This is a genomic window from Pantoea sp. X-Soil-OKNW-713, from assembly GCF_059730685.1.
The window spans coordinates 1,035,645-1,093,315 of the sequence record NZ_AP035995.1 but is presented as its reverse complement, the minus strand read 5'-3'; the positions used below and the strand labels follow the sequence as shown (position 1 = coordinate 1,093,315).

Here is a 57,671-nt window from a genome sequence, read left to right as displayed (position 1 = left end):
ACGGTACGCTGATTGGTAGCCTCTCTGGCGCAATGCCGCCAGTGATTGGATACTGCGCGGTGACTAACGAGTTTGATGCTGGCGCGCTGATTTTGCTGGCGATCTTTAGCCTGTGGCAGATGCCGCACTCCTATGCGATTGCCATCTTCCGCTTTAAAGATTACCAGGCAGCGAACATCCCGGTTCTGCCGGTGGTAAAAGGCATCTCCGTGGCGAAAAACCATATTACGCTGTATATCCTGGCGTTTATGATTGCCACGCTGATGCTGTCGCTGGGCGGCTACGCTGGCTACAAATATCTGGTCGTTGCTGCGGCAGTGAGTGTCTGGTGGCTCGGGATGGCGCTTTCAGGTTACAAAACCTCAAACGATAAAGTTTGGGCGCGTAAACTGTTTGTCTTCTCCATTGTTGCTGTCACTGCTTTGAGCGTAATGATGTCGGTGGATTTTATGACCCCAGCGTCAAAAGATCTGCTGACTTACGTCTGGTAATTTAGCTCCGCAAATCCATGAAAGGGCGCGATTTTCGCGCCCTTTCTTTTTGTTACCATCGCTTAAAAACAATTGTTTTACCCGCCCTGCCCTGCTCCCTAGAATAAGTGCAGCAAATTAACAGAGGTTGCAATGAAAGATAATAAAATGACTCCGGTAGAGCTGCGTGCTACATGGGGTTTGGGTACGGTTTTTTCCCTGCGTATGCTGGGAATGTTTATGGTGCTGCCGGTGCTCACCACCTATGGCATGGCGCTACAGGGTGCCAGTGAAACATTAATTGGCCTGGCGATAGGTATCTATGGCCTGGCGCAGGCGATCTTCCAGATTCCCTTTGGCCTACTCTCGGACCGTATCGGTCGTAAACCGCTGATTGTCGGTGGCCTGCTGCTGTTTGTTTTAGGTAGCGTAATTGCGGCTACTACCACCTCTATCTGGGGTGTCATTCTTGGTCGTGCCTTACAAGGCTCCGGCGCTATCGCCGCCGCCGTGATGGCTTTATTGTCCGATTTAACCCGTGAGCAGAACCGTACCAAAGCAATGGCTTTTATCGGCATCAGCTTCGGGGTCACTTTCGCTATTGCGATGGTTCTCGGTCCAATTGTCACCCATGCACTCGGCCTGCATGCGTTGTTCTGGATGATTGCGATTCTGGCAAGCTGTGGCATTGTGATTACGCTGCTGGTGGTGCCCAATGCCCCAAACCATGTGCTGAACCGTGAGTCCGGCATGGTGAAAGGCAGCATCCGCGCGGTACTGACCAATTCACGCCTGGTGAAACTGAATATTGGTATCCTGTGTCTGCACATCCTGCTGATGTCGAGCTTCGTGGCGCTGCCCGGCCAGTTTGAACAAGCTGGATTCCCGGCCTCCGAGCACTGGAAAGTGTATCTGGTGACCATGCTGGTTTCCTTTGTCAGCGTCATCCCGTTCATTATTTATGCCGAAGTCAAACGCCGTATGAAACGGGTGTTTGTCAGTTGTGTCGGATTGATTGTGGTGGCGGAAATCGTACTGTGGGGAGCAGGCAGCCACTTCTGGACGCTGGTGATTGGCGTGCAGCTGTTCTTCCTGGCCTTCAACCTGATGGAAGCGATTCTGCCGTCCTTAATCAGTAAAGAATCGCCGCCGGGTTATAAAGGCACGGCGATGGGCATCTACTCCACCAGCCAATTCCTCGGCGTCGCCATTGGCGGCAGCATGGGCGGTTGGGTATTTGGTCATTTTGATGCACAAACGGTGTTTCTGGTGGGTGCGGTGGTCGCGGCGATTTGGCTGTTTATCAGCATGTCGATGCAGGAACCCCCTTATGTCAGCAGCCTGCGTATTGTCCTGAGCGATGCGGTGCTGGCAGTTCCCAATCTGGAGAAACGTCTGAAAGCCCAGCCCGGTGTTGCGTCGGTGTTTATCGTGCCGGAAGAGAAAAGCGCCTACATCAAGATAGACAGTAAAGTGACGAGCCGCGTTGAACTGGAAGCGCTGCTCGCCAGCAGTTAAAACCAAGCCCGGCCATTGCGCCGGGCTTTTGTTTACAGCGACATATCAACAACAATACGGCCTTCAATTTTACCGGCATGCATGCGGGCAAAGATGTCGTTGATGTTGGTCAACGGCTCCACCGCTACATTAGCTTTCACTTTGTGACGACCAGCGAAGTCGAGCGCCTCCTGCAAATCCTTACGGGTGCCGACAATTGAACCGCGTACCGTAATACCGTCCAGCACCATGTCAAAAATCGACAGGTCAAATTTGCCCGGCGGCAGGCCATTCAGCACCATCGTACCGCCACGACGCATGGTTCCCAATGCTTGCTCAAAGGCTTTCGGTGAAACCGCTGTCACCAGCACACCGTGCGCGCCGCCGAAGCTTTCGTGGAAGAATTTCGCCGGATCGACATTTTTCGCGTTAGCCACCACGCTGGCACCCAGACGTTTAGCAAACTCCAGCTTCTCGTCATCAATATCAACAGCAGCCACGTTAAGTCCCATCGCTACCGCGTACTGAACAGCCATATGTCCCAGACCACCGATACCGGAAATCACCACCCAGTCACCCGGTTTGGTATCGGTCATCTTCAGCCCTTTGTACACCGTGACCCCGGCACACAAAATCGGCGCGATCTCATGGTACTCAATGTTATCCGGCAGGATACCGACGTAGTTAGCATCCGCCAGGCAATACTCTGCAAAGCTACCATTGACTGAATAACCGGCATTCTGCTGTGACAGACACAGCGTTTCCCAGCTATCGAGACAATATTCGCAATGACCACAGGCCGAGTAGAGCCAGGGCACACCCACGCGGTCGCCGAGTTTAAGATGTTTCACACCTTCGCCCAGCGCCACAACCTGACCAACACCTTCATGGCCGGGAATAAAGGGGGGATTAGGTTTGATCGGCCAGTCACCTTCAGCAGCGTGCAAATCGGTATGGCAAACCCCGGTGGCGGCAATTTTTACCAGAATCTGGCCCGGGCCCACCGAAGGCACCGGTACTTCTTCAATCACCAAAGGTTCACCGAACGATTTCACAACTGCCGCTTTCATCGTGGTTTTGATCTTCATGTTCATCAATTCACTCTCCAAAAGGGTCTGTTAAGGGGTTAAAAGAGCCCCAGTGGTGCGATGTCGTAGCTAACCAGCAGGTTTTTCGTTTGTTGGTAGCCGTTAAGCGCCATTTTATGCGTTTCGCGCCCTACTCCGGATTGTTTATAGCCGCCAAAAGCAGCGTGTGCCGGGTAGATGTGGTAGCAGTTGGTCCAGACGCGACCGGCTTTAATACTACGCCCCATGCGATAAGCCAGATTCGTGTTTCGTGTCCAGACACCGGCCCCAAGGCCAAATTGTGTCTGGTTGGCAATCTCCAGCGCTTCGGCCTCATCTTTAAAGGTGGTGACACCGATAACTGGCCCAAAAATCTCTTCCTGGAAACAGCGCATCTGGTTATCGCCTTTAATCAGCGTCGGCTGAATATAGAAGCCATTATCGAACGCTGGCGCAATGCTGGCGCGCTCACCGCCGGTCAGGATTTGTCCTCCCTCCTGCCGCGCAATGTCGATATAAGAGAGAATTTTATCAAACTGCTGACGCGAAGCCTGGGCACCGATCATAGTTTCGGTATCCAGCGGATCTCCACGGCGAATAGTGGCAATCTTCGCCATCACCCGCTCCATAAACGGGGCATAGATCGATTCATGGATCAGCGCGCGTGACGGGCAGGTACAGACTTCGCCCTGATTGAAGAAGCCCAACACCAGACCTTCCACCGCTTTTTCAATAAACTCCGGCTCACCGTCCATCACATCGGCAAAATAGATGTTGGGAGATTTGCCGCCCAGTTCGACGGTACAGGGAATAATATTCTCCGCCGCGCACGCCATGATATGACGTCCCACCGGGGTTGAGCCGGTAAAGGCGATTTTGGCAATACGTTTACTGGTCGCCAGCGCTTCACCCGCTTCGCGGCCAAAACCCTGTACCACGTTAAGCACTCCCGCCGGGAACAGATCGCCGATTAATTCCAGCAGCAGAGTGATACCGAGCGGCGTCTGCTCGGCGGGTTTCAGAACCACACAGTTACCCGCAGCCAGCGCCGGAGCCAGTTTCCAGGCCGCCATCAATAACGGGAAGTTCCACGGGATAATCTGCCCCACCACGCCCAACGGCTCGTGGAAGTGGTAGGCGACGGTGTTTTCATCGATCTCTGCCGTACTGCCTTCCTGCGCGCGCAGGCAGCCCGCGAAGTAACGGAAGTGGTCAACCGCCAATGGCAGATCCGCATTCAGCGTTTCACGGATCGGCTTACCGTTGTCCCAGCTCTCGGCTACGGCCAACATTTCCAGATTGGCTTCGATACGATCCGCCACCTGTAACAGCAGATTGGCACGGTGTTGCACACTGGTTTTTCCCCAGGCGTCAGCGGCCTGATGAGCTGCATCCAGTGCTAAGTCGATATCACGCGCGTCCGATCGAGGGAACTGCGCAATGTCGCTGCCATCAACTGGCGAGGTGTTAGTAAAGTACTGGCCGCTGAGCGGCTCTGTGAATTTGCCCGCAATGTAGTTGCCGTAAGTCGCTTTGAAAGAAACCAAAGCGCCGGGCGTGCCGGGATGTGCATAACGCATCGCAAACTCCTTAATGTAGGGTCAGATGTTCTGGAGCTGGCAGCGGCAACCTGAGGGTCGCCAGGTTGAACAGCCCGCTGCCAGCATGACTATTGCAGCGCGCGTGCCAGTTTTTTTCAGCTTGCGATGGATTAAAAAATAGTGATACTCAACATAGAGTTACATAAAAAATAACCGTAATAACTTAATGGAATGGTGCGGTAAAAATCACCATCTGTGTTGCATATCGCAACACCACAAAAACCAAATAGCTACAATGTCGCAACACTTTGCCAGGGCATGAGGTTAGCAATGCAGGGAAATTCATCCGCCGCGATCAACGCAACTCCGCTTCTTAGCGATTCCTGGTTTCGTAGCCAGCTATATGGACTTGATCGCACCGCTGATGACTTTCCCCGGGTACGTCAGGGTGAACTGGCGGATTTGCTCGCCAGCAACAGCGGATTGCAGCAGTTTGCCCAGCCGGTGATCAACCAGCTGGCGCAGAAGATGGCGGAGAAGCAATCGGTGGTGATCCTCTCGGATGCCAGCGGCATGGTGCTACATACCTTTGGCGATATGCAGTCGATGGAGAAAGCGCAGCGCTACGCATTGGCACCCGGCAATTTATGGAGCGAGTGTGGCCGTGGCACCAACGCCATTGGCACCGCGCTGGCAATTGACGATGGCTGTGAGATAGACGGACAGCAACATTTTCTCACGCGTAATCAGGGGTTGTACTGCGCAGCCATGCCGCTCCAGATGCCCAATGGTCAGATTGCCGGGGTGCTGGATATCTCGGGTCCGGCGCATTTCCCGCATCCACAAACCTTCAGTTGGGTGAAAGCCGCAGCCAAACAAATTGAGTATCTGTGGGTTAAGCAGAGCCTGCACCCGCAGCAGTGGCTGATGAGCCTGCATGCGCAACCACAGGGTATCGATACCAGCGACGAGTTGCTGCTGGTGTTCTCCGATAATGTGCTGATGGCAGCGAATCGCCTCGCAATGCGCGAACTGGCTCTCAGCGCGGAGCAACTCGGTTCCCTGACGTTCCAGCAACTGTTCCCCCACCAGGAGCAGGCCGCCAACACCATCCCGGTGCCGTTAAATTACTGCGCGCAAACCTTTTATTTCCGCCTGCGCGCACCCCACCGTACCCACTTCGCCACCCCCACCGCCAGCCATACGGAGCTGCCCTTCTCGTTACGACGTGATGGCGAGAAAATGGTACGTCTGCTGAACGCCGGCGTTTCATTGTGTATTCATGGTGAAACCGGCAGCGGAAAAGAGTTTGTCAGCCATGCGTTGCATCAACAAAGCCGCTGGCGGGAAGGCAAATTTGTCGCCATCAATTGCGCCGCCATCCCGGAATCACTGATTGAATCTGAGTTATTTGGCTATCAGCCTGGTGCCTTTACCGGTGCGGGTAAAAACGGCTATATCGGTAAAATCCGTGAAGCCGACGGTGGCGTGTTGTTCCTGGATGAAATTGGCGATATGCCGCTGGCGTTGCAAACCCGCCTGCTGCGCGTGTTGCAGGAAAAAGAAGTGTCACCGCTGGGTTCCAGCCGCAGTTGGCCAGTAAACTTTGCGGTAATTTGCGCCACGCATCGCGATCTGGCGCAACGCGTGGCTGAAGGCGAGTTCCGCGAGGATTTACTTTATCGCTTACAGGAATTTTCCATGACTATCCCGCCGCTGCGCGAATGGCCGGATTTAGCAGGCTTTATTCAGCGTTTGTGGCTGGAGTTGGGAGGTGGCGATCGCGATATTCAGTTGTCGCCCTCGTTGCTGACCTCGTTGGCTCAGCTCCCGTGGCCAGGCAATGTGCGTCAGTTGCGCAGCCTGTTGCGCGTATTGCTGGCGCTGGCGGATGAAGGGGAAGAAGTAAGCGAAGTGCATTTGCCCGCCGAATACCGTCGTGCCGCCGCTCCGGTGGTGGTCGAGAATTTGCAAAGTCATGATGAACGGCTGATTGCCGAAACGCTACAACGCTTTAATGGCAATATCAGTAAAACTGCGCAGGCATTGGGTATCGCGCGCAGCACGCTGTATCGCCGTGCCGCGCGCGACAAAGGCGATTAATCGCGGAAGTTTTTGAACTGGAATGGCTGACCGAGATTGCCGCCACGCACCAGCGCCATCGCGCCTTGCAAATCGTCACGCGATTTACCGGTGACGCGCAGTTCATCACCCTGAATCTGCGTCTGAACTTTCAGCTTGCTGTCTTTGATCAGCTTCACCAGTTTCTTCGCCACGTCGCTTTCGATGCCTTTTTTCAGTTTGGCTTCGACGCTCCAGCTTTTACCGCTGTGCTCGATCTCTTCCGGGACGTCAATTGCCGCCCCTTCAATTCCGCGCTTCAGCAGCTTTTCTCTTAAAATATCCACCAGCTGCTTGACCTGAAAATCAGACTCCGTGGTGATTTTGATGGTCTCATTCTTTTCGTTCAGCTCAATGCTGGCGCTGACGTTACGGAAATCAAAACGGGTAGACAGTTCACGGCTCGCATTTTCCACCGCATTACGGACTTCCTGTAGTTCGACTTCGGAAACGATATCGAAAGATGGCATCTTGTCTTCTCCTGACGCTAAAGTGACATGCATAATACGCGTCTTGTCGCGCTAATAAAACACGATACACCGAAAGCTATACTGATAGTGTGTAGTGAAAACGATAACCCGTCAGCGGGAGGCACAATGAAAATTACCGTGTTGGGTTGCGGCGCCCTGGGTCAGGTTTGGCTCGCCGCCCTCGCACGCCAGGGACATGATGTTCAGGGCTGGCTGCGCGTACCGCAGCCCTATTGTTCGGTCAATGTGATCGATCCTGAAGGCAACGTCAGCAACCACACTTTTATTGCCAACGATCCGCTGTTTCTGGCGGAGAGCCAATTGTTGTTGGTGACGCTAAAAGCCCCACAGGTTTCTCCCGCCGTGAAGAACCTGCAAAGCGTATTACCGGCACATGCGCCGATTCTGTTGTTGCACAATGGGATGGGCACCCTGGAAGAGCTGAAAGATGTCCAGCAGCCGCTGCTGCGCGGGATTACGACGCACGCGGCGATGCGTGATGGCACAGTGATCAAACATGTGGCGCAGGGCATCACCCATATTGGCCCGGCCAGTCGCGAGAGTGAAGCGATGAGTGATATCGCGGATATCCTGCATCAGGCTTTGCCCGATGTTGCCTGGCATAACAATATCGCCTCTGCCTGCTGGCGTAAGCTGGCGGTCAACTGCGTGATCAACCCGATGACCGTCGAGCATGATTGCCAGAACGGTGCGCTGCGTGCCTGGCCTGAGCAAATCGCCAAACTGTGCGAGGAGATTGCCTGGGTGATGGAGCGCGAAGGCCAACACATTGCCGTCGATAATCTGCGTGACATCATCTATGACGTCATCGACACCACGGCAGCCAACGTCTCATCGATGTTGCAGGATGTTCGGGCGCAGCGCCAGACCGAAATTGATTACATCACCGGTTACCTGCTGCGCCGCGCACGCGCGCAGGGCATTGCATTGCCGGAGAACACCCGTTTGTATGATTTGATTAAACGCAAGGAGTCCCAATATGAGCACGAACGCATCGGTTCTGGTTTGCCTGGCACATGGCAGTGAAGAGACCGAAGCGGTCACCACCATCGATTTGTTGGTGCGTGGCGGTTTGCAGGTCACTACCGCCAGTGTCGAAAGCGATGGCAGCCGGGAGATCGTCTGCTCGCGTGGCGTGCGCCTGCTGGCTGATGCGCCGCTGGTTGAGGTGGCAGATAACGATTATGCCGCCATTGTGTTGCCCGGCGGTCTGAAAGGCGCACAAACCTTCCGCGACAGTCCGTTGCTGGTGGAAACCGTGCGCCAGTTTCATCTTTCCGGTCGCATTGTCGCGGCGATTTGCGCTGCACCCGGTACGGTCCTGGTGCCACACGATCTGTTCCCGGTCGGGAACATGACCGGTTTTCCCGGCCTGAAAGAAACCATCCCGGAAGCGAAATGGATGGAACGCCGTGTCGTGTGGGATCCCCGCGTCAATCTGCTGACCAGCCAGGGGCCGGGCACTTCGATGGATTTTGCGCTGAAACTGATTGATCTGCTGGTGAACAAAGAAAAAGCACGCGAAGTGGCATCGCAACTGGTGCTGGCGGCGGGAATCTATAACTACCAGGAATTCGAAGAACGCTGAAAAACGTAGCGGCGCGATTCATCGCGCGCCCTGCCTTTTAACATGCGCGATAAATCGCGCCGCTACGCAGGTGTATCGACCGTTACGGGCGATACACCTTCACATTGGTAAAGCCCTGCTCATGCAGGTACAGCGCCTGCAAACGGCTCATCACGCCGCGGTCGCAATACAATAGCCAGGTTTTGCTCTGGTCGAGATCGCCAAATTGGGTGCTGAGTTTGTAGAACGGCAGCGATTTAACCTCAACCCCTTCCAGCGCCAGTGGCGTGTCATCCTGCTCATCAATCGAGCGAATATCCAGTACCACATCATTGGCGGTGAACGACGCAACCGTCTCAACTTCCACGACTTCTTCTTCGGTTTTCTCGGCGATTTCACGGATATCAACGTTGCTGGCTTCCTGCACCACGCGATCCAGAATAGCAAAATCGAAATTCGTCTCTTCCGCTTCGATCTTCGCCTTCACCGCTTTCACCGTCGGGCTTTTCGAGATCACGCCGCAATATTCCGGCATGGTGCGGGCAAAATCTTCCGTACCAATCTCACGCGCCAGCTTGATGATGTGCTCTTTGTCATGGGAAATCAGCGGACGCAGAATCAGCGTGTCTGAGGCGTTATCGATTAAACGCAGGTTGGTCAGCGTCTGGCTGGAAACCTGGCCCAGCGCTTCGCCGGTCACCAACGCCTGTACGCCGTAACGCTCGGCGACCATCGACGCCGCGCGCACCATCATACGCTTCAGCACCACACCCATCTGGCCGTCATCCACTTTTTCGAGGATCTCGCCCACCACCGGTTCAAAATTGATGGCGACGAAACGCACACGATGCGAACGACCAAAACGATTCCACAAATAATGCGCTACCTGGCGTACGCCGATTTCATGCGCAGCACCGCCAAGATTGAAGAAACAGTAATGCACGCGGCAGCCACGGCGCATCAACATATAACTGGAGACACCGGAGTCAAAACCGCCGGAAATCAGTGACAGCACATCTTCCTGGGTACCAATCGGGAAGCCGCCCAGTCCTTCATAACGTCCGGTGATCAGCAGCAGGCGATCGTTTTCAATCTCCAGGTTGACCGTCTCATCCGGATTATTCAGTTGCACGCGAGCGCTTTCGATATGCTGGTTCAGACCGCCGCCTACGTAGCGTTCCACGTCCTGCGAGCTGAACTCATGCTTGCCGCGACGCTTCACGCGCACGCAAAAGCTTTTACCTTCGAGACGTTCACGATACAGCGCCAGCGTCTGTTCGAAGATGTTATGCATATCGGTGTATTCATGATCTTCCACCGCCAGTACGTGATGGATACCCGGAATACGCGTCAGTTCGGCAATCACCGCTGCGCGCAACGTTTCCTTCTTCGCCCGGACCACAATGTGGTCCCAGTGACGCACAACCGCGATCTCATCATCCAGAGTGCGCAGAATGTTACGAATGTTTCCGGTCAGAATCTTGATAAAGCGCAGTCGCACCGACTGACTCTTGATGGTGATTTCGGGGAAGAGCTTGATAATAAACTTCATGGCGACACAGCTTCGTTGGGCAAATAAGTGCTAAAAGCATCGGCACTTAGCTGGTAAAATCATATAATTGCGGGCTAAGCAGGAGCGTCCGCATCCGAGGCGCGAGAGTATATCACCTTTGTCTGGTGACTTCTTCTGCAACCGCAGTCACATTCATTATTTTGCTAATTAATCCTCGTCAGATACCATGACCGACTGCAAGATGATGTCCCAACCTGTGAGTCGACACTGATTATGCCGAAAAAAGCCGAAGCGCCCGCCAGTTTTGAAAGCGCTCTACAGCAACTGGAACAGATCGTCAGCCGCCTGGAAAGTGGTGAGCTGCCGCTGGAAGAGGCGCTAAAAGAATTTGAACGCGGTGTTCAGTTGGCACGTAGCGGCCAGCAAACCCTGCAACAGGCGGAACAGCGCGTGCAGATTTTGCTGAGCGATGATAAAGACGCCGCGCTCACCCCTTTTACGCCGGAAGATAATTGATGGATTTCGCCAAACTGCTAAGCGCCTATCACGAAAGGGTAAACCTCGCGCTGACGCGCTTGTTAGATCCACTTCCTTTTCAGAGTTCTCCTCTGGTGAATGCCATGCAATATGGGGCACTATTAGGCGGTAAGCGTCTGCGCCCTTTTCTGGTTTACGCTACGGGTGAAATGTTAAAGGCCGATCCGGCCAGCCTGGATGCGCCCGCTGCGGCGGTAGAATGTATCCACGCGTACTCTTTGATTCATGACGATCTGCCTGCGATGGACGACGATGCATTGCGTCGTGGGCAGCCAACCTGCCATATCAAATATGGTGAAGACACGGCGATTCTCGCAGGCGATGCCCTGCAAACGCTGGCGTTTTCTATTTTGGCCGACCAGCCGATGCCTGGCGTAAGTGCAGAAGCCCGTATTACCATGATCTCCGAACTGGCGCAGGCCAGTGGTGTCGCAGGTATGTGCGGCGGCCAGGCACTGGACCTCGCCGCCGAGGGTAAAAGCATCGACCTGGCGCAACTGGAACAGATTCACCGTCATAAAACCGGTGCATTGATCCGCGTTGCCGTACGACTTGGTGCGTTGGCGGCGGGTGAACAAGGCCGTGCCGCCCTGCCCGTTCTGGATGTCTATGCCAATGCCATTGGTTTGGCGTTTCAGGTGCAGGATGACATCCTGGATGTGGTCGGCGACACCGCGATATTGGGCAAAACCCAGGGGGCCGATCAGGCACTGGGCAAAAGCACATATCCGGCGCTGATGGGGCTGGATAATGCCCGTCAAAAAGCCTGGGATCTCTATCAGGAGGCACTGGGCGCGTTGGATATTCTGGCCGCGCAATCCTTTAACACCACAGCATTACAAGCGTTGGCTAGCTTCATAATTGAACGCGATAAATAACTTTCATAATGAGTCTCTGATGAGTTTTGATATTGCAAAATACCCGACACTGGCGCTGGCAAGCACGGTACAGGAATTACGTTTACTGCCAAAAGAGAAGCTTCCGGCACTCTGTGACGAGCTGCGTCAGTATCTGCTGGACAGCGTCAGCCGCTCCAGTGGTCACTTCGCTTCGGGTCTGGGCGTCGTCGAGCTAACAGTGGCGCTGCATTATGTTTACAACACCCCGTTTGACCATCTGGTGTGGGACGTTGGCCATCAGGCTTACCCGCATAAAATTCTGACCGGTCGCCGCGATCGCATCGGCACCATCCGTCAGAAAAATGGTCTGCACCCCTTCCCGTGGCGTGAAGAGAGCGAATACGACGTACTGAGCGTCGGTCACTCGTCAACCTCCATCAGCGCCGCCCTCGGTATGGCCGTCGCCGCCGAGCGTGAAGGTAAAGGGCGTCGTACTGCGGCCATCATTGGTGATGGTGCCATCACGGCGGGCATGGCATTTGAAGCCATGAACCACGCGGGCGATATCAAACCGGACATGCTGGTGATCCTCAACGACAACGAGATGTCGATCTCCGAGAACGTGGGTGCGCTGAACAATCGTCTGGCGCAGATCCTCTCCGGTAAAACCTATTCACGCCTGCGCGAAGGCGGCAAACGGGTGCTGGACAACCTGCCGCCGATCAAAGAGCTGGTCAAACGCACTGAAGAACATCTGAAAGGCATGGTGGTACCGGGTACGCTGTTTGAAGAACTCGGTTTTAACTACATCGGCCCGGTGGATGGTCACGATGTCCTCGCGTTGGTCAGTACGCTGAAGAACATGCGTAGCCTGAGAGGCCCGCAGTTCCTGCATATCATGACCAAAAAAGGCAAAGGCTATGCGCCGGCGGAAGAAGATCCCATCACCTGGCATGCCGTACCGAAATTCGATCCGGCCAGCGGTTCGCTGCCGAAAAGCGCAGGTGGTCTGCCGAGCTACTCCAAAGTATTTGGTAACTGGTTGAGCGAAATCGCGGCTGATGACGCACGCCTGATGGCCATCACTCCGGCGATGCGTGAAGGATCCGGCATGGTGAGTTTTTCCCGTGACTATCCGCAGCAATATTTCGACGTGGCGATCGCTGAACAGCACGCGGTGACCTTCGCGGCAGGGATGGCGATTGGCGGCTACAAACCGATTGTGGCGATCTACTCCACCTTCCTGCAACGCGCATACGATCAGGTGATCCACGATGTGGCGATCCAGAAGCTGCCGGTGTTGTTTGCTATCGATCGTGGCGGCATTGTTGGTGCCGACGGACAAACCCATCAGGGTGCGTTCGATCTGGCTTATCTGCGCTGTATCCCTGGCATGGTGATCATGACGCCAAGCGACGAGAACGAATGCCGCCTGATGTTGTACACCGGTTACCACTATCAGGATGGCCCAAGTGCAGTGCGTTACCCGCGCGGTACCGGTACCGGGGCAGCGCTGGAACCCCTGGCGAGCCTGCCGTTGGGCAAAGGCGTGGTAAAACGTCAGGGCGAGAAGCTGGCGATTCTCAACTTCGGCACCTTGCTGCCGGAAGCCACTGCGGCCGCCGAAGCGTTGAATGCCACCCTGGTGGATATGCGTTTTGTCAAACCGCTGGATGAGGCGTTGATTACGGAACTGGCGGGCAGCCACGACGCCCTGATCACCCTGGAAGAAGGGGCTATCATGGGCGGCGCGGGTAGCGGCGTGAACGAATTTGTGATGGCAAAACGCCTGCGTATTCCGGTGCTGAACCTCGGTCTGCCTGATGAGTTCATCCCGCAGGGTACCCAGGAAGAAGTGCGCCATGACTACCAACTGGATGCCGCCGGTATTCAGCAACAAATCACCCGCTGGCTGGCCCAGTAATCCCCTGCTCGCTCGCCGCCCGGCGAGCGAGCCTGCTGCTATGCTTAAGGGATTTCCCTGATGCGAGAGCAGACGTCCCAATGAAAAAAATTCCTTTAGGTAAGACTGAATTACAGGTTTCCCGTCTCTGCCTGGGCTGTATGACCTATGGCGATCCACTGCGCGGCAATCACGCCTGGACGTTACCGGAAGAGAGCAGTCGCCCGTTAATCAAGCAAGCGCTGGAAGCAGGCATCAACTTTTTTGATACCGCCAACTCCTATTCCGACGGCAGCAGCGAAGAGATTGTCGGGCGCGCCCTGAAAGATTTTGCCCGCCGCGACGAAGTCGTGGTCGCCACCAAGGTCTATTTCCCATTAAGTAATCTGACCCAGGGGCTGTCGCGCAACAATATCCTGCAATCAATTGATGACAGCCTGACACGGCTGGGCATGGATCATGTTGACTTGCTCCAGATTCACCGCTGGGATTACGACACGCCAATTGAGGAGACGCTGGAGGCGCTGCACGACGTGGTGCAGGCCGGTAAAGCGCGTTATATCGGCGCATCCTCAATGCATGCGGCGCAATTTGAGCAGGCGCTTCAGCTCCAGACTCGTGAAGGATGGGCGCGCTTTGTCAGCATGCAGGATCAGTACAACCTGATTCAACGGGAAGAGGAGAACGCCATGCATCCGCTGTGTCTGCGCGAAGGCATCGCCGTCCTGCCCTGGAGTCCATTGGCTCGCGGTAAGCTGACGCGCCCGTGGGGTGAAACCACCGCCCGCTCCGTGTCAGATGAGGTGATGGCTAAACTTTACCGCGACACCGAAGAGAACGATGCCGCTATCGCGCAACGTATCGCCACCCTGGCAGCGGATAAAGGCGTCACGCGTGCGCAGATTGCGCTGGCCTGGTTGCTGCATAAGCCGGTGGTGACGGCACCCATTATCGGGGCATCACGCGCAGAGCAGTTTGCTGAGCTGGTCAAAGCGGTGGACGTGGAGTTGAGTACAACGGATATTGCCGAGCTGGAGACGGTGTATCAACCGCATCCGGCGGTAGGGTTCGAATAAGACGTAACGGCGCGATAAATCGCGCCGTTAAGAAATCAAAGCATCACATGCCCTAACACATACAAAATCACCGCAGAGATCACCCCGGCGATAATATCGTCGACCATAATCCCCATGCCGCCATGCACGTTCTGATCGAACCAGCGGATCGGCCAGGGTTTCCACATATCAAAAATGCGGAAAATGACAAAGCCCGCCAGGACCCATTTCCAGCTCATCAGCGGAATCGCCATCAGGGTGATCCACATACCGATAAACTCGTCCCAGACAATGCTGCCGTGATCGTGGACACCCATGTCTTTGGCCGTGCGATGGCACAGATAGACGCCGACGCTGATACCGATCAGCACCACCAGCGAATAGATCTGCAATGGCAAAAAGGTCATCAACCACCAGAACGGGATCGCCGCCAGCGATCCCGCAGTACCCGGTACGATCGGACTTAATCCACTGCCAAAGCCGGTCGCCAGCAGATGCCACGGATTGGACATACGCAGGCGGCTCTTTGCCACATCTTTATTTAACGTCAAAGTGATCAAATCCTTTGTGATTGAAGCTCAGCGGCTTGCCATTTTCCAGCAACGTGAGTCCATCGGCTTCCGGTGCTATCTGACCAATGCAGGTATAAGGCACGCCGAGATGACCGAGCGCCACGTCCAGCGCACCACGGTTCACTTCCGGCACCGTGAAGCACAGCTCGTAGTCTTCCCCTCCTGCCAGCGCCCAGCGTTGCACCTGGTCTGCGTCGAAATGGTCGCGCAGTGCTGCCGACAGCGGCAGTGCATCGACATTCAAGCGCGCGCCGACACGGCTGGCCTGCAAAATATGGCCGAGGTCGGAGAGCAATCCATCCGACACATCGATCGCTGACGTGGCCAGGCTACGCAGCGCCTGCCCCTGCAAGACACGCGGCATCGGGCGTAAATGACGTTTGATCAGCGTTTCGTGCACCGCCGGGTCCGACAGGCGGTAACGATGCTGCAACAACGCCAGACCGGCAGCACTGTCACCCAGCGTGCCGGTGACGAAAATCCAGTCACCCGGCTTCGCACCGGAGCGTTTTAGTGCACGCCCTACCGGAACTAAACCGTGGATGCCCAACGTCATGCTCAGTGGGCCGCGCGTAGTATCGCCGCCAATCAGCTGCATATCGTAGTAATCCAGCAGCTCAAACAGGCTGTCACTGAAGGCCGCCAGCCAGCTCTCGTTCACTTCCGGCAGCGTCAGCGCCAGCGTTAGCCATGCCGGATCGGCGCCCATAGCAGCCAGATCGCTCAGGTTGACGGCAACTGCTTTATAACCGAGATCGGCTGGATGGATATCACGCAGGAAATGCACGCCTTCTACCAGCGTATCGGTGCTGATAGCCAGCGTCTGTTTTTCTGGCACGTTAAGCAATGCGCAGTCGTCACCAATTCCCTTCTCGACATCGCGGCGGGAGCTGGTGACGCGGTTAAAATAACGTGCGATCAGTTCGAATTCACCACAGGGCATAGTCAGGTCTCAATGAAAAAAGGCCGGATGACCGGCCTTTTGCACTATTTTCTGTTGGGGCGAATTTGTGGAGCGGCTTTATCCAGCACGCCGTTGACAAATTTGTGGCTGTCTTCTGCACCAAATACTTTAGCCAGCTCGATACCTTCGTTGATCGCCACTTTATAGGGCACATCATCACGTTTGCTCAGCTCATACAGCGAAATACGCAGGATGGCTTTTTCTACCTGGCCCAGCTCTTCCAGCTGACGCGACAGGTAAGGTTTCATCAGACCATCCAGGTATGCGCTGTTGGTCGCCACACCGGCCAGCAGTTCGCGGAAGTAACTGATATCGACGTCTTTGACGTCTTGTTCCGCCAGAAACTGGTATTCCACATCGGCAATGTCGTTGTTGGACAACTGCCAGGAGTAAAGCGCCTGGACAGCGCACTCACGGGCGCGACGACGAGCAGCAGGTTTCACAAAATTCCCCTTACAAAAATCAGGCTTTGATGGCTTTCAATACGTTAATCATTTCGAGGGCAGTCAGGGCCGCTTCGGCACCCTTGTTACCCGCTTTCGTGCCGGCGCGTTCAATCGCCTGCTCGATGTTTTCAGTGGTCAGCACGCCGAAAGTCACCGGGATATCGCTGGTCATTGCCACGTTGGCAATACCTGAGCTGGCTTCACCGGCCACATATTCGAAGTGCGCCGTGCCGCCACGGATCACGGTACCCAGCGCCACGATGGCGTCATGTTTACCGGATTTTGCCAGCGCACGCGCCGCCAGCGGCAGTTCATAGGCACCTGGTACCCAGACGATGGTGATGTTTTCGTCTTTCACCTGACCAATACGCTTCAGCGCATCAACCGCACCGTCCAGCAGGCTGTCATTAATGAAGTTGTTAAAACGCGCAATTACGATGGCGATGTTAGCATCAGGCGTGGCAACAGGAGCTTCGATAACTTTCATACATATCCTTTGGGTGTTGTATTGTAGCCCCGCAGAAGGGGGCGGATTCTATCATACTCTTTGACGACGCGCTCAGGCTTTTCAGCGCGGGGTGAGCGTCAGACGCAAGTCTTCGCCCACCAGGCGCACGTCACTAAAATTCAGGGCTGGCGCATCGGCCAGATGTTCCAGCCCCGGTAATTCACACAAGCCACGAGCGGCATTACCCAGCAGTTTCGGTGCCATGTAGACAATCAGCTCATCCACCAGTCCCGCCTGCAACAGCGCACCGGCAAGCGATGCACCCGCTTCGACCCACACGCTGTTAATTTGCCGCTGACCGAGCAACATCATCATCGCCACCAGGTCCAGTTGGCTCTCACGCTGCGGCACCACAATCTGCGACACCGTCTCCGGCCAGGCTTGTTGATCGGCTTCACTGCGCATCAGCCAGGTTTCGCCCGCCTGGTTGACCAAACGATGCTGCGGAGTCACGCGCTGCTGGCTGTCAATCACCACCCGCACTGGCTGACGCAGTTGCTGCTCGTCCAGTTGCTGGCGAACCTCATCATTCAGTTCACTCCAGCGCACCGTCAGCGCAGGGTTATCCGCCAGCACCGTGGCACTGGTGGTAAGAATAGCCGAACTCTGGGCACGAAAACGTTGCACATCGCGCCTTGCGGCTGCCGAGGTGATCCACTGGCTTTCGCCACTCGCCATAGCGGTACGGCCATCGAGTGACGCGCCCAATTTAAGTTGGATCCACGGGAAACCGGTACGCATCCGTTTCAGGAAACTGCGATTGATCGCCTCAGCCTCATTCATCATCAAACCGTGGCTCACCGCAATACCCGCCTGTTGCAGACGATACAGGCCACGACCGGCGACCTGCGGATTGGGGTCTTGCATCGCCGCGACCACCCGGCTGACGCCAGCGGCGATCAACGCATCGCAGCAGGGTGGCGTGCGACCATGATGGCTACAGGGTTCAAGCGTGACATAGGCGGTTGCGCCCCTGGCTTTCTCTCCCGCCATGCGCAGCGCATGCACTTCCGCATGCGGTTCGCCCGCGCGATGATGCCAGCCTTCGCCGACGATTTCGCCGTCCCGCACAATCACACAGCCAACATTCGGGTTTGGCGTGGTGGTAAAACATCCGCGACGCGCCAGTTCCAGCGCGCGCGCCATATAGCGTTCGTCGATCATGGATTAATCCTGCAAGCGGGCGATCTCTTCGCCAAAATCACGAATATCTTCAAAACTGCGATAAACCGACGCGAAGCGAATGTAGGCCACTTTGTCGAGTTTCTTTAGCTCGTCCATCACCAGATTGCCAATCAGCTTGCTGGGGATTTCGCGCTCGCCGGTGGCACGAAGTTGCGTTTTGATATGGTTGACGGCGCTCTCCACCGCATCGGCACTCACCGGACGCTTCTCCAGTGCCTTCATCATGCCGCTGCTGAGTTTATCTTCGTTAAAGGGTTCACGCACATCGTTGCTTTTCACCACGCGCGGCATCACCAGTTCAGCCACTTCAAAGGTGGTAAAACGCTCATGACACACCAGACACTGGCGACGGCGACGCACCGAAGAGCCTTCACTGACCAGGCGCGAATCTATCACTTTGGTGTCCACAGCGGAGCAGAATGGGCAATGCATGACGTTTCCTGTCGCGAGAATTTGGGCCACACAGTGTAGCGCGATCTCGGTTTCAACAAAATGTGTTGAGATGAAAAGGGCGGCAATGGTTAAAACAGCGTGATAAATCACACCGCGACGATACAGTTCACGGGTTGTCGCGGCGCGATTTATCGCGCAACATTAGCCCTCCCCCACAATGGAAAGGACATTGCATGACGATCAGGATGTTATGGGCGCCAGCAGCGCTTTCTTTGCTGGTACTTAGCGGTTGCAGCTCAACACCCGGCACCAAACAGGTTACTCAGTTACATCAGGAAGTGGGGCAGCTGAATCAGCAAATGCGCCAGTTAACGAATCAGGCCGCAGCACTGGAAATTCAGGGCCAGCTAAACAGCCAATCCAATCAGGGTGCCTGGCTGTTACCTCAGTCCAATACGCCGGTGGAACTGCAAACCCAACTGGGTAAATTACGCCTGTCGCTGAGCCAGGTCGAAGGTGAAGCGACTGGCAGTCACGCCAATCTGACGATCCGCTCGACCGATGGCAAACCGGTTCCGGCGCTGAGTGCGACTGTCGTCTGGGGAGAAATGGACCCGGCCAGCGGTAAACCGTTAAATGCCGGCAGTCTCAGCCAGACCATCACTGCGCCCGGCAGTCTGACGCCACGCAGCTCCGTGGTGGTACCACTGCGCCTGAGCGGCCTTTCACCGGATCAACTTGGCTATGTTCGTGTGCATGATGTGACCGGCGCAACCACGCCGTGATGCGCAGTTTCTGTAGCGGCGCGATTTATCGCGCGGTTTACGGCAAAAAAAAGGGCTGCCATCTGGCAGCCCTTGACCTTTCTGGTCAGCAGTTACGGCATGATTGAAGGCTGATCAGCGCCCTCTTTCTCCACTTTCTGCACCAGCATATGTTCACGCTTCATGCCCAGCTTCAGCGCCAGAGCCGAAGAGACATAGATTGATGAGATGGTACCAATGGTCACACCAATCAGCATGGTCAGCGAGAAGCCTTTCAGCAGCGCACCACCAAAGATGAACAGAATCAGGATCATCGCCAGCGTTGTCAGCGAGGTGATCAGGGTACGGCTCAACGTCTGGGTCAACGACACGTTGGTGATATCGTATGAAGAACCGCGACGGATCTTGCGGAAATTCTCACGAATACGGTCGGAAACCACGATCTTATCGTTAAGCGAGTAACCAATCACCGACATCAGGGATGCCACGATGGTCAGATCGATTTCGATGTGGGTCAACGCCAGGATGCCGCAGGTGATGATCACGTCATGGGCCAGCGCCAGTACGGTACCCAGTGCCAGACGCCACTCAAAGCGGAAACCGATGTAGATCAGAATCGCGATCAACGCCGACAACAGCGCCATCGCCCCCGCCTGCGCCAGATCGCTGCCCACGCTCGGACCCACGAACTCGATACGCTTCACGGTGGCATTCTGCTGCGCGGTTTCGTTAATCACCGACACCACTTTGTTGCCCAGTTCCTGGCCTGCCGGACCTTGCACCGGAGCCATACGCACCATCACGTCACGGCTGCTGCCAAAGTTCTGTACCAACGGCTCATCAAAACCCGCTTTCACCAGCGCAACGCGCAGGGTATCCAGATCGGCCGGTTTTTCCAGGTTGATCTCAATCACCGTTCCGCCGGTGAAGTCGAGGCCCCAGTTGAAGCCACGCACACCAACGATGGCGACAGACGCCACAATCAGCAAGGCGGAGATGATAAAGGCAAGCGTGTCCCAGCGCATAAAGTCAATGACTTTACGCCCGTGGTTCAGCTGCTCAATATTGTATTCCTGTGCCACAACGCACTCCTTAGATAGACAGCTTGTTGATGCGTTTGCCGCCGTACACCAGGTTAACGATGGCACGGGTGCCGACGATAGCGGTAAACATGGAGGTCGCGATACCGATAGCGGTGGTAATCGCAAAACCTTTGATTGAACCGGTACCGACCGCATAAAGAATGATGACTTTAATCAGCGTCGTAACGTTAGCGTCGACGATACTGGAGAAGGCACCTTTGTAGCCTTCATGAATCGCCTGCTGCACGGAACGACCGTTGCGCAACTCTTCTTTAATACGTTCGTTAATCAGTACGTTCGCATCCACCGCCACCGCCAGCGTCAACACGATACCGGCAATACCCGGCATGGTGAGTGTCGCACCTGGCAGCAGTGACATGATGCCGACGATCAACACCAGGTTGCACAGCAGTGCGCTGGTCGCGATCAGACCAAATTTCTTATAGAACACCACCATAAAGATAATGGAAGCGATCAGACCCCACAGACAGGCTTCGAGACCCTGCGTGATGTTCTGCTGACCCATAGTTGGGCCGATGGTACGCTCTTCCACAATCTGAATTGGCGCAATCAACGCACCGGCACGCAGCAGCAGCGACAGCTGACGGGCTTCGTTCGGGTTGCTGATACCGGTGATACGGAAGCTGTTGCCGAGGCGCGACTGAATGTTCGCCACGTTAATCACTTCTTCCTGTTTCACCAGAATCGCACGGCCATTGGCATCTTTCTTGCCGCTGTCCTTGTACTCCACAAACAGGGTCGCCATCGGTTTACCGATATTGTCCTTGGTGAAGTTAGACATGATGTTACCGCCCGCGCCATCCAGTGAAATGTTCACCTGCGGCTGGTTGTACTCATCCATGCTGGACGTGGAATCAGTGATATGGTCACCGGTCAGAATCACGCGCTTGTACAGCACCACTGGCTGGCCTTCACGCGTCATTTTCACTTCAGAATCACCCGGCACACGACCACTGGCCGCCGCACTTGGATCAACCGTGGTGTTCACCAGACGGAATTCGAGGGTTGCCGTAGCACCCAGAATCTCTTTGGCGCGAGCAGTATCCTGAATACCTGGCAGTTCAACCACGATGCGGTCAGAACCCTGACGCTGTACCAGCGGTTCAGCGACGCCAAGCTGGTTAACACGGTTACGCAGGATATTGATGTTCTGCTGCACCGCATATTCGCGTGCTTCACTCAGGCGTGCATCGGTCATCACCGCGCGCAGGGTATCGCTGCCCTGGCTGGAGATCACCAGATCCTGATGACGTGGAGACAGATAGCTGATGGCCGCATCACGGCTGGTGCCGTCACGGAAACGGATTTCCACGCCATAGTTAGCGATTTTATTCACGTTAACGTAGGGAATGCCTTTGTCGCGCAGGTCGCTGCGCAGACCATCTGCATTCTGTTCCTGCAATTTGCTCAGCGCGGTATCCATGTCAACTTCCATCAGGAAGTGAACACCGCCACGCAGGTCAAGGCCGAGCTTCATCGGTTCTGCGGCCAGCATGCTCAACCAGCGCGGCGTAGCCGGTGCCAGGTTAAGTGCTACAACGTAGTTCTCGCCAAGGACATTCGTAATCGCTTCACGGGCGCGCAGCTGCACATCCGTGTTCGCAAAGCGCGCAAGAATCGCGCCATTTTCCAGAACGAGGGATTTGCTCTGGATATTATCTTTTTGTAAAACAGACTGGATCTGATCCAACGTTTGCTCACTGGCGGCGCCACCGCGCGCACCAGTGATTTGAACGGCCGGATCCTCACCATAAAGGTTGGGAAGCGCATAGAGCAGGCCGACGAGAATCACGACGACCAGCATGATGTACTTCCACAAAGGATAACGGTTTAACACGGCAGTTTCCTTCGGGAAGAAAAAATTACAGCGCCTTCATGGTGCCTTTCGGCAGAACGGCAGCCACGAAATCACGTTTAATCACTACTTCAGTGGTGTCGTTCAGGGCGATAGCGATGTAGCCGGTTTCAGCAACTTTAGTCACGCGACCTACCAGACCACCATTGGTCAGCACTTCATCTCCTTTGGAGATGGAATCCATCAACTTCTTGTGCTCTTTGGAACGCTTCTGCTGCGGACGCAGAATCATGAAGTAAAAGATCAGACCAAAGACCACCAGCATGATCACCAGAGAATAAGGACTTCCCTGCGACGGTGCGCCTGCTGCAGCCACAGCGTCAGAAATGAAAAAGCTCATTAAATTTCCCTCATTGATGAATTATCAGACGTTTAACGGCGGAACCGCTTTGCCCGTCCGTTGGTAGAACTCGCTAACAAAGTGCTCTAATTTACCCTCTTCGATGGCCTGGCGTAAACCCGCCATCAGACGCTGGTAATAGCGCAGATTGTGGATGGTATTGAGACGCGCGCCCAGTATTTCGTTACAGCGGTCGAGATGATGCAAGTAGGCACGGCTGTAATTGCGACAGGTGTAACAATCACACTCTGCATCCAGTGGCGAGGTGTCATCTTTATGCTTCGCATTACGGATTTTCACCACACCATCGGTGACAAACAGGTGACCGTTACGCGCGTTACGCGTCGGCATAACGCAGTCAAACATATCGATACCGCGACGAACGCCTTCCACCAGATCTTCCGGCTTGCCAACGCCCATCAAATAACGCGGTTTGTCGTGCGGAATTTGCGGACAGACGTGCTCCAGGATGCGGTGCATGTCCTCTTTCGGTTCACCCACCGCCAGGCCGCCCACAGCGTACCCATCAAAGCCAATCTCTACCAGACCTTTCACGGAGACATCACGTAAATCTTCGTAAACACTGCCCTGAATGATGCCAAACAGCGCATTTTTGTTACCGAGTGAATCAAAACGGTCACGGCTACGTTTCGCCCAGCGCAACGACATTTCCATTGAACGCTTCGCGTAGTCCCAGTCCGCCGGATAAGGCGTACATTCGTCGAAAATCATCACGATGTCGGAGCCAAGATCGAACTGAATTTCCATCGATTTTTCCGGATCGAGGAAAATCGGATCGCCATTGATCGGGTTACGGAAATGCACACCCGATTCGGTGATCTTACGGATATCACCGAGGCTAAACACCTGGAAACCTCCCGAATCGGTCAGGATTGGTCCTTTCCACTGCATGAAATCATGCAGATCGCCATGCAACTTCATGATCTCCTGGCCCGGACGCAGCCACAGATGGAAAGTGTTGCCGAGGATGATTTGTGCACCGGTATCCTGCACTTCTTCCGGCGTCATGCCTTTGACGGTGCCGTAAGTGCCCACAGGCATAAATGCGGGGGTTTCCACCACGCCGCGATCAAAAATCAGACGGCCACGGCGCGCGCGCCCGTCAGTTGTGTCTAACTCAAATTTCACATTGACCTCATCAGAGAAACAGTCTGACGTTTAAGACCCAACGCTCTCGTCAGGTGCATTCACATTACGGGTAATGAACATGGCATCCCCGTAGCTAAAGAAACGGTACTGCTCAGCCACCGCCGCCTGATAGGCCGCCATGGTGTGCTGATAACCGGCAAACGCCGACACCAGCATAATCAGGGTCGATTCCGGCAGGTGGAAATTGGTGATCAACGCATCGATCACCTGATACTGATAGCCGGGATAGATAAAAATCTGGGTATCATCGAAGAACGGTGCAATCAGCGCGTCTTTACTTGCCTGCGCGGCGCTCTCCAGCGAGCGTACCGAGGTCGTCCCTACCGCCACCACTTTATTGCCGCGTGCTTTACAGGCCAGCACCGCATCCACCACCTCTTGCGGCACTTCGGCGTACTCGGAGTGCATGGTGTGATCTTCAATACTCTCCACACGCACCGGCTGGAAGGTCCCGGCCCCTACGTGCAGCGTGACAAAGGCCATCTCGACGCCTTTCGCCTTTAACGCCTGCAACAGCGGATCGTCGAAGTGCAAACCGGCCGTCGGCGCAGCAACCGCGCCGGGGCGGGCGCTGTACACCGTCTGGTACAACTCACGGTCAGCTTCTTCATCCGGGCGGTCGATGTACGGCGGCAATGGCATATGGCCGACGCTGTTAAGAATATCCAGCACCGCACGGTCATCTTCGAACGCAATTTCAAACAACGTATCGTGACGCGCCACCATCGTCGCTTTGACACTTTCGTCATCGCCCAGCAGCAATTCTGCACCCGGCTTCGGTGCTTTTGACGCCCGAACATGCGCCAGCACACGTTTGTCGTCCAGCATGCGCTCCACCAGCATCTCGATTTTACCGCCGCTGGCTTTACGACCATAAACGCGCGCCGGGATAACGCGGGTATTATTGAATACCAGCAGGTCGCCCGGATTGAGCTTCTCCAGCACATCGGTAAACACGCCGTGACTCAGCGCACCGCTTGGGCCATCCAGCGACAACAGACGGCAACCGCTTCGCTGCGCCTGGGGGTAATGGGCGATCAAAGATTCCGGCAATTCAAAAGAAAAATCCGCTACACGCATGCTCAACTTCTTCAGGACTAAAAACAGGCGGCATAGTTTAGCGGAAAAGCGACCAATTCTGAACAACTGGCTGTGCCTCGTTGATTCTGCCTATAATGCGGCATGAACTTTCTCGCTCACCTCCATCTGGCCCAGTTGGCTGACAGCTCACTGCTTGGCAACTTAATGGCCGACTTTGTACGCGGTAATCCCCATCAGCAATGGTCAACTCCGATTGCCGACGGCATTATGCTGCATCGACGTCTCGATAGCCTGACCGATAGCCTGCCGGAAGTACGCGAAGCGCGGCAATGGTTCCGCGCCGAAACCCGCCGCGTGGCACCGATCACCCTGGATGTCATCTGGGACCATTTCCTTGCACGGCACTGGGATCAGTTCCATCCCATCCAGTCACTGGCCGCTTTTTCCGCCGCAGCAGAACGGGAAATTACGCCGCAGTTGTCAGGTACACCGGAAGGCTTTGTCGAGCTGAACGCGATAATGTGGCGCGAGCGCTGGCTGGAACATTACGCTGAACCCACCCGTCTGGCGCGCGTGCTGAATGGCATGGCGATGCGTCGTCCACGTCTCGCCGCGTTACGCGATTCGTATCAGGATTTCGTCGAAAATTATGCCGCACTGGAGCAACAATTCTTCCAGCTTTATCCGCGACTGATGGAACTGGCACGTACGCAGCAGCTGTAACATATTCTGAATCCTCTCCCCTCTTGCCAGCCGCAAACATCTGCGGCTTAATGAAGCCTTTCTTATCTTTCGTTACCTGGATCACACAGTCATTTCGCCTGTCACCCTTCCCTATCCCCTGAATGGGGCTTGAAACACGAAGGGTATAAATCATAAGAGGGAAAGATGTCATCAGCATCACTTACTGAACTTGACGCGCGTTACCACTTTGCTCGTGATGTCGCCACCGCCGCTGCCAGTCGCGCCTTCTCCTGGTATCAGCAACGTCAGCAACTGGTGGTCGAGCACAAGAAGGACCCACAGGATGTGGTCAGCGAAGCTGATCGTAATGTCGAACAACTGATTAAATACATGATCACCGAGCGTTTTCCGGATGATGCGGTGTTGGGTGAGGAGAGTGGCGGCGACACCCAGGGTGCCCGTTTTGTCTGGGTGGTTGATCCGATTGACGGCACCAGCAGCTTCATTAACGGTCTGCATAACTGGTGCGTATCGCTGGCTATCGTGTGTAAAGATGAGGCGGTAATTGGCGTGGTGTGCGATCCCAATCATCACGAGCTGTTCCACGCCTGCCGTGGCAAAGGTGCCTGGGTTAACGACAAACGGATTCAGGCCCACAGCGCTCAACAGCTTAATCAGGGCGTACTGGGCATCAGCAGTTCTAACAGCCAGCCCGCTGAACCGCTTACCAGCTTTATCTCCGCACTGCTGCACCAGGGTGGCATGTTTATACGCACCGGTTCGGGCGCATTGATGAGCGCCTGGGCTGCCGCCGGGCGTTTGATTGGCTATTACGAAGCGCATATGAATCCGTGGGATGGCCTGCCCGGCATCGTGCTGATGCGTGAAGCGGGTGGCGTCACCAATGATTATCTGCACAATGACGGGCTGAAGAACGGTAATCCGGTACTGCTCGCCAATGCGACGCTTTATCCACAATTAAAAGCGATGCTGCCTGCCTCTTTCCCCTTGTAATAAAAGGATGCGCGGATGTCCGTTCGATGCTCTCTGTCAGTACGCCTGCTGCTGGCAAGTTTTCTGTGGTTGTTGCTCGGCAATAGCCAGGCGGCGGAACACTATCAACTGGAAAAGGTGGTCGAAATCAGCCGTCACGGCGTGCGGCCACCGACCCCAGGTAACCGTAAAGAGATCGAAGCCGCCACACAACGCCCCTGGACGCAATGGACCACCCACGATGGTGAGCTGACCGGTCACGGCTACGCCGCGGTGGTTAACAAAGGTCGTTGGGAAGGTGAGCATTACCGTCAACTGGGCTTGCTCACCCGTGGATGCCCGACTGGTGCGGATATTTACGTACGCGCCAGTCCGTTGCAACGCACGCGCGCCACCGCTGAAGCGTTGGTGGATGGTGCCTTTCCTGGCTGTGGCGTGGCAATTCATCATGTGGATGGCGATATCGATCCGCTGTTCCAGAGCGAAAAGGAGCCATTTGCCCAGCTTGACCCGACCAAAGAACGCGCCGCACTGGTCGCCAAAGCCGGTGATTTAGCCGCGCTGCAACAGCAACTCCAGCCCGCCATCCAACAACTCAGGCAGGCAGTATGCGCCCCCGGTAGCGACTGCACGGCATTCACCCGTCCGTGGCAATTAAAAGAAACCAAATCAGGCCATACCTGGGTACAAGGGCTGAGCGTGCTGGCCAGCATGGTCGAAACGCTGCGCCTCGGCTGGAGCGAAAACCTGCCGTTAAACCAACTGGCCTGGGGCAATATCACCTCTTCCGCTCAGATCAGCGCCTTGTTGCCGATTCTGACCGCCAGCTATGACCTCAGCAACGATGTCCCTTACATGGCGCAACGCCGTGGCTCGATCTTGCTGGATGCGGTGATAAAAGGGCTGGAACAAGGCATCAACCGCGACGGCAATAGCTCACCGGATACCCGCTGGTTACTGCTGGTGGCGCACGATACCAATATCGCACGGGTGCGCACCCTGATGAACTTCAGTTGGCAGCTCCCGGGATACTCACGCGGCAATGTCCCGCCCGGCAGCAGCCTGGTGTTTGAACGCTGGCGCGACACACAAAGCGGGCAACGTTTCGTGCGTATCTATTTCCAGGCACAAAGCCTCGATGACCTGCGACATTTAACGCCGGTGGATGATCTTCATCCGTTACTGCGTCAGGAGTGGCATGAGAAAAACTGTAGAGTGACGGAAGTCGGCACCTTATGTCCTTATCAATCCACCCTGGACACCTTCCGCCAGGCGCTGGATAAACAGGCCATTATTCCCGTCAATTATCCGTAGCGGCGCGATTTATCGCACGGTGTTTCACGGATTGGTGGTCAGCTAACGGGCACGCGATAAAGCGCGCCGCTGTGCCTGTGGCTTATCTGAACAAAATACAACCATTAAGATTTCGTTAGCTATTTGTCAGCCTCTTCTGAGGATTTTCTATATTTCCCGTCAGGCGTTCGTATTCCCTTAACCTCGGGTTAACCTGTCAACGTCAATCATCCCTTGATTCATTATTTTTTACCCTTGTTTTTCGGCGACAAGGAGTCGCCGATTTATTTTTTTTTGCGCCATCTGCGTCAGGTAATTAAAAAATCAACGGGCGGTATTATGACCAAATCGGACAGCTTCCGTTATCGCGCGGATATTGACGGCCTGCGCGCTGTCGCCATTCTGTCAGTGGTGTTGTTCCATTCCGGTGTCAGCTTTCTGCCGGGTGGCTTTATCGGTGTTGATATTTTCTTTGTTATTTCCGGTTTTTTAATCGGTGGCATTATCAGTCGGGAAATCTCCGCTGGGCGCTTCTCCTTTTATCAATTTTATCTACGGCGTATTCGTCGTATCGCGCCTGCATTGTTTTTTATGATGGCCATATTGCTGCTGCTCGGCTATATCCTGCTGTCACCACTTGAATTCAGCCAACTGGCAAAATACAGCGTGGCGGTGTTTATCTCCGTGCCTAATATGCTGCTGATGAAAAGCGGTGACTACTTCAGCAGCGATTCTGATTTAAACCCGCTGCTGATGACCTGGTCGCTCGGTATCGAAGAACAGTTCTACGTGGTACTCCCCTTTATCCTGCTGCTGGCGGCACGTTTCAAACGCTCGATGGCTGGGGTGATTTTAGTCATCAGCATCGCTTCACTGGCCGCCTGCCTGTGGCTGACACCCACTGACAGCACCCATGCCTTCTACCTGCTCCCCACCCGCGCCTGGGAATTGGGGGCTGGCGTGCTGCTGGCGTTGTGGCAACCACAACCCATCAACGGACGCGCCGCAAACCTGTGCAATCTGCTGGGCTGGCTGTTGATCGTTGTCAGCGCCACGGTCCTGACGCGCGATGACGAATTCCCCGGCTGGCTGGCGATATTGCCGGTCGCGGCAGGCTGTCTGATGATTGGCGCGCGTGGTCGCCTGAACCAGTTGCTGCTGGAAAACCGCGTGATGCGCTTTATCGGTACCGTCTCCTACTCCTGGTACCTGTGGCACTGGCCACTGCTCAGTCTGGCGCGGATCTTTAGCGATCATCCCTTAACCGCGTGGCAGGGTCTGATGATCAGCGCCCTTGCCTTACTGATTGCCTGGCTGTCATGGCGCTTTGTCGAACAACCTTTCCGTCATCCTCAGCGTGGTACTCGCCTGGTGATCCCGGTTTACTGCGCCTCGTCGCTGGTGGCTGCCGGTGCCATGCTGGTGGTGTGGCAAACCGGTGGGATGAAATACCGTGTCAGTGAGTTAGTGGTCAACGGCGAATCCTGGAAGATTTCAGCGCAGCGCAATCCCTGCCTGCTGGATTATGGTGCCAATTTCCCGTCGTCCGATGCGCAGTGCCACCCGGTTACTGACCAACCCGGTATCGCGTTAATCGGCGACAGCCACGCTGCGGCGCTGCGCGCCACGGTGGCCGCGTATGCTCTGCGTCAGCACAAGCCCTTATTCCAGCTCACCAAAGCCTCCTGCCCGTTTCTGGTAGGCGTAACGCGTGTGGTGAGCCAGGTGCCGACACACGCACAACAATGCGTCGATTTTAATCGCGAGGTACTGAAGATGGTGCTGAGTGACAAGATTGATGAAGTGGTGATCAGCGCCTTCTGGGCATCCGGCATGAGTATCCTGCCCGGAGCAGGCTTCCGTGAACTGGCAAACCCTGAGAAGGACAATTTGGAAGCGCTGAAATTCGGCATGGATAACGTGATTGCTGCACTGCGCAAGGCGGGGAAAAAAATCACCATCATCGAAGACGCTCCATCGCTGGATATCGACCCGTTGCGTTACAGCAACAATCGCAATATCCCGATCCGCCGCGAGTTGAGTGACTGGCTGGGCCGCTGGGATACGCCGCCCTTACCCACCGCGCGCACCAAACTGTTCCAGTACCCGGAAGCCGCTGTGGATGAACTCTTGCAAAGTTATCAGGCGTCAGGGGTACGGGTGCTGTCTTTGCGTGACAAGCTTTGTAATGACCACGGTTGCATGTTCGCCAACGGTGGTCTGCCACTGTATTACGACAACAACCACCTTAGCCCTTATGGTGGCGAGATAGCGTTAGGCAAGAGCTGGTAATTATTCGCAAGTTATTGTAGCGGCGCAATTTATCGCGCAATGCCTTCAGGGGACAAAAAAACAACAGCGCGATAAATCGCGCCGCTACAAATGTTTGCGATCTTTACTTGTTACGCTTCACCAGTGGCCAGGCCAGCAGCAACAGCACAATCCACGCAAATCCGACATACAACGACACGCGCGTATCCGGGAAGTAACCGATCAACGCGATAATGAAGGCCAGGAATAGCACCCCAACCCATGCCGTGGTGCTGCCACCCGGCAGAGCAAATTGCAGCTTCCCGGCTTCCTGCTTACCAATTTTGCGGCGGAAGGCAATCTGCGACAGCAAAATCATGATCCACACCCACACGGTGGCAAAGGTGGCGAGGGAGGCAATCACCAGGAACACTTTTTCCGGCATCAGGTAGTTAAGATAAACCGCGACCAGCATCGCCACCATCATCACCAGTACCGTAACCCACGGAATACCGCGCTCAGACACCTTCATAAACATCTTCGGTGCATGTCCCTGCTGCGCCATTCCGTGCAGCATACGTCCCACACCGAACACGTCGCTGTTGATCGCCGACAAGGACGCCGTCAGCACCACAAAGTTGAGGATCGAGGCCGCTGCGGCAATACCGAGATGCTGGAAAGTCAGGACAAAGGGGCTGCCCGCTGTACCCACCTGGTTCCACGGATAGATCGACATAATCACAAACAGCGTACCGACATAGAACACCAGGATACGCCACGGCACGGAATTAATCGCACGCGGGATAGATTTGCTCGGGTCTTTGGCTTCACCGGCGGTGATGCCGATAATCTCGATGCCGCCGTAAGCAAACATCACCATCTGCAAGGAGAGCAGCATACCGACCACGCCGTGGGCAAAGAACCCGCCGTTGGTCCACAGGTTATGGATACCGGTTGGCTGACCGCCATTGCCGATGCCCCAGAAAATCATGCCGAAACCGGCAATGATCATGATGATGATGGTGGCGACTTTAAAGAAGGAGAACCAGAACTCCACCTCACCAAACACCTTCACGCTCATCAGGTTGATGGCACCAATAATCAGCACCACGCTCAGCACCCAAATCCAGTGCGGCACCTCGGGGAACCATACCCCCATGTAGATACCAAACGCGGTGACATCGGCAATGGCGACGATCAGAATTTCAAAGCAGTAAGTCCAGCCGGTGATATACCCCGCCAGTGGGCCAAGATAATCCTGCGCATAACGCGAGAAGGAGCTGGCCTGGGGGTTATTGACCGACATCTCCCCCAACGCACGCATGATGATATAGGCGACCGCCCCGCCAATGATGTACGCCAGCAGCACACTGGGACCGGCCATTTTGATGGCATCTGCCGAGCCATAAAACAACCCGGTGCCAATCGCCGAGCCCAGTGCCATAAAACGAATGTGGCGCGTGCTCAGTCCGCGTTTGAGCTTATTGGTTTCTTGCATAACTACAGTACCTTGCAAATGAAAAAACCACGGGCAGGCCCGTGGTCGAAATTAACAGCAATGTCGCTTACTGGTGAACGGCGACTTGTTCGCGTCCTTTTACGCGATCCACCACCGCGGCAATCAGCAGCATCACCAGCGACGGCGGCAACCAGGAGAGTCCCTGATCGGCCAGCGGCAGGTGCTGACTGAACAACGGCAGCGCGTCTTTAAAACTGGTGGTTTTGATGGCATCGACAATGCCGAACAACAGACTCACCAGCATCGCCGGGGCGATAATACGGCTGCTCTTGTTCCACCAGTTCAGGGTGAAGCTCAGCACCACCAGCACGATGCAGGGCGGATAAATCGCCGTCAGCACCGGAATGGAAATCTGAATCAGATGGCTCAGACCCAGGTTTGACACCACCATTGAGAACAGGCCGAGGATAAAGACCAGCGCTTTATACGACAACGGCAGGTATTGCGCAAAAAATTCTGCACAGGCGCAGGTCAGGCCGACCGCCGTCACCATACAGGCCACGAAGATCAGTGCCGCAAGGAAGAAGCTGCCCATGCCGCCGAAGGTCTGCTGCACGTAAGCGTGCAGAATCGCCGCGCCGTTGGCGTTCTGATCAACAATCGCGCCACTGTCTGAACCCAGCTTGAACAGGCACAGATACACCAGCGTCAGCCCCACACCGGCAATGATACCGGCCAGCATGGTGTAGCGGGTCAACAGGCCGGAATCTTCCACGCCGCGTGAACGCGCCGCGTTAACGATAACGATACCGAACACCAGCGCACCCAAGGTATCCATCGTCAGATAGCCGTTAACAAAGCCGCTGGAAAACGCCGCACGCTGATAATCTGCCGTCGCCGGGGAAAGCCCACCCGCAGGCCACAGCAGCGCGGCAACACCCAGCACCGTCAGGGCAACAATTTTCAGCGGTGCGAGGAAGTGACCCACGGTATCCAGCAGTTTGCCCGGATAGAGGGAGATCACGATCACCAGCGAAAAGTAAATCAGGCTGTAGATAAACAGCGGCAGCGCGCCGTCACCGGTCAGCGGGGCGATACCCACTTCAAATGACACGGTCGCGGTACGCGGTGTGGCAAACAGCGGGCCAACAGCCAGATAACAGACGGTAGCCAGCAGCAAACCGGCGGCTTTACCAATCGGCGAGCTGAGGGCATCGATACCGCCGCCAACGCGCGCCAGCGCGATAACGGTCATCACCGGCAGGCCCACGGCAGTGATCAGGAAACCAATGGCAGCAATCCAAACGTGTTCGCCAGACTGAATACCCACCATCGGTGGGAAAATGATGTTTCCTGCGCCAACAAACAGGGCAAACGTCATAAAGCCCAGCGCGAGGATATCCTTCGGGGTTAAACGATAAGTCATAAACTTCTGTACGGCCTGTAGCTGATGTTGCGGTGAAAGTTGAGTTTGTGTTGCCCCCTGACCGCGCCAAAACAACGACTTATCCATCAACGCCAGTGCGTTATGCTCGTCAGATAGTTAAAGCGCAGGTGATTTAGACTGCTTTTCTTCTGTTCACAGAGGGAAGAATCGACAACGGCGCGTAGTAAAACGTTTATAGCGGAGAAAGGCAATACGGGATCGGAAAACCAGAAGGATATAGCACTAAACAGATAAAAAGCAGTGAATCAATATAGATAAGCTCGAAATCACATCAGATGATTTGCTTAAACTTTCCACAACGCGGGAGATATCCGCGCATAACCGCGGTTTAAGATGCACAAAAGGCGCGATTTACGCGCCTGTTTGCACAAGTTTACAGCATCACCACACCTGATTTGCGATGTCGACCACCAGGCGGATTTTCTGCCACTGCTGATCTTCGCTCAGGCTATTGCCCTCTTCTGTTGAGGCGAAGCCGCACTGCGGGCTGAGGCAAATCTGATCCAGGCTGACGAATTGTGCCGCTTCCTGCAAACGTGCCTTCACCTGGGCCGGGTCTTCCAGCTCACCGGTTTTGGTGGTGATCAGGCCCAGTACCACCTGCTGATGACCCGGCTTGATAAAGCGCAGTGGCTCGAAACCACCAGAGCGCTCGTTGTCATATTCGAGGAAGAAGGCATCGATATTTACCCCGCCAAACAACACCTCAGCCACCGGCTCGTAGCCGCCTTCGGAGATCCAGGTGGAACGGAAATTACCACGACACACATGCAGGCCGACGGTCAGATCTGCCGGTTTACCTTCCAGAGCAGTATTCAGCACCTGAGCGTAGATACGCGCCAGTTCTTGCGGATCTTCGCCACGTTCGCGGATCTGCTGCTGCTGATCGGTGGAACACAGATAGGCCCAGACGGTATCGTCCAGTTGCAGATAACGGCAGCCAGCCGCGTAAAACGCCTGAATGGCATCTTTGTAAGTTTGCGCCAGATCGGCGAAGTACTCTTTCAGATCCGGGTAAACGTTGGCGTCGATCACTTTGCGACCACCACGGAAATGCAGCACGCTCGGGCTGGGAATGGTCATCTTCGGCACTGCGTCACCGGCAATGTTTTGCAGGAAGCGGAAGTGCTCCAGCATCGGGTGGTTCGGGTTAAACGCCACTTTGCCGGTCACTTTCACGCCACGCGCTTTCGTCTGCACGCCATTAAATTGAATGCCCTGCTCCGCTTCGTAACGCTCGACGCCAATCAGATCATCAAAGAAGTCGAAGTGCCACCAGGCGCGGCGAAATTCACCATCGGTAACCACTTTCAGACCGTTGGCACGCTGCTGCTCCACCACATGACGGATAGCGTCATCTTCGACCTGACGCAGCGCGGCGGCATCAATTTCACCCTTAGCAAACTGCTCGCGAGCCTCTTTGATAGCGGCGGGACGCAGAAAACTGCCGACGGTATCGGCGCGGAACGGGGCGGTTACTCGTTGCATGATCACTCCTGGCTAAAGCCGTAAACGCATGGTTGCGTCAGGTAATAATTTCACCTGGTTATTTTTGGCCATCCGGATGGCTATATGGCTAAGGAGAGTGACATGTTGGACGGATTTGGGCAAACGAAGAAAATTCAGGTGACATGAAGAAAATTCATGTTGCGATGTTCGTTCTTCAATTTTCCTCAATGGCGGCACGCGCCTGCGCCATCTGACTCTCAGACAACGGCAGATATCCCGCCTCACTGACCCGACGCTGCCCCTGGGGTGACAGCACCTGATGCAGAAATGCCGACACCAACGGCGGCAACGGTTTCCCGGGCGCTTTATTGACGTAGATATAGAGCGGGCGCGACCACGGATAGTGGCCGCTACGGATAGAATCGGCATCCGGCATCACGCTTTCACCGCTATTGGTGACCACCGGCAGCGTCTTCACCCCACTGAGATGAAAGCCAAAGCTGGCGTAACCAATGCTGTTGGGCGTCGCTGCCACCGCCTGCACCACCGCCGCCGATCCGGGAAACTCCGCCACATCAGCACGGAAGTCGCCCTTGCACAGCACCTGCTGCTTGAAGAAGCCCCAGGTACCGGACGCGGAGTTACGTCCGTAGCGTTGGATACTACGCGTGGCCCAATGTGGATCGGTCAGACCGACATCCCCCCAGCGCTGCGGCACCTGCTGCGCACCGCACAGACGCGTCACTGAAAACAGCGCATCAAGCTGCTGTGGCGCAATTTGCTTCAGCGGATTGTCCTGATTGACCACCACCACCAGCGCATCCATTGCCACCGGCACCGCCAGCGGAGGATAGCCATAGCGCGCGATAAACAGTTGGCGCTCATCCACCTGCATCGGACGGCTCATCGCGCCAAGCTGGGCAGCACCCGCCGCCAGCGCAGTGGGTGCCGTTGATGAACCCGCCGCCTGTACCTGCACATTCACCCCCGGTGACTGACGGCTGAAATCCTCGCCCCACAACGTCATCAGATAACCGAGGGTATCAGAACCGACACTGCTCAGGTTGCCCGCCAGCATGGTTTGTTGCCCCTGCGCCAGCACAGAGAACGACAGCAAAATGAACAGCAGCAACGATTTCATGCAAGGATTCCACGTAGCGGCGCGATTTATCGCGCAGTCTTTTGAGCGATTTATCGCGCAGTTTTTTGGTGTTCCAATTGAACGGCGCGCGATAAATCGCGCCGCTACGGGGAAATCAGAACGCTTATTGCGCCACATTCTCCCGTATCTGGCTGGCGACGATCAACCGTGACGGCAGGATAAAGCTGAAACACGTTTCCTGATGCGGCACGCTGGTGATTTCCAGCCGGGCGTTGTGGTGACCGAGGGCATGCTTAACAATCGCCAGCCCGAGGCCGCTGCCACCGGTAGCGCGCGAACGCGCTTTATCCACCCGGTAGAAACGTTCGGTCAAACGTGGCAGATGTTCCGGGCTGATCCCTGGCCCGTTATCGCACACCTTAAACTCGGCACCCTGTTTATTACGTAGCCAGCTGATATCAATGCGCGTCCCTTCCGGCGTATGGTTGACCGCGTTATACACCAGGTTGGAGATGGCGCTGCGCAACTGTTCATCATTACCCAGCACTTTGAGATGCGGATCGGTGTGGAAATGGATCTCATGACGCCCCTGGCTCAAGGTTTCCGCTTCGCGCTGGAGCAGCAACAGCATGGTTGGCACATCTACCGTCTCTTTCATATCGAGGGCGGGAGCAGCTTCAATGCGCGACAGCGTCAGCAGTTGCTTCACCAGGCTATCCATACGTCGCGTTTGCTCCGTCATGGTTTGCAACGCTTTGCTGCGTGAACGTTCGTTCATCACCGAATCGTTCATCATCTCCAGATAGCCTTGCAACACCGTCAGCGGGGTACGCAACTCATGGCTGACGTTGGCGAAGAAGTTACGTCGCGCGCCCTCCAGTTGATGCATTTGCGTCACATCACGCGCCACCATCAGCCACTGCCCTTCGCTGTAGGGCATCACGCGAAACTCCATATGATGTTGATTATTCAGCACCAACGTCAGCGGCTTATTAAAGTCACGCTGGCGGATATAGCGGGAGAATTCAGGATAGCGCAGCAGGTTGAGGATGTTCTGACCATTGTCTTCTGGCCAGCGCAGGCCGAGATGCTGTTGCGCCAGGCCGTTACACCAGAAAATGATACCCTCTTCGGTGGTCAGCACCACCGCATCCGGCAGCGATTCTGCACCGCTGCGAAAGCGTTTGATCAGGTTGCCCAGCTCGCGACGACGACGACGGTTACGCAACTGCATTTGATACAGCCCGTAAAACAGCGGTTCCCAGCTGGCGCGTCCACCGGGCGGCGTCATGGATCGATCAACCCATAACCAATGGGAGAGTCGCATCAGGTTCCAGAAATGCCACAACAGCAAACCCAGCACCGCGATCAGCAGCAGCCAGGGGAGATAGCCAAATACCAGACCTAAAATCAGTGCCGGCAGACAGACCAGCACCAGTTCGGTCAATAATCTCTTCCAGGAGAGTCGTTCCAGCACGGTAAAGACTCCGTTTAGTAGCGAGCAGAGAAACGATACCCTGTTCCGCGTACGGTTTGTACCATGCGATCGTGGCCGGAGACCTCCAGCGCTTTACGTAAACGACGGATATGCACATCGACAGTACGATCTTCGACATACACATTGGTGCCCCAGACATGGTTCAGCAGTTGTTCACGGCTGTAAACGCGTTCCGGGTGCGTCATAAAGAAGTGCAGCAATTTGTACTCAGTCGGTCCCATCTCCAGCGGCGTGGCTTCGGACATCACGCGATGTGATGACGGGTCAAGGCTCAGTCCCTGCATCTCAATCACCTCTTCCACCGCCATCGGCGAAATACGCCGCATCACCGCTTTGATACGCGCCATCAACTCTTTCGGGGAAAACGGTTTGGTGATGTAATCGTCAGCGCCCACTTCCAGACCGCGTACACGATCTTCTTCTTCGCCACGCGCCGTCAGCATCATCACCGGAATATCGCGCGTCATGGCTTCACGTTTCAGGTGCTTGATAAACTGGATACCGCTACCGCCAGGTAACATCCAGTCCAGCAAAATCAAATCCGGCCAGGGTTCGATGAGCTTCCCTACTGCGCTGTCATAATCTTCCGCCTCAATCGGCTGGTAATCGTTCTGTTCCAGCACGAAACATAACATTTCACGGATGGGAGCTTCGTCTTCCACAACCAAAATGCGCTTAGCCATTATTACTCCTGCTGATATGACGGCTGTCACTGGGATTTGCGGCGTCATTATGCGTCAGTTTTATGACACTTTTATGAAAAACCCAACCCTGGAAATTTAGTGGAAAAACAGAAATGTGACAGCCGTGAGGCGTTTTTTTTTCTTTCGTGGTGAAGTCGTTATAATTCCCCATCGCTTTTTCTGGCAGGGAGCATCCATGCGCATCATCCATACGGCAGACTGGCATCTGGGCCAGTTCTTTTACAGCAAAAGTCGCGCTGCTGAACATCAGGCATTTCTCGACTGGCTGCGCCAGCAGATTGACCAGCATCAGGTGGATGCGCTGATTATCGCCGGTGACCTGTTTGATACCGGCTCACCACCAAGCTATGCGCGTGAAATGTTTAACCGCTTCGTGGTGGCGTTGCAGGCCAGCCGCTGCCAGTTGATCGTTCTGGCAGGGAACCACGATTCGGTGGCAACGCTCAATGAATCACGCGAACTGCTTGCCTGCCTCAACACGCAGGTGATCACCAGCGCTACGCCGCAGGGCGAGCAGCAGGTGCTGACCCTGAAGCAGCGCGACGGTACACCAGGCGCGCTGCTGTGCGCCATCCCTTATCTGCGCCCGCGCGATATTTTGCGCAGCCAGGCCGGACAGTCCGGGCGGGAAAAACAGCTGTCGCTGCTGGAAGCCATCGAACAACATTATCAGCACTGCTTTGCCGCCGCAGAGGCGCAGCGCGCAGCACTCGGGGGCAAACTGCCGATTATCGCCACCGGCCATCTCACCACCGTCGGCGTAACCAAAAGCGACTCGGTGCGCGATATCTACATCGGCACCCTCGATGCCTTTCCGGCGCAGGCATTCCCGGCAGCGGATTACATCGCCCTCGGCCATATTCACCGAGCACAACGCATTGCTGACAGCGATCATATTCGCTACAGCGGTTCGCCTATTCCACTCAGCTTTGATGAGTTGGGCCGCGACAAGAGCGTGTTTCTGCTGGATTTCAGCACCGGCCTTGATGCCGTGACGCCGCTGACCATCCCGCTGTTCCAGCCAATGCAGATGCTGAAAGGATCGCTGGCGGATATCGAACGGCAACTGGCGCTGTTCAAAGAAAAAGAGGGCGACCTGGCGGTGTGGCTGGATATTGAAATCACCACTCAGGAGCACCTGAGCGACCTGCAACGCCGCGTGGAACAACTGACGGAAAACTTACCGGTGGAGGTGCTACTGGTCCGCCGCAGCCGCGAACAGCGCAGCCGCAGCCTGGCGCGACTGGATAACGAAACTCTGAGCGAATTGCAGGTTGAAGAGGTGTTTGCGCGTCGTCTGGCGCTGGAAGAGGATCTGGATGCCGACCAGGCAGCACACCTTACGCAACTGTTTCGCACCACCCTTGCCGCGCTGGAGAACCCCTCTGCATGAAAATCCTGACGCTGCGTTTTAAAAACCTCAACGCCCTGCGCGGAGAATGGTTTATCGATTTTCGCCGTGAGCCATTTGCCAGTAACGGTTTGTTTGCCATTACCGGGGCCACCGGCGCTGGTAAAACCACCCTGCTCGACGCCATCTGTCTGGCGCTGTATCACCAGACGCCACGTCTCGGCGTGCTGTCGCAAACCCAGAACGAACTGATCACCCGGGATACCGCCGAATGCCTCGCCGAGGTGGAGTTTGAGATCAAGGGTGAAGCCTGGCGTGCCTTCTGGAGCCAGAACCGCGCCCGTGGTCAGGCCGACGGCAAATTGCAGGCTCCGCGTGTTGAGCTGGCGCGTTGTGCCGACAACCAAATCGTTGCCGACAAAGTGGGCGACAAATTAAAACTGATCGAAACCCTATCCGGTCTTGATTTCGCCCGCTTTACCCGCTCAATGATGCTGTCGCAGGGGCAATTTGCTGCCTTTTTGAATGCCAAACCGGGCGAGCGCGCCGAGCTGCTGGAGGAGCTGACCGGCACCGAGATCTACGGGCAAATCTCAATCCAGATTTTCGAGCGCTACAAAAGCGCGCGTGCCGATCTCGACACGCTGCGCGCCCGCGCCGGAGGAATGTCGTTGCTGGATGAGACGCGGCGGGCTGAGCTGGCAAGTCAGTTGGAACAACTCAATGCAGCCGAGGTCACGCTGAACCAGCAGCTCACCACTGCGCAGCAGCAACAACAGTGGCTGAGTCAGTCCCAACAATTAGCTGGCGAACAGCAACAGGCGCAACAGGCGTTGCAGGCGGCAGAAAACGCATGGCACCAGGCCGAACCTGAACGTCAGAGGCTGGCGCGCGCCGAACCGGCGGAAAAATTACGCGATAAACTGCAACAGCGCACACAGCTGGAACAGGAAAATATCGCCCTCGCCCGGCAAATGCAGCAGGTGCAAGCGCAGCATCAACAGGCGATCCATGCCCAGCAGCAAGGCGAAGCACGTTTCCACACGGCCCAACAGGCGCGCGAGCAGGCACAGCACGCACAACAACAACTGGAAACGCTGCTGACCGAGCAGGTCATCCCACTTGATCAACACATCGCGACCCTGCAACAGCAGGTCAGCGACCAGCAGCGCCAGATAACGGCGCAACAGCAGTTGGTGCAGCAAAACAGCACCGCACTCAGCCAGCAACAACAGGAGAGTGAACGCTTACAACAACTGTGGGATGAGCAGCAACAATGGCGCACCCGCGAAGCCAGCGTCGCGGCCTGGGGCGAGCATCTGGCGCGCTGGCAATCCGACATTACCCGGCTGGATGAACGCGAGCTGGCCGTCACCCAGTTGAGCAATCAGCAACAGCAGCAACAACAGCAGCTTGACCAGCTCCAGCAAGCTTTCGCTGCCCGTCAGCAGGCGCTGCCGGCCGCGCCGCCTGCTATCGATCAGGTCCGTGATACGTTAGCGCAACATCAGGTGCAACGTGCATCACGTCAGCAACTGACCCTGTTGACGGCGCAGTGGCGTTCACTCCAGCCACAGCAACAACAACGTCAGGCAAAACTGGATACGCTCTCCCAGCAATATCAGGCGGAAGAACAGGTTTTACAGGCGCTGCGCGAGGAGTGGAAGCGAGTCAATCAAGCGCGACTTGATGTGCAGAAAATCTGTGATTTGGAACTCACCATCGCCAACCTGGCGGATGAACGCGCCCGGTTACAGCCAAACCAACCCTGCCCGCTCTGCGGCTCGTGCCAGCATCCGGCTATCGACGAATATCGGCAATTGGCACTCGGTGAAAATCAGCAGCGTCTTGTCGCTCTGCAAAACCAGGAGACGCAGCTCAAAGAATCCGGCACCGCCAAAGGTGAGCAGCAACGCCTGTCATTGCTGCAACAGCAGGCGTTGCAGCAGGAACTCAAGGAAATCGGGCAGCAGCTCAGCACGCTGAGTGAACAGTGGCAACGGTTGACCGGTGAGCTGGCGCTCACCTTCACGCTGGAGCAGCAGGACGATGTGACCCGCTGGCAACGCGAGCAGGATCAGCAGGAAAATCAGCTACGGGAATGGCTGGAGCATCTGCAACAGCAGCAACTGGCACAGCAGCAAATTACCAGCGTGCAGCAGACGCTGAACGATCTCAACCAGCGTAGCGAAGCCGAGCGGGCTGCGTGGCAGCAACTCAGCCAACAACTGGCACAGCAACTGACCCAACATCAGCTCACCCTACCCGCGCGCGAGGCGCGTGAAGACTGGTTGAGCGCGTTGCAGCTACGCTGGCAGAAATGGCAGGAGAGTGAGCGGTTACTCACCACCCTGCAACCGCAGTTGGCGAAAGCCAACAGCGAGCACCACAACCTGCAACAGAATCTTGCGCGTGAACAGCAGCGTCTCGCGGCGTTGCAACAAACGTTCAGCACCTTGCAACAGCAATGCAGCGAACAGCAACAGCGTCGGCAGCAACTGTTTGGCGACCGCCAGGTGCAGGCCGAACGTCAGGCGCACCAGGCGGCGCTACACAAATGCGAACAGGAAGTAGCGCAGCAATTACAGGCCTGGCAGCAGGCGCAAAGCGCCGCGCACAGCCTGGACGGTCAACGCGCGCAAATCGAACAGCAGCAACAGGCACAAACCGCTCGTCTGGAGGCAGCAACCCGAGATTTCCTCAGCGCTTTGCAGCGCAGTGATTTTGCCGACGAAGCCGCACTACGCGCAGCGCTGCTTGATGCTACCGACGTTGAGCAACTGCGTCAGCGTTTACAGGCGCTGGAACAGCAGCATCAACAGCACATCACCCTGAGCCAACAACTGACGCAGCGCGTCACTGCCCACCAGCAACAACGTCCGGCCGAACTGAGCGACGAACTGGCGGCAGAGATCGGCCCCCGGCTGGAAAACTTGCGCGTGGCGCTGCGCGACAACGCACGTCAACAGGGAGAGGCACAGCAACAGTTGTCCAGCGACACGCAACTACGTGAGCAGCAGCAGGCGCTGTTGACGCAAATCAGCAGCTACGAAGCGGAACTGGTGCAATGGAGCCAACTTAACGAGTTAATCGGCTCCGCCAAAGGTGACAAATTCCGCCGTTTCGCCCAGGGGTTAACCCTTGATCACCTGGTATGGCTGGCGAACCGTCAGCTCGATCGCCTGCATGGTCGTTATCTGCTGCAACGCCGTGCCACGGATGAGCTGGAACTGGATGTGGTGGATACCTGGCAGGCCGATGCCACCCGCGACACCCGCACGCTGTCCGGTGGCGAGAGTTTTCTGGTCAGCCTGGCGCTGGCACTGGCGTTATCCGACCTCGTCAGCCACAAAACCCGCATCGAATCGCTGTTCCTTGATGAAGGCTTTGGCACGCTGGATGCCGAAACGCTCGACACCGCGCTGGACGCCCTCGATGCGTTGAATGCCAGCGGCAAAACCATTGGCGTTATCAGCCATGTGGAAGCGATGAAGGAGCGTATTCCGGTGCAGATCAGGGTACGTAAGATGAATGGTCTGGGATACAGCAAACTGGAATTGCCGTAACCGCACGGTGCGGCAAATTCTGGTTTTATCGACACCAGGATGAATGCCATAGCATTTGCAGAGTCGGTCTGTAGACTGAAAACGGGTGCAATCCGAACTTTCGCGAAAACTATGGCACATGAATGAATTTAATTAACAAAATGGCGAGTCTGGCAGGCGGGATAGCGATGATGGTGTCGTTGAGCGCCTGCCAAAATTTTCAATCCGATCAGAAAGATGCACAAGCAAATTTGTGTCAGCCTGAAATTGCGCCAGGTAGCGTATCGTGCAAATGGGCTGATGAGATGCAGCAAAAACTGGTACGGGCCTTCCACGATGCCAGCCACTATGCGGGCCAGCGTTGTCTGGTGCAACTGGAGTGGGAAAAAAGTGGACGCTATGCCGTCACCCAGACACAAGGCGATGAGCCACTGTGTCTGCGGGCCTGGCAATTGATTGGTCAATCGCAGGGATTACCGCCGCCGCCCGATCGCGGGCAGCCAGCGTGGTTTGGTTTTGCGCCGCAACAGGTCAGCTTGCCAGTCCATCTTGCCGCCACTGGCGCGGACTGATGCCGAACCAACGACGGAAGGCGCGGGAAAAGGCGCTCACCTCGGAATAACCCAGCAGCAGCGCCATTTCGGAAATCGGCAGTTGTTTCTGTTGCAGGTAATGGGTTGCCATCTCGCAACGTACCTTGTCCACCAGCGCGCTGAAGCTGATGCCCTCCTCGCGCAGACGACGCTGCAACGACCAGCTCGACAGCCCCATTTTATCGGCAATCTCTTCCAGTACCGGTTCGCCCTGGATCAGCGACAGATTGACCTGCGAGCGCGCCTGCTCCACCACGCTCTGCTGGCTGGCGCTGCTGTTAAGGCGACGGATCGCATCCTGCATCACCATCAGCAACATCGGGTCCTGCTCCGGCATTGCACGCAGCAGATCGCGTTTCGGGATCACCAGCGAGTTGAAAGGTTGATCGAACCAGACCGGGGCATCAAAGACTTTGCAGTGCTCATGCCACTGCTCCGGGCGCGGATGTTCAAAATGCACCTCACGCGGTGCCCAGTTTTTCCCCGCCACATGACGAATCAGGTTGAGAAACATGCCGAGCGTCAACTCCGCATCCTGACGCCGCGACAAAATCGCCCCGTGACGCACCTGATAGTCAAGCCGCCAGCAGTCGCCTTTATCCACCAACCGCGTCAGGGTATCGTGCTGATGCCACGGAAAAGCATTAACCACGTTATGCAGCGCCTGCTCCAGCGTCGGCGAGCACAGTCCGATGTAGCCAATCAGGCCTAATGACTGCGGTTTGAACTGCCTGCCGTAGTGCAAACCGAAGTTATCAAAACCAGAATGTCGCGCGGCCTCTTCCATCACGCGGCAATAGTTAACCAGACCAAGACTCAGGGTCGGACTGGCGAGCAGCTCGGAATCGATGCCGCTGATGCCAAAGATGCGATCCACATCGCCGCCTTTGCCGGTAATAAAGTCGCTCAGGCCGGTGGCCGCTGCCGCCAGCACACCACGGTTGCTGGCGCTGGCCTGAGCCGATATGGCGCTGAACGCCTCGGGCTGTCTCATCAGTGAATTCATGCTGACCTCACAGGATACGCAGGAGTGAATCGAATTACCGTATCCAGCAATTTTCGTACCAGGCGGGCAACGCAGAAAAAACGATGATCAGACGGGATAGTGAACGTGGCGAGCACCGTGACGGCGCAGCCACGCTCACTGATGGTGCATCAGGCCCCGACCGGCAGCTGACTGTTTTCCAGATAGCGACGACACAGGCGTACCGAATGATCCGCCCAGCGTGGCCCAAGACTCAACGCCATCTCGGTTTCGGCATGGGATCCCATCCACGCGGTAAGCTGGATACGGCGCTGGATCAGCAGCGTCGGCACCAGCGCCATCTCTGCATCGCTGATATGCCCCACCCGCTCATAACCCCGGATCCAGTTCTCCACCCACTCTTCGGCACGCGGATGGTGTTCCACGAAACTGATCGCTGCCGCCAGATCGTGCAAATACCAACCCAGACCGCAATCGTCAAAGTCGATCACCCGGGTTTCCCCTTTGTGCAGCAGCAGATTCGTTAAACGCAGATCGGCATGGATCAACCCGTAACGATCCGCGCCTTTGCCAAACCCCTGCAACTCCCGACCAACGCGGGCGATCGCTTGTTCCACCACCTGATGATCAGCCGGATTGAGGTTGGGGGCATCCTGCCAGCGTCCCCAGTGGCTCTGCTCGCTCACCATAGTGTGATGATCCCAAATGATGCGCTGGAAGCCCTGCGGTTTCTGCCAGTTTTTGCTGTGCTGATGCAGGCGGGCAGTGATATGACCGAGCTGCTGGAAGGCTTTGGGATCGACATCGGTGGTCGGCATGTCCCCCTCGATCCAGTGGAACAGCACCGCATGGCGTATTTCGCCATCGGGCAGGCGCAGGGACAACACGGTTTCGCCATCGTTGGCCGGGATCGCTTCCGGCACCATGATGCCGGTTTCGCGCAGTGCATCCAGCCACAGCAGTTCGCTGAGAATATCAGCTTTGCTGTGGTAGTCAGGACGATGCAGGCGCAGGGCGTAACGTTTCCCTCCCGCCAGCAACAGGAAAGTGGCGTTTTCGGAACGGCACAGCAATTTCAGCTCGCCCTGAAGTGCGGCGGGATAGCAGGCCAGCGCCTGTTGCGCCAGCACGGTGATTTCAGCATTTGTCAGGGTGTCGGATTGTTTGGCACTCATTCATCAGGCTCCAGGGATGACAACAGTGTTATCAGCATGGGATGACGTCGTCCTGACTGCTTGACCGCAGATGACCCAAAGTTGACCGCAGCGAGCATCTGGCACTTTTCTTGCGTCAGAGTTGACCGTGGAGGACAAAACTCACTGCGCCTGCGTCAAGTTTTCCCGTGAGAGGCAGCGGCATTATCCCCTTCACTGTAGCGCAAACGATAAACCGGCGCGGTGAATCAACCGCACTCAACAATAACGACGGGGATAAGATTATGACGAGCAAGCTCAAACCCACCCTGGGAACCCTGCATCTTTGGGGTATCGCGGTTGGCCTGGTCATTTCCGGGGAGTATTTCGGCTGGAGTTACGGCTGGGGCGTAGCAGGGACGCTGGGATTTCTCATTACCACGGCGCTGATCGCCACCATGTACACCTGTTTTATTTTTAGCTTCACCGAACTGACCACCGCGATTCCACATGCCGGTGGTCCGTTTGCATACAGCCGCCGCGCCTTTGGCGAAACCGGTGGCCTGATCGCCGGTCTGGCAACGCTGATCGAGTTTGTGTTTGCCCCTCCGGCCATTGCGATGGCGATTGGTGCTTATCTCAACGTACAGTATCCAGAACTCAACCCAAAAACCGCAGCGGTCGGTGCCTATCTGGTGTTTATGACGCTGAATATCCTTGGCGTGAAGCTGGCGGCAATGTTTGAGCTGGTAGTGACGGTGCTGGCGGTGCTGGAACTGCTGGTGTTTATGGGTGTGGTGTCTCCGGGCTTCAGCATTGCCAACTTTGCCGCCAACGGCTGGGCCGGTAGCGAGCATTTTGGTATGCCTGCGGTGTCGGGTATTTTTGCCGCGATTCCTTTTGCCATCTGGTTCTTCCTCGCCATTGAAGGCGCGGCGATGGCGGCAGAAGAAGCCAAAGATCCCAAGCGCACCATTCCGAAAGCCTATATCACCGGTATTCTGACGCTGGTGGTGCTGGCGATTGGCGTGATGCTGCTGGCGGGCGGTGCCGGTGACTGGCGCAAACTGTCCGACATTAACGACCCGCTGCCGCAGGCGATGAAGATGATCGTCGGTGAAAACTCCAACTGGATGCATATGTTGGTGTGGATTGGCCTGTTCGGTCTGGTCGCCAGCTTCCACGGCATCATCCTCGGCTATTCACGTCAGTTCTTTGCCCTGGCGCGTGCCGGTTATCTGCCACAGGGTCTGGCGAAACTGTCCCGCTTCCAGACGCCGCATCGCGCCATTATCGCCGGTGGCGTGATCGGTATCGCCGCGATTTACAGCGACGGCTGGATTAACCTGCAAGGCATGAGCCTGACCGCAGCCATGATCACCATGGCGGTATTTGGCGCGATTGTGATGTATCTGATGAGCATGCTGAGCCTGTTCAAACTGCGTCGTACTGCGCCGGATCTGGAACGCAGCTTCCGCGCCCCGGGTTACCCGATTGTGCCGGGCATCGCTCTGGTGCTGTCGCTGGTGTGTTTAGTGGCGATGCTGTGGTTTAACCCGGTCATTGGCGGCCTGTTTGTCGCAATTATGGTGGTGGGTTATATCTACTTCCTCGCGACCAAGGCGCAGCGCGACAACGCACCACAGGATTCGATGCTGGTCGGGGAATAAGGAAACGTAACGTAGCGGCGCGATTTATCGCGCGAGACACGAAAAAACCGCGCAATAAATTGCGCCGCTACGTCATAGCATCACATTTAGCCTTTCAGGGGCCACAGCCACGCGGCACCGCGCACGCCACTGGAATCACCATGCACCGCCTTCAACACTGGCGTTTCGCACTCACGACCAAACACCCACTGCTTCATCAGCGTCGGCACGGTCTGATACAAACGATCGTTATTGCTCATCCCGCCGCCCAGCACGATCACATCGGGGTCCAATAGATTCACCACCTGCGCCAGCGATTTTGCCAGACGCATTTCATAACGGCGCATCGCCAGCTCCGCCACCGGATCCTGCTGCTCAATCAGCTTGATGATCTCCGCCCCTTTCAGCGCGTTGCCGCTCAAACGCTGATAATCAATGGCAAATCCGGTACCGGACACAAACGTCTCGATGCAACCCTGCAAGCCGCAATAGCACGGTACTTCCGCACGATAACGCAGCTCATCTTCGTCCATCCACGGCAGTGGATTGTGGCCCCATTCACCGGCATTGCCGTTACCGCCAATGCGTGACTCACCATTAATTGCCACCCCGGCGCCAGAACCGGTGCCAATAATCACCGCAAATACCAGCGGTTTTCCCGCACCGGCACCATCAACCGCTTCAGATACCGCCAGACAATTCGCGTCGTTGGCGATACGCACGTCACGATTCAGCGCACGCGCCAAATCCTTATCCAACGGCTGACCATTGAGCCAGGTGGAGTTGGCATTTTTTACCCGCTGGGTATAGGGCGAAATGGTGCCCGGAATACCCAATCCCACCGTCCCCTGCTGCCCGGTCTTCTCTTCTGCCAGATGCACCAGATCAACAATCGCCTGTACCGTCGCACCATAGTCGTCACGCGGGGTATTCACGCGGTGACGAAACAATTCCTGCCCCTGATCTGAGAGTGCAATCACTTCAATTTTGGTGCCGCCTAAATCGATACCAATACGCACGTTTTATTCCTCATTATTCGTTAGGTTGAGAGACACAGTAGAGAGCCGTTGCGGTAAAGGCAATGAAACCCAGCCGATGTTTCGCTATGATGCGCGCTGACTGATAGATTTCCCCCGGTAAGGAATCCCGATGTTGTGGTTTAAAAATATGATGGTTTATCGTCTGAATCGTGACATTCCGCTGTCCGCAGACGATCTGGAAAAACAGCTCGATGCCTTCACCTTCTCGCCCTGCGGTAGCCAGGATATGGCAAAAACCGGTTGGGTTTCCCCTATGGGTAACCGTAGCGAGGCGCTGACGCACGTAGTTAATGGTCAGATTGTGATCTGTGCCCGTACCGAGCAAAAAATTCTGCCTTCGCCGGTGGTAAAGCAGGCGCTGGAAGCCAAAATCGACAAGCTGGAAGCGGAACAAAGTCGCAAGCTGAAGAAGACCGAAAAGGATTCGTTGAAAGATGAAGTGCTCCACAGCTTGCTGCCACGCGCCTTTAGCCGTTTCAGCCAGACCTTTATGTGGATCGACACCGTCAACAATCTGATTATCGTTGACTGCGCCAGCGCAAAAAAAGCCGAAGATACCCTGGCACTGCTGCGCAAAAGCCTCGGTTCGCTTCCGGTGGTGCCATTAACCCTGGAAAGCCCGATTGAACTGACCCTGACCGAGTGGGTGCGTTCAGGCGAGCTGCCTGCCGGTTTCGCGCTGATGGATGAAGCCGAGCTAAAAGCACTGCTGGAAGAAGGCGGCGTGATTCGCTGTAAAAAGCAGGATCTGGTGTCGGACGAAATCGCTACCCATATCGAAGCCGGTAAAGTGGTCACCAAACTGGCGCTCGACTGGCAGGAGCGGATTCAGTTTGTTATCGCTGATGATGCGTCAGTGAAACGCCTGAAATTCAGCGATACCCTGCGTGAGCAAAATGACGATATCGATCGTGATGATTTTGCTCAGCGTTTCGATGCTGATTTTATTCTGATGACCAGTGAACTGGCGGCATTGATCAGTAATCTGGTGGAAGCTCTGGGCGGAGAAGCGCAGCGCTAACTTATTCGTAGCGGCGCGATTTATCGCGCTTGTTGTTCGCAACATTAACGTCAATGGCGCGCGATAAATCGCGCCGCTACAGAATATTTAAAGTCGTGTCGTTTCCTCCTGATAAAGATCATCTCTTGTTATTCCAAAGATATTCTGCATATTCTTCATTTTTAATTTTTCGCCGACGACCAACACCTTCTCATGCCGGATAACGGTTTCTTCAACAGGTGTCTGAGAAGACGGTTCTTCTTTTATCGTTTTGAACTGCGGATGATAATTTTCAAACTTCTCACTAAATTGCCACGCCCTTTTATTCGAGAACTTTCCGGCATTTTCCGCAACGATAATACGGAATGGGTTATACTCGCCCGGTTCACTTTCTTCCGGTAAATCATTGGTCTGCTCCGGATTTTTTTGTACCGAAAAACTCTCCTTACCAAGATTATCCCAGTTAGTAATAAAAACGTTATCCGGCGATTCCGACTCCGAGAGACTTTCCACCCCGGAATCCGCCTGTTCGGACTCAGACAACGTAGCACCGGGCTTATTTTTCAACTCCACCGGGCATGGCGTTGTTTTTTCGGGATAACAGGCCCACAAGTTATTCAGGCTGAGTTTCTCCTTGCCAGATTCTTTTTCATTCTTCAATGTTCCTGCACTGAAAGGTGTTACCGCATTACCGGTTAACTTCACTGATCCCGGCACGCCAACCAACCGCGGAAGCAAAGGAGAATCCTTCATAAACCAGTGTTTATTGGTCGGTTGTAACTCTTTCAGCCCCTCGTTCACGCTGTGCTTTTTGCATTGATTGGTAGACAGGCAGGCACAGTTATGACCAATAAACTTAACCGCTTTATTTATTTCCGTGGTTGCTCGTGCTGTAACAGGATTAAATAAGTGCCGGGTTATCCCGGGCGGCAATCGATAGACATTAGCAAAAGACATACAGCCTCCAGATAAATACATCATGCGATGTGAATATACTTTTTAATCTACATGACCGTCGATCGCAACCTTGCCAATAAAGAAAAAGTTATATTTTTCATGGCATTATTACAACATCAAGTAACTAAGAATATTTTTAATTTCTTGAAAGGAATGAAGAAAAATAAAACAAATAACCGTTTTAAATACAGATAAAATATTTTCTGAATTTTCGATTTAACGGTGTTAGCACCAGGCCTGTGCTACCGATAATAAAAAAGGCCGCAGCGAAACGCTGCGGCCTGGATAGGATACTTACAGATAGCGGCACAGATAAGACGTTGGCTCAGCCACCTGCAAATGGAATTCGCTGTGGCCCGGCACGTTGAACACGCTGCCTGCTTCATACCACTTCCACTCGCTTTCACCCGGCAGCAGCACTTTCAGCGCGCCGCTGACCACAGTCATCTCTTCCGGCTGGCCGGTGCCGAAGGTGTATTCGCCTTCCGCCATTACGCCCACGCTTGCGCGACCAATGGTGACGCTATCGAAACCAATGGACTTCACTTTTCCGTCAAAATACTCACTCACGTTGAGCATATCACTTCCTCACAGCACATTAAGATAACAGGCAGATTACAAGGGAACTCGCTGATCTGTCACGCGAAATGACAAAAGGGATCACAACTTGTGATCCCCATGCATTAAACGATCAATTCCGCAGCCAGCTTGGCAACCAGCACGTTGGACAACAGCACCGGAATGCCCAACATCTTTTGCAGAAAATCGCGATGCTTCTGGTGATAACCGATGCAATCGAGCACCACCACATCAGCTCCCTGCTCCTGAAGCGACAGCCCCGCCTCCACCAAATCCGCCTGTTGCGCCAGATAGGGGCTGGCTACCGCAAAACACGGCGGCGTACCCAGATTGCGCCACTTATTGGCCTGTTCCGCGATCTGCTCCTCTACCGGCACCACGATCCCGACTTTGTGCCCATGCACAATCGCGCCGACCAGCGGTGGGATAATACGATCCGGCTCCAGCAGCAGCGCTTTATGGGTTTTCAGCGAACCAAATTCGCCAGTGCACAGCAGCAGGATCGTATTGTAACCCTGCTCCTCGAGTGCATAGATCTTCTGCTGCAATCCCTGCTCAACCTGATGCGCCGACAGACGCACCTGCTGCCCATCCAGCATACGCGACACCAGCACTTTCTCACCGGCAACCGGCGTATAGTGCTGCTCCACTTCCGCAAGGGTGAGGCCGTCAAGCAAACCGGCGTGCTCCACCTGCTCTGCTGGCAGATGGGCCTGCAACAGCGGCAGAATGTCGCTGCGCGGAGACTGACCGATGGTCAGGGTAATCAGGGATGTTTTCATACTTATGATTTCCGGGAACGCAGATGGCTGAGGCTACCATACAAAGATAGCAGCAGTGCGTACTCCTGCGCGTCATAGAACTGGCAGGTTTCGCGGCCAAACTCTTTCGCCACTTCCACGGCAAACTTCACCGTGCTGGCGATGTCCACTTCGTGGCTGGCTCCGGTGCCACAACCTGGCACTACCGATTCCGCGCAAATTGCCACACCCACCACCGGCACATCGGTCGCGGTTGAAGGTTGCAGGATACTGTTGAGGTGATAAACCCCGTTACCGTACGGCGTGATATCCTGGGTGGTAATCGGGAAAGTTACCGCCGGGCGACCGCTGGTCATCTCCATGATACGCAACAGATCTTCCGACACGCGCAGGATGTAACCCTCTTTCACCGTCGGCGACAGCGCATAGCCTTTGTGATTGAGGATACGGTTGCCTTTGGTGGTATCGATGGAGAGGATGGCATCCACACCCGCCACCACTTCGTTATCGTTCATGGTGACATCGTCGATCGGTGAATCCATAAAATCCACCGGCTCATGTGGACGGGTCGGCGCATCCGGGCAGATATGGGTGGTGATGATCACATCCCCGGCCAACACATCGCCTTTGGTCTGCATCTGCGCCAGCTTCAGCGCGCTGCTGACCGCTGCCACAGCACCGTCGGCGTCCGACACCATGCCGATGCGCGTCGGGCGCGCACCGATACCGCCCAGACGGCCAATGATGCCGAGCGTTGGGGCGCTGCCGCCCTTGCTTTTACCCTGTGCCCCCGGAATATCGATGCGCACAAAGTCGGTACGTCCTTTCGGGCCGCTGACGCGTTTGGTGCTTGCGCTGACGCCCGGATAGGTGGCGAACAGATCAACCACCTGCTGACCATCGACGAAAGCGCTATCGAGTAACTCAAAGACTTGCAGTGTCTGCTGTAAACTCATGTTGGATTCCCTGATTATTTCTTACTGCTACTGGCAAAAAGTGAATGGAAGAAACTGTAGAGCGCATCTCCGGCGATAAAACCTGCCGCCATCACCTCCATCGGTGACCGGCCACGCTCGCCCCAGACGCGCAGGATCAGAACGCGTAGCGCAATCCCGACCAGCACCGCCCATCCGGCAGCCGCGTTGTTAATCAGCAAGCCGGTCGCCAGCAGAACGCCAAGCTGACGCTTCGGTCCGCCAATCAACTGAATGATCGCGCCAGGAATGGCCCACATCAGCAGGCTGCCTGCGATACCCGGTTCTGCACCGGCCTGAATGGTTTTGGCATATACGCGCGCCACTGGCGGCAGCAGGTTTTCTGCGAAGAACAGGTTATGGGCGTACCACACCACCGGAATGGCGATCACAAAAGCGATCATCGCGGCAATCAGCTGGATGCGACGACCCCATAGCTCCTGCTGCACATCCGCGCCGTTACCACGCAGGATAAAACCGGCTTTCAGGTCGTAGCCCATATCCGCAAACGCCGGGCCGGTCGCGGCGGTAAAGCCACACAGCAGACACAACGCCAACGGCGGGAAGCCGAGCAAAATACCCAGGATTAAGGTAATCAGCGCCACAGCAAACGCCGGGAACCAGCCGGAGTGCATCGCGGCAATACCGACAATCAACTCATGCACAAAGGCAGCAAAGGCGGCATAGACGATAAACAACACCAGCATCGGCAGGCCCATCTGACTCCACAAACCGCCCGCCAGCGCCAGTAATGCCGAGATAACGATGTAACCAACGGTGCCGAAACCGAGCGAGCGCTTCACTTCGCTGTCGCTACGGCTGACATTAATCGCCTCATTGCGACCACTGCGGATCACCTGTGCCACCTGAATCAACGCCACCAGACCGGCACCCACCATTACGCCGTGGGGGATATACAACGCGTTGATATCAATGCCTGCCACCGGCTGGGAATAAGCGCGCAGCAGGAAGCCGACACCGAGCATCGTCAGCGCCCAGATATTACCGATAAACGCGGTGCCAAATGCCGACATCGGGATCTTCAGCATCGAGCCGACAATCCCGCCGACAATTCCCACCACCAGCAGCCACGCCTGACGGCCACCTTTGTCACCGGCTTTGATCGCTTCGGCGGCCGCAACGCCCGGCGGCCAGGCGTTGCTGGCCGGGAATACGCGGGTATCAAACAGGCGATAGAGCAGATAAGCATCCAGCAGCATCGCCGCGCTGACGCCGACAAACAGCGGCAGCACCAACTGCGGTTCACCCAACGCCCAGGGCACAGCAATCGGCATCAGCAAACTGTTGGCAGCACCGAAAGTGGCGGAAGAGATGGCCGTTTGCGCCAGGTTCTGCACTTCTACCGAACGGTAACGGCGAAACCATTGCAACGGAATACGCGCCAGTAGCATGGCAAAGAGCGCGCCGATAATTGAGGTATTGGGGGTGACCCCGATGGTCGTAATTAATTGTACGCCGATAATTGCGCCCGCAACGGACAGCAATACCAGCATTAAACCCACTCCGAGACTTTTTATTGGATTGGTGTGACGCATGTTATTCCCCGTAAATTCACCCTGGCGAAAACGTGATTACGCACCGCCCGACACGCGGGACGGCGGTATTGAGTTAAATAATCATTCCCTGACGGTTGAAATAAGCAGGCCCGAAGGCCTGTTATTTCCCTGGTGTGGCGCGAAATATTACGCCGTAAAATCAGGCACCATATTTTTCGGCCATGATGGCCGCAGTGGCGCGTAATTCATTGAGCAGCGCTTCCGGGTAACCCGGGGCTGCTTCCTGTGAAAGAAATGAGAGACAGAGTGCGACACTTTCGCCGCGATGTTTATTGGTGACGGCAACCGCCATCGAACTGATGCCCGGTAACGTTTCATTGCGTGCCAGCGCCCACCCCTGGCGACGAATAGTGGCCAGCTCGGTACAAAGCGCATCAACATCCAGCGGAGAGTTAAGTGAGGCGGCATGCCACTCGTCGGCAAAGCGCGCCCGAACGTCTTCATCGCTGCTTTGTGCCAGCAACACGCGACCGGTGGACGTCCCCGCCGCCGGCATCCGCGTGCCCGGAGGGGTAATCAACTGTGTAAACAGGCGTCCGTGATACATACGCATCACAAGGATATCGTGCCCATCCAACACCGAGATATACCCCATGCATCCGGTGCTGGAAGCCAGACGCGCCATCGCGCCCGAAGCACTGTCCACCAACGGTGTGGAGAGATAATGCCCCGCAACCGACAGCAGTACGCGACCAATATGGAAGCAGCGGCTGTCTGGATCGCGTTCCAGTAAACCCTGACTTTCCATCGTCGCCAGTAGACGGGAAACGGTACTTTTTGGCAGTTCTAATGCCTCTACCACCTCGGTGAAGGTGAGGCCGGGATGCCCCTGCGTCACGCCAAAGCGCTGGAATAACTTAAGCACTGCGGCGGCATTTTCGAGTGTGGTCATAAAAGTAGTTTCACTATTTGGAACTGAGTTCCTGAGTCAATACCCCGAAATTAAAACGTCAGGTTTTTGTGGTCAAGCGCAAATTTTGTACCAGCAAAAATGGCAAGAAATTAAGGCAGCATAAAATGAGGAATAAAGTAAAAACTGAGTGATTTTATCAGGCAGAGAGAATTAAGCGCAGAAAAGACGATAACTTTCTGGCCGCTTTGCAGCGAATTCACGGGAAGAGAAAAATATGGTTAATAACGGCAAGTCATTACTGGCATCCTTGCCAGCCGATATTACTCTTTTTCCACATCTTCATAGCGATTTTTGGCATCCTGCGCTTCCGCTTCAGTTTTATGTTCGCTAATTAGCGAGTCCGGGCGTGGATGATCGGCGCGTAATTCGTACCAGGTGACGGTATTGCCCGCCGTGCCTTTTTCAACGGTGACGATGCGGGCCTGGCGCGGGTAAGGTGGTCTTGATGGCATATTGCCCTCCTGGGTAACTCAGTTATCCAAACGGACAGCAGTAATCCCCTGTCCGTTTTTAAGTATAGACAACGAGGATCACGATAATTTACCGAGCGGCGCGATTCATCGCGCGGGATATAAAAGCGCGCGATTTAACGCGCCGTTACGGGGAATTTGCAGACGTTAGCTGGCACGCGCCAGAGAAAGGGATTGCAGGATCGCTTCCACCACCAAATCCGGCGACTGCATGGCATTCACCTCATGGTGCGCGGCCTGATGGTAAAGATGCGCACGCTGACGCAGGATATCGCCCATCTCTTCGGCGATCGGACGGCCGGTTAAGGTCGGGCGTTGTGCCGCTTCTGGCTGACGCACCAGTCGGTCGGCCAGCACCGTTGAAGGCGCATTCAACCAGATAACCTGGCCATGCTCACGCATAAAGCGACGATTCACCTCGGCCAGCACCATACCGCCACCGGTGGCAATGATTGTACCGGGCGCAGTGACCGCCTGAAGCGACTCGCTTTCGCGCGCGCGAAAGCTATCCCAGCCTTCAGCCGCCACGATTTCCGCCACAGTACGCTGAGTGGTGATTTGCAGGTGATGGTCGGTATCACGAAAGGCGTAACCGAGCGCCTGCGACAGCGCCTGGCCAATGGTGGTTTTACCGCAACCGCGTGCGCCGATCAGATAGATGGGTAATGACATCCTGGCTCATCCTCCGCCGTGTTTTGCCGCACGGGCATTGTCATCAGGTCAATATTGCGTCGCATGATACCTGGATTTCATTTCATCAGCCACCGGCGAAGCACGATTTACGCGTATCTTGCCCATACAATCTCATATCTATATAATTAATAAAGGAAAAATCATGCGAGTTTTGTGCATCCGCAAAAGTGTAAGTTCGGGCAACATTTGCTTACCAGCGCGTTGATTTACTTTCTGTCATCCCGCCCGCATATAGTGGGATAACTCGCAAACGGAGGTTTACCATGCAGAGCGAAGAACAACAGTTAATTGAAAGCCTGTTCAGCCGTCTGAAACAGGCCGAGAATCAAAGTGGCCCGCGTGATGCGGGCGCAGAGCAGTTAATCAAACAACACTTGCTGTCACAGCCCGGTGCACCTTATTACATGGCGCAGGCGATCCTGATTCAGGAAGCCGCGATGAAAAAGCTCAATGCGCAAATCGGTGAGCTGGAGAATCGTCTGGCGCAGGCGCAGCAACAGCAGCAGGCACCGCAGCAGAGCAGCGGCGGTTTCCTCTCCAGCCTGTTTGGCGGCGGTTCACGTCCGGCGGCACAACCGCAGCAACAGCAACCGGTGTGGAACAGCGCACCACCCCAGCAGCCGCAATATCAGCAGCCGCAGTATGCCAGTGCTCCAGCGGCGCGTGGCACCGGTTTTCTCGGCGGCGCATTGCAGACCGCAGTGGGTGTGGCCGGTGGTGTGGTGATGGCGGATATGTTGACCAGCCTGTTCCATCATTCGCAGCCGGAAGAGATTGTGAACATCATCAACGAGCCAGCGCTGCCACAAGTTGATGACAATCTTGATACCTTTAATGGTGTCAACGACAGCAACAACGCGTTCCTGAACGATAATACCAGCGGCTGGGATAACAGCTTCGCCGACAACAATGACTTCAGCGATTTCGGCGGCAGTGACGATTTTAACGACGACGACAGCTTTGTCTAACGCCGTTGACGTAACCATTTATCCAGTTCATTAGCAAACTGCTGGCGGTCGCGTGGGCTGAGAGCCGACGGGCCGCCGCTTTGAATCCCGCTGGCGCGCATAGTTTCCATAAAGTCGCGCATGGTTAAGCGCTGACGAATGGTATCCGGCGAATAACGTTCACCACGCGGATTCAGCGCCGCCGCCCTCTTCTCCAGCACCTCCGCTGCCAGCGGAATATCACCGGTGATCACCAACTCACCCGGCTCAACGCGTTTGACAATCTCGTTATCAGCCACATCAAAACCTGCCGCAACCTGCAAGGTTTTCAGCCACGGTGAAGGTGGCACGCGCAGCGGCTGGTTAGCCACAAAGGTCACCAGGGTTTGTGTGCGTTCTGCGGCGCGGTACAACACTTCTTTGATGACATTGGGGCAGGCATCAGCATCAACCCAAATCGACATAATGGATCCTTTCTTACAGTGAATGAGTGTGATCTTGCCGTTCTGCGCCAGAATGGCAAATTTAATTTGATCGCGCCGTCCAGCCACGTAAGCTAGCCGATACAGAAAATTGAACCACCTTAAGGATCACGCAATGCTGGAGAAGAAAATCGGGTTTATCGGTGCCGGTAATATGGCAAAAGCGATTATCAGCGGTCTGGTAAACAGCGGGCAGATCGC

General features: G+C 55.5%; 54 protein-coding genes (2 of these 54 cut by a window edge). 21 read left to right on the top strand and 33 right to left on the bottom strand.

Going from position 1 to position 57,671, the window contains the following annotated elements; genetic code table 11:
- Window positions 1-491 carry the 3' portion of a heme o synthase gene (gene cyoE, locus AC6I8R_RS04925; RefSeq protein WP_036627589.1) on the top strand. It extends 397 nt beyond the left edge of the window, so only the last 491 of its 888 coding nucleotides appear in the window; its start codon lies off the left edge, out of view; it ends in the stop codon at window positions 489-491.
- A 132-nt stretch (window positions 492-623) separates the two neighbouring features.
- Entirely contained in the window at window positions 624-1,988 is a 1,365-nt protein-coding gene (locus AC6I8R_RS04920; protein ID WP_021185848.1) for an MFS transporter, read from the top strand.
- Between the two features lie 32 nt (window positions 1,989-2,020).
- Here the strand turns inward: AC6I8R_RS04920 and adhP are convergent, their stop codons facing one another.
- Together adhP and exaC are read right to left on the bottom strand one after the other, a co-directional pair.
- Window positions 2,021-3,061 carry an alcohol dehydrogenase AdhP gene (gene adhP / locus AC6I8R_RS04915; protein WP_021185849.1) on the bottom strand — a complete coding sequence of 347 codons (1,041 nt, stop codon included), beginning with the start codon at window positions 3,059-3,061 and terminating at the stop codon, window positions 2,021-2,023.
- A 32-nt stretch (window positions 3,062-3,093) separates the two neighbouring features.
- The gene (gene exaC / locus AC6I8R_RS04910) at window positions 3,094-4,614 is read right to left on the bottom strand and encodes an acetaldehyde dehydrogenase ExaC (protein WP_497831974.1); all 1,521 of its coding nucleotides are present in this window, start codon (window positions 4,612-4,614) and stop codon (window positions 3,094-3,096) included.
- Window positions 4,615-4,905: 291 nt separating this feature from the next.
- Between exaC and AC6I8R_RS04905 the strand changes: the two genes are divergently transcribed.
- Window positions 4,906-6,678, top strand: a complete 1,773-nt coding sequence (locus AC6I8R_RS04905; protein WP_497831973.1) for a sigma-54-dependent Fis family transcriptional regulator — start codon at window positions 4,906-4,908, stop codon at window positions 6,676-6,678.
- On the opposite strand, the gene AC6I8R_RS04900 is transcribed toward AC6I8R_RS04905, so the two are convergent.
- A complete protein-coding gene (locus AC6I8R_RS04900) occupies window positions 6,675-7,166 on the bottom strand; it encodes a YajQ family cyclic di-GMP-binding protein (RefSeq protein WP_084873131.1) in 492 nt (163 codons plus the stop codon). The two genes, AC6I8R_RS04905 and AC6I8R_RS04900, sit on opposite strands and share 4 nt — an antisense overlap.
- 126 nt (window positions 7,167-7,292) lie before the next feature.
- Between AC6I8R_RS04900 and panE the strand changes: the two genes are divergently transcribed.
- Complete coding sequence (gene panE / locus AC6I8R_RS04895; protein WP_021185854.1) at window positions 7,293-8,213, top strand: 2-dehydropantoate 2-reductase; 921 nt, start codon at window positions 7,293-7,295, stop codon at window positions 8,211-8,213.
- On the top strand, window positions 8,167-8,775 hold the full coding sequence (gene yajL / locus AC6I8R_RS04890; protein WP_208724955.1) for a protein deglycase YajL: 609 nt from the start codon (window positions 8,167-8,169) through the stop codon (window positions 8,773-8,775). The genes panE and yajL overlap by 47 nt, the downstream gene beginning before the upstream one ends.
- Window positions 8,776-8,857: 82 nt before the next feature.
- Here yajL and thiI read toward each other — a convergent pair whose 3' ends face one another.
- Complete coding sequence (thiI, locus tag AC6I8R_RS04885) at window positions 8,858-10,306, bottom strand: tRNA uracil 4-sulfurtransferase ThiI (RefSeq protein WP_208724954.1); 1,449 nt, start codon at window positions 10,304-10,306, stop codon at window positions 8,858-8,860.
- Window positions 10,307-10,540: 234 nt separating this feature from the next.
- Here thiI and xseB point away from each other — a divergent pair, with 234 nt between their 5' ends.
- The 4 genes from xseB to AC6I8R_RS04865 all read left to right on the top strand — a co-directional run bounded on the left by xseB (window position 10,541) and on the right by AC6I8R_RS04865 (window position 14,622).
- A complete protein-coding gene (xseB, locus tag AC6I8R_RS04880) occupies window positions 10,541-10,783 on the top strand; it encodes an exodeoxyribonuclease VII small subunit (RefSeq protein WP_013508116.1) in 243 nt (80 codons plus the stop codon).
- Window positions 10,783-11,682, top strand: a complete 900-nt coding sequence (gene ispA / locus AC6I8R_RS04875; protein ID WP_021185857.1) for a (2E,6E)-farnesyl diphosphate synthase — start codon at window positions 10,783-10,785, stop codon at window positions 11,680-11,682. The genes xseB and ispA overlap by 1 nt, the downstream gene beginning before the upstream one ends.
- Before the next feature lie 19 nt (window positions 11,683-11,701).
- The gene (gene dxs / locus AC6I8R_RS04870; protein ID WP_497831972.1) at window positions 11,702-13,567 is read left to right on the top strand and encodes a 1-deoxy-D-xylulose-5-phosphate synthase; all 1,866 of its coding nucleotides are present in this window, start codon (window positions 11,702-11,704) and stop codon (window positions 13,565-13,567) included.
- Between the two features lie 80 nt (window positions 13,568-13,647).
- Window positions 13,648-14,622, top strand: coding sequence for an aldo/keto reductase (locus AC6I8R_RS04865; RefSeq protein ID WP_415174736.1), 975 nt, complete (start codon window positions 13,648-13,650; stop codon window positions 14,620-14,622).
- A 35-nt stretch (window positions 14,623-14,657) separates the two neighbouring features.
- On the opposite strand, the gene pgpA is transcribed toward AC6I8R_RS04865, so the two are convergent.
- The 6 genes from pgpA to nrdR form a co-directional block, all read right to left on the bottom strand.
- On the bottom strand, window positions 14,658-15,152 hold the full coding sequence (gene pgpA / locus AC6I8R_RS04860; RefSeq protein WP_021185860.1) for a phosphatidylglycerophosphatase A: 495 nt from the start codon (window positions 15,150-15,152) through the stop codon (window positions 14,658-14,660).
- On the bottom strand, window positions 15,139-16,116 hold the full coding sequence (thiL, locus tag AC6I8R_RS04855) for a thiamine-phosphate kinase (protein ID WP_021185861.1): 978 nt from the start codon (window positions 16,114-16,116) through the stop codon (window positions 15,139-15,141). Before thiL ends, pgpA begins: the two co-directional genes overlap by 14 nt.
- Before the next feature lie 44 nt (window positions 16,117-16,160).
- Complete coding sequence (gene nusB, locus AC6I8R_RS04850) at window positions 16,161-16,580, bottom strand: transcription antitermination factor NusB (protein WP_021185862.1); 420 nt, start codon at window positions 16,578-16,580, stop codon at window positions 16,161-16,163.
- A 19-nt stretch (window positions 16,581-16,599) separates the two neighbouring features.
- Window positions 16,600-17,070, bottom strand: a complete 471-nt coding sequence (gene ribH, locus AC6I8R_RS04845; RefSeq protein ID WP_013508109.1) for a 6,7-dimethyl-8-ribityllumazine synthase — start codon at window positions 17,068-17,070, stop codon at window positions 16,600-16,602.
- A gap of 81 nt (window positions 17,071-17,151) precedes the next feature.
- Window positions 17,152-18,255: a bifunctional diaminohydroxyphosphoribosylaminopyrimidine deaminase/5-amino-6-(5-phosphoribosylamino)uracil reductase RibD gene (gene ribD / locus AC6I8R_RS04840; RefSeq protein WP_497831971.1), complete on the bottom strand. Its 1,104-nt coding sequence runs from the start codon at window positions 18,253-18,255 to the stop codon at window positions 17,152-17,154.
- 3 nt (window positions 18,256-18,258) lie between these two features.
- Complete coding sequence (nrdR, locus tag AC6I8R_RS04835) at window positions 18,259-18,708, bottom strand: transcriptional regulator NrdR (protein WP_021185864.1); 450 nt, start codon at window positions 18,706-18,708, stop codon at window positions 18,259-18,261.
- A gap of 194 nt (window positions 18,709-18,902) precedes the next feature.
- On the opposite strand from nrdR, the gene AC6I8R_RS04830 reads away from it, so the two are divergent.
- Window positions 18,903-19,454 carry a SadB/YajI family lipoprotein gene (locus AC6I8R_RS04830; RefSeq protein WP_036627548.1) on the top strand — a complete coding sequence of 184 codons (552 nt, stop codon included), beginning with the start codon at window positions 18,903-18,905 and terminating at the stop codon, window positions 19,452-19,454.
- A 92-nt stretch (window positions 19,455-19,546) separates the two neighbouring features.
- Here the strand turns inward: AC6I8R_RS04830 and secF are convergent, their stop codons facing one another.
- From secF to queA, 5 genes are read right to left on the bottom strand one after another with little or no spacing between them, the layout of a single operon-like run.
- Window positions 19,547-20,515 (bottom strand): protein translocase subunit SecF, encoded by a 969-nt coding sequence (gene secF, locus AC6I8R_RS04825; RefSeq protein ID WP_021185866.1) that lies wholly within the window; start codon window positions 20,513-20,515, stop codon window positions 19,547-19,549.
- Window positions 20,516-20,525: 10 nt separating this feature from the next.
- Window positions 20,526-22,373 carry a protein translocase subunit SecD gene (gene secD, locus AC6I8R_RS04820; RefSeq protein WP_021185867.1) on the bottom strand — a complete coding sequence of 616 codons (1,848 nt, stop codon included), beginning with the start codon at window positions 22,371-22,373 and terminating at the stop codon, window positions 20,526-20,528.
- Between the two features lie 25 nt (window positions 22,374-22,398).
- Window positions 22,399-22,731: a preprotein translocase subunit YajC gene (gene yajC, locus AC6I8R_RS04815; protein WP_013508103.1), complete on the bottom strand. Its 333-nt coding sequence runs from the start codon at window positions 22,729-22,731 to the stop codon at window positions 22,399-22,401.
- 24 nt (window positions 22,732-22,755) lie between these two features.
- Window positions 22,756-23,880, bottom strand: coding sequence for a tRNA guanosine(34) transglycosylase Tgt (gene tgt / locus AC6I8R_RS04810; RefSeq protein WP_013508102.1), 1,125 nt, complete (start codon window positions 23,878-23,880; stop codon window positions 22,756-22,758).
- Window positions 23,881-23,910: 30 nt separating this feature from the next.
- Entirely contained in the window at window positions 23,911-24,981 is a 1,071-nt protein-coding gene (gene queA / locus AC6I8R_RS04805; RefSeq protein ID WP_041525736.1) for a tRNA preQ1(34) S-adenosylmethionine ribosyltransferase-isomerase QueA, read from the bottom strand.
- Between the two features lie 102 nt (window positions 24,982-25,083).
- On the opposite strand from queA, the gene AC6I8R_RS04800 reads away from it, so the two are divergent.
- From AC6I8R_RS04800 to AC6I8R_RS04785, 4 genes are all read left to right on the top strand, one after another.
- Entirely contained in the window at window positions 25,084-25,665 is a 582-nt protein-coding gene (locus AC6I8R_RS04800) for an acyl carrier protein phosphodiesterase (protein ID WP_021185869.1), read from the top strand.
- A 165-nt stretch (window positions 25,666-25,830) separates the two neighbouring features.
- Window positions 25,831-26,640: an inositol monophosphatase family protein gene (locus AC6I8R_RS04795; protein WP_415174741.1), complete on the top strand. Its 810-nt coding sequence runs from the start codon at window positions 25,831-25,833 to the stop codon at window positions 26,638-26,640.
- A 15-nt stretch (window positions 26,641-26,655) separates the two neighbouring features.
- Window positions 26,656-27,933, top strand: a complete 1,278-nt coding sequence (locus tag AC6I8R_RS04790) for a histidine-type phosphatase (protein WP_415174742.1) — start codon at window positions 26,656-26,658, stop codon at window positions 27,931-27,933.
- A 318-nt stretch (window positions 27,934-28,251) separates the two neighbouring features.
- Window positions 28,252-30,204, top strand: coding sequence for an acyltransferase family protein (locus AC6I8R_RS04785; RefSeq protein ID WP_497831970.1), 1,953 nt, complete (start codon window positions 28,252-28,254; stop codon window positions 30,202-30,204).
- Window positions 30,205-30,307: 103 nt separating this feature from the next.
- On the opposite strand, the gene proY is transcribed toward AC6I8R_RS04785, so the two are convergent.
- The 6 genes from proY to phoB form a co-directional block, all read right to left on the bottom strand.
- Window positions 30,308-31,660, bottom strand: a complete 1,353-nt coding sequence (proY, locus tag AC6I8R_RS04780) for a proline-specific permease ProY (protein ID WP_497830162.1) — start codon at window positions 31,658-31,660, stop codon at window positions 30,308-30,310.
- 67 nt (window positions 31,661-31,727) lie between these two features.
- The gene (gene brnQ, locus AC6I8R_RS04775) at window positions 31,728-33,047 is read right to left on the bottom strand and encodes a branched-chain amino acid transport system II carrier protein (RefSeq protein WP_036627602.1); all 1,320 of its coding nucleotides are present in this window, start codon (window positions 33,045-33,047) and stop codon (window positions 31,728-31,730) included.
- Window positions 33,048-33,449: 402 nt separating this feature from the next.
- Window positions 33,450-34,556: a cobalamin-independent methionine synthase II family protein gene (locus AC6I8R_RS04770; protein ID WP_497831969.1), complete on the bottom strand. Its 1,107-nt coding sequence runs from the start codon at window positions 34,554-34,556 to the stop codon at window positions 33,450-33,452.
- 175 nt (window positions 34,557-34,731) lie between these two features.
- Complete coding sequence (locus AC6I8R_RS04765) at window positions 34,732-35,658, bottom strand: PstS family phosphate ABC transporter substrate-binding protein (protein ID WP_415174745.1); 927 nt, start codon at window positions 35,656-35,658, stop codon at window positions 34,732-34,734.
- 124 nt (window positions 35,659-35,782) lie between these two features.
- Window positions 35,783-37,096: a phosphate regulon sensor histidine kinase PhoR gene (gene phoR, locus AC6I8R_RS04760; RefSeq protein WP_415174746.1), complete on the bottom strand. Its 1,314-nt coding sequence runs from the start codon at window positions 37,094-37,096 to the stop codon at window positions 35,783-35,785.
- 14 nt (window positions 37,097-37,110) lie between these two features.
- Window positions 37,111-37,800, bottom strand: coding sequence for a phosphate response regulator transcription factor PhoB (gene phoB / locus AC6I8R_RS04755; RefSeq protein WP_021185878.1), 690 nt, complete (start codon window positions 37,798-37,800; stop codon window positions 37,111-37,113).
- A 196-nt stretch (window positions 37,801-37,996) separates the two neighbouring features.
- Between phoB and sbcD the strand changes: the two genes are divergently transcribed.
- The 3 genes from sbcD (at window position 37,997) to AC6I8R_RS04740 (ending at window position 43,289) form a co-directional block, all read left to right on the top strand.
- A complete protein-coding gene (sbcD, locus tag AC6I8R_RS04750; protein ID WP_021185880.1) occupies window positions 37,997-39,214 on the top strand; it encodes an exonuclease subunit SbcD in 1,218 nt (405 codons plus the stop codon).
- Window positions 39,211-42,738, top strand: a complete 3,528-nt coding sequence (locus AC6I8R_RS04745; RefSeq protein WP_497831968.1) for an AAA family ATPase — start codon at window positions 39,211-39,213, stop codon at window positions 42,736-42,738. Before sbcD ends, AC6I8R_RS04745 begins: the two co-directional genes overlap by 4 nt.
- 122 nt (window positions 42,739-42,860) lie before the next feature.
- The gene (locus tag AC6I8R_RS04740) at window positions 42,861-43,289 is read left to right on the top strand and encodes a cell envelope integrity TolA C-terminal domain-containing protein (RefSeq protein ID WP_021185882.1); all 429 of its coding nucleotides are present in this window, start codon (window positions 42,861-42,863) and stop codon (window positions 43,287-43,289) included.
- On the opposite strand, the gene qhpR is transcribed toward AC6I8R_RS04740, so the two are convergent.
- A complete protein-coding gene (gene qhpR / locus AC6I8R_RS04735; protein WP_415174749.1) occupies window positions 43,249-44,304 on the bottom strand; it encodes an AraC-like transcriptional regulator QhpR in 1,056 nt (351 codons plus the stop codon). The two genes, AC6I8R_RS04740 and qhpR, sit on opposite strands and share 41 nt — an antisense overlap.
- 161 nt (window positions 44,305-44,465) lie before the next feature.
- On the bottom strand, window positions 44,466-45,470 hold the full coding sequence (locus AC6I8R_RS04730; RefSeq protein ID WP_497831967.1) for a phosphotransferase enzyme family protein: 1,005 nt from the start codon (window positions 45,468-45,470) through the stop codon (window positions 44,466-44,468).
- 263 nt (window positions 45,471-45,733) lie between these two features.
- Between AC6I8R_RS04730 and eat the strand changes: the two genes are divergently transcribed.
- Window positions 45,734-47,098 (top strand): ethanolamine permease, encoded by a 1,365-nt coding sequence (gene eat, locus AC6I8R_RS04725; protein WP_021185885.1) that lies wholly within the window; start codon window positions 45,734-45,736, stop codon window positions 47,096-47,098.
- Between the two features lie 86 nt (window positions 47,099-47,184).
- On the opposite strand, the gene mak is transcribed toward eat, so the two are convergent.
- Complete coding sequence (mak, locus tag AC6I8R_RS04720; RefSeq protein ID WP_415174750.1) at window positions 47,185-48,096, bottom strand: fructokinase; 912 nt, start codon at window positions 48,094-48,096, stop codon at window positions 47,185-47,187.
- 130 nt (window positions 48,097-48,226) lie between these two features.
- Between mak and rdgC the strand changes: the two genes are divergently transcribed.
- Window positions 48,227-49,138 (top strand): recombination-associated protein RdgC, encoded by a 912-nt coding sequence (gene rdgC / locus AC6I8R_RS04715; protein ID WP_208724938.1) that lies wholly within the window; start codon window positions 48,227-48,229, stop codon window positions 49,136-49,138.
- Window positions 49,139-49,225: 87 nt separating this feature from the next.
- On the opposite strand, the gene AC6I8R_RS04710 is transcribed toward rdgC, so the two are convergent.
- The 8 genes from AC6I8R_RS04710 to aroL form a co-directional block, all read right to left on the bottom strand.
- Complete coding sequence (locus AC6I8R_RS04710; RefSeq protein ID WP_415174751.1) at window positions 49,226-50,074, bottom strand: hypothetical protein; 849 nt, start codon at window positions 50,072-50,074, stop codon at window positions 49,226-49,228.
- A gap of 294 nt (window positions 50,075-50,368) precedes the next feature.
- Entirely contained in the window at window positions 50,369-50,653 is a 285-nt protein-coding gene (gene ppnP / locus AC6I8R_RS04705) for a pyrimidine/purine nucleoside phosphorylase (protein ID WP_021185889.1), read from the bottom strand.
- Window positions 50,654-50,757: 104 nt separating this feature from the next.
- Entirely contained in the window at window positions 50,758-51,435 is a 678-nt protein-coding gene (locus tag AC6I8R_RS04700; protein ID WP_497831966.1) for an AroM family protein, read from the bottom strand.
- A gap of 2 nt (window positions 51,436-51,437) precedes the next feature.
- Window positions 51,438-52,370 (bottom strand): DUF1177 domain-containing protein, encoded by a 933-nt coding sequence (locus AC6I8R_RS04695; RefSeq protein WP_497831965.1) that lies wholly within the window; start codon window positions 52,368-52,370, stop codon window positions 51,438-51,440.
- Window positions 52,371-52,384: 14 nt separating this feature from the next.
- Window positions 52,385-53,944, bottom strand: coding sequence for an OPT/YSL family transporter (locus tag AC6I8R_RS04690; protein ID WP_497831964.1), 1,560 nt, complete (start codon window positions 53,942-53,944; stop codon window positions 52,385-52,387).
- A 160-nt stretch (window positions 53,945-54,104) separates the two neighbouring features.
- Window positions 54,105-54,857 (bottom strand): IclR family transcriptional regulator, encoded by a 753-nt coding sequence (locus AC6I8R_RS04685; protein WP_497831963.1) that lies wholly within the window; start codon window positions 54,855-54,857, stop codon window positions 54,105-54,107.
- Between the two features lie 281 nt (window positions 54,858-55,138).
- A complete protein-coding gene (locus AC6I8R_RS04680) occupies window positions 55,139-55,330 on the bottom strand; it encodes a YaiA family protein (RefSeq protein WP_021185894.1) in 192 nt (63 codons plus the stop codon).
- Window positions 55,331-55,495: 165 nt separating this feature from the next.
- Window positions 55,496-56,020 carry a shikimate kinase AroL gene (gene aroL / locus AC6I8R_RS04675; RefSeq protein WP_021185895.1) on the bottom strand — a complete coding sequence of 175 codons (525 nt, stop codon included), beginning with the start codon at window positions 56,018-56,020 and terminating at the stop codon, window positions 55,496-55,498.
- 284 nt (window positions 56,021-56,304) lie between these two features.
- Between aroL and AC6I8R_RS04670 the strand changes: the two genes are divergently transcribed.
- Window positions 56,305-57,009 (top strand): DUF2076 domain-containing protein, encoded by a 705-nt coding sequence (locus AC6I8R_RS04670; protein WP_497831962.1) that lies wholly within the window; start codon window positions 56,305-56,307, stop codon window positions 57,007-57,009.
- Here the strand turns inward: AC6I8R_RS04670 and AC6I8R_RS04665 are convergent.
- The gene (locus AC6I8R_RS04665; RefSeq protein ID WP_497831961.1) at window positions 57,006-57,452 is read right to left on the bottom strand and encodes a YaiI/YqxD family protein; all 447 of its coding nucleotides are present in this window, start codon (window positions 57,450-57,452) and stop codon (window positions 57,006-57,008) included. The two genes, AC6I8R_RS04670 and AC6I8R_RS04665, sit on opposite strands and share 4 nt — an antisense overlap.
- 133 nt (window positions 57,453-57,585) lie before the next feature.
- Between AC6I8R_RS04665 and proC the strand changes: the two genes are divergently transcribed.
- Window positions 57,586-57,671, top strand: partial view of a pyrroline-5-carboxylate reductase gene (gene proC / locus AC6I8R_RS04660; RefSeq protein WP_497831960.1) — the start only. The gene runs 727 nt beyond the window's last position; 86 of the gene's 813 nt are visible here — the first part of the coding sequence; the start codon lies at window positions 57,586-57,588; its stop codon lies off the right edge, out of view.

Coding starts and splice junctions, on each gene's coding strand:
- AC6I8R_RS04740 (WP_021185882.1), top strand. CDS start 42,861: ATGAATTTAATTAACAAAATGGCGAGTCTGGCAGGCGGGATAGCGATG.
- queA (WP_041525736.1), bottom strand. CDS start 24,981: ATGCGTGTAGCGGATTTTTCTTTTGAATTGCCGGAATCTTTGATCGCC.
- AC6I8R_RS04900 (WP_084873131.1), bottom strand. CDS start 7,166: ATGCCATCTTTCGATATCGTTTCCGAAGTCGAACTACAGGAAGTCCGT.
- adhP (WP_021185849.1), bottom strand. CDS start 3,061: ATGAACATGAAGATCAAAACCACGATGAAAGCGGCAGTTGTGAAATCG.
- yajL (WP_208724955.1), top strand. CDS start 8,167: ATGAGCACGAACGCATCGGTTCTGGTTTGCCTGGCACATGGCAGTGAA.
- AC6I8R_RS04920 (WP_021185848.1), top strand. CDS start 624: ATGAAAGATAATAAAATGACTCCGGTAGAGCTGCGTGCTACATGGGGT.
- AC6I8R_RS04830 (WP_036627548.1), top strand. CDS start 18,903: ATGACGATCAGGATGTTATGGGCGCCAGCAGCGCTTTCTTTGCTGGTA.
- AC6I8R_RS04670 (WP_497831962.1), top strand. CDS start 56,305: ATGCAGAGCGAAGAACAACAGTTAATTGAAAGCCTGTTCAGCCGTCTG.
- AC6I8R_RS04770 (WP_497831969.1), bottom strand. CDS start 34,556: ATGCAACGAGTAACCGCCCCGTTCCGCGCCGATACCGTCGGCAGTTTT.
- thiL (WP_021185861.1), bottom strand. CDS start 16,116: ATGCCCTGTGGTGAATTCGAACTGATCGCACGTTATTTTAACCGCGTC.
- AC6I8R_RS04730 (WP_497831967.1), bottom strand. CDS start 45,470: ATGAGTGCCAAACAATCCGACACCCTGACAAATGCTGAAATCACCGTG.
- AC6I8R_RS04690 (WP_497831964.1), bottom strand. CDS start 53,944: ATGCGTCACACCAATCCAATAAAAAGTCTCGGAGTGGGTTTAATGCTG.
- AC6I8R_RS04795 (WP_415174741.1), top strand. CDS start 25,831: ATGTCATCAGCATCACTTACTGAACTTGACGCGCGTTACCACTTTGCT.
- proY (WP_497830162.1), bottom strand. CDS start 31,660: ATGCAAGAAACCAATAAGCTCAAACGCGGACTGAGCACGCGCCACATT.
- thiI (WP_208724954.1), bottom strand. CDS start 10,306: ATGAAGTTTATTATCAAGCTCTTCCCCGAAATCACCATCAAGAGTCAG.
- nrdR (WP_021185864.1), bottom strand. CDS start 18,708: ATGCATTGCCCATTCTGCTCCGCTGTGGACACCAAAGTGATAGATTCG.
- AC6I8R_RS04905 (WP_497831973.1), top strand. CDS start 4,906: ATGCAGGGAAATTCATCCGCCGCGATCAACGCAACTCCGCTTCTTAGC.
- ribD (WP_497831971.1), bottom strand. CDS start 18,255: ATGATCGACGAACGCTATATGGCGCGCGCGCTGGAACTGGCGCGTCGC.
- AC6I8R_RS04745 (WP_497831968.1), top strand. CDS start 39,211: ATGAAAATCCTGACGCTGCGTTTTAAAAACCTCAACGCCCTGCGCGGA.
- ispA (WP_021185857.1), top strand. CDS start 10,783: ATGGATTTCGCCAAACTGCTAAGCGCCTATCACGAAAGGGTAAACCTC.
- AC6I8R_RS04665 (WP_497831961.1), bottom strand. CDS start 57,452: ATGTCGATTTGGGTTGATGCTGATGCCTGCCCCAATGTCATCAAAGAA.
- AC6I8R_RS04700 (WP_497831966.1), bottom strand. CDS start 51,435: ATGAAAACATCCCTGATTACCCTGACCATCGGTCAGTCTCCGCGCAGC.
- AC6I8R_RS04695 (WP_497831965.1), bottom strand. CDS start 52,370: ATGAGTTTACAGCAGACACTGCAAGTCTTTGAGTTACTCGATAGCGCT.
- exaC (WP_497831974.1), bottom strand. CDS start 4,614: ATGCGTTATGCACATCCCGGCACGCCCGGCGCTTTGGTTTCTTTCAAA.
- AC6I8R_RS04710 (WP_415174751.1), bottom strand. CDS start 50,074: ATGTCTTTTGCTAATGTCTATCGATTGCCGCCCGGGATAACCCGGCAC.
- AC6I8R_RS04865 (WP_415174736.1), top strand. CDS start 13,648: ATGAAAAAAATTCCTTTAGGTAAGACTGAATTACAGGTTTCCCGTCTC.
- brnQ (WP_036627602.1), bottom strand. CDS start 33,047: ATGACTTATCGTTTAACCCCGAAGGATATCCTCGCGCTGGGCTTTATG.
- AC6I8R_RS04765 (WP_415174745.1), bottom strand. CDS start 35,658: ATGAAATCGTTGCTGCTGTTCATTTTGCTGTCGTTCTCTGTGCTGGCG.
- AC6I8R_RS04680 (WP_021185894.1), bottom strand. CDS start 55,330: ATGCCATCAAGACCACCTTACCCGCGCCAGGCCCGCATCGTCACCGTT.
- rdgC (WP_208724938.1), top strand. CDS start 48,227: ATGTTGTGGTTTAAAAATATGATGGTTTATCGTCTGAATCGTGACATT.
- phoB (WP_021185878.1), bottom strand. CDS start 37,800: ATGGCTAAGCGCATTTTGGTTGTGGAAGACGAAGCTCCCATCCGTGAA.
- eat (WP_021185885.1), top strand. CDS start 45,734: ATGACGAGCAAGCTCAAACCCACCCTGGGAACCCTGCATCTTTGGGGT.
- ribH (WP_013508109.1), bottom strand. CDS start 17,070: ATGAAAGTTATCGAAGCTCCTGTTGCCACGCCTGATGCTAACATCGCC.
- yajC (WP_013508103.1), bottom strand. CDS start 22,731: ATGAGCTTTTTCATTTCTGACGCTGTGGCTGCAGCAGGCGCACCGTCG.
- ppnP (WP_021185889.1), bottom strand. CDS start 50,653: ATGCTCAACGTGAGTGAGTATTTTGACGGAAAAGTGAAGTCCATTGGT.
- AC6I8R_RS04790 (WP_415174742.1), top strand. CDS start 26,656: ATGTCCGTTCGATGCTCTCTGTCAGTACGCCTGCTGCTGGCAAGTTTT.
- aroL (WP_021185895.1), bottom strand. CDS start 56,020: ATGTCATTACCCATCTATCTGATCGGCGCACGCGGTTGCGGTAAAACC.
- AC6I8R_RS04785 (WP_497831970.1), top strand. CDS start 28,252: ATGACCAAATCGGACAGCTTCCGTTATCGCGCGGATATTGACGGCCTG.
- xseB (WP_013508116.1), top strand. CDS start 10,541: ATGCCGAAAAAAGCCGAAGCGCCCGCCAGTTTTGAAAGCGCTCTACAG.
- qhpR (WP_415174749.1), bottom strand. CDS start 44,304: ATGAGACAGCCCGAGGCGTTCAGCGCCATATCGGCTCAGGCCAGCGCC.
- AC6I8R_RS04800 (WP_021185869.1), top strand. CDS start 25,084: ATGAACTTTCTCGCTCACCTCCATCTGGCCCAGTTGGCTGACAGCTCA.
- AC6I8R_RS04685 (WP_497831963.1), bottom strand. CDS start 54,857: ATGACCACACTCGAAAATGCCGCCGCAGTGCTTAAGTTATTCCAGCGC.
- sbcD (WP_021185880.1), top strand. CDS start 37,997: ATGCGCATCATCCATACGGCAGACTGGCATCTGGGCCAGTTCTTTTAC.
- panE (WP_021185854.1), top strand. CDS start 7,293: ATGAAAATTACCGTGTTGGGTTGCGGCGCCCTGGGTCAGGTTTGGCTC.
- dxs (WP_497831972.1), top strand. CDS start 11,702: ATGAGTTTTGATATTGCAAAATACCCGACACTGGCGCTGGCAAGCACG.